The organism is Acinetobacter sp. NIPH 2100 (assembly GCF_000369805.1).
Lineage (GTDB): Bacteria > Pseudomonadota > Gammaproteobacteria > Pseudomonadales > Moraxellaceae > Acinetobacter.
The window spans coordinates 1,783,605-1,841,275 of the sequence record NZ_KB850224.1 but is presented as its reverse complement, the minus strand read 5'-3'; the positions used below and the strand labels follow the sequence as shown (position 1 = coordinate 1,841,275).

General features: G+C 40.8%; 50 protein-coding genes (2 of these 50 cut by a window edge). 15 read left to right on the top strand and 35 right to left on the bottom strand.

Going from position 1 to position 57,671, the window contains the following annotated elements; translation table 11 throughout:
* Both F887_RS09490 and F887_RS09495 read left to right on the top strand, forming a co-directional pair.
* A protein-coding gene (locus F887_RS09490; RefSeq protein ID WP_005293898.1) for a 3-deoxy-7-phosphoheptulonate synthase crosses the window boundary here: on the top strand, positions 1–152 show its final stretch. Its footprint begins 940 nt before the window's first position; the window shows 152 of its 1,092 coding nt (coding positions 941–1,092); its start codon lies beyond the left edge, outside the window; it ends in the stop codon at positions 150–152.
* Positions 153–300: 148 nt separating this feature from the next.
* A complete protein-coding gene (locus tag F887_RS09495) occupies positions 301–903 on the top strand; it encodes a LysE family translocator (protein ID WP_005293894.1) in 603 nt (200 codons plus the stop codon).
* 26 nt (positions 904–929) lie between these two features.
* On the opposite strand, the gene F887_RS09500 is transcribed toward F887_RS09495, so the two are convergent.
* Positions 930–1,718 carry an AraC family transcriptional regulator gene (locus tag F887_RS09500; protein ID WP_416201965.1) on the bottom strand — a complete coding sequence of 263 codons (789 nt, stop codon included), beginning with the start codon at positions 1,716–1,718 and terminating at the stop codon, positions 930–932.
* Positions 1,719–1,866: 148 nt separating this feature from the next.
* Here F887_RS09500 and F887_RS09505 point away from each other — a divergent pair, with 148 nt between their 5' ends.
* From F887_RS09505 to F887_RS09515, 3 genes are all read left to right on the top strand, one after another.
* On the top strand, positions 1,867–2,361 hold the full coding sequence (locus F887_RS09505; protein WP_005293891.1) for a hypothetical protein: 495 nt from the start codon (positions 1,867–1,869) through the stop codon (positions 2,359–2,361).
* A 72-nt stretch (positions 2,362–2,433) separates the two neighbouring features.
* The gene (locus tag F887_RS09510; protein ID WP_005293888.1) at positions 2,434–4,545 is read left to right on the top strand and encodes a TonB-dependent receptor; all 2,112 of its coding nucleotides are present in this window, start codon (positions 2,434–2,436) and stop codon (positions 4,543–4,545) included.
* Positions 4,546–4,548: 3 nt separating this feature from the next.
* The gene (locus F887_RS09515; protein ID WP_005293885.1) at positions 4,549–6,015 is read left to right on the top strand and encodes a PepSY domain-containing protein; all 1,467 of its coding nucleotides are present in this window, start codon (positions 4,549–4,551) and stop codon (positions 6,013–6,015) included.
* Positions 6,016–6,072: 57 nt separating this feature from the next.
* Here F887_RS09515 and F887_RS09520 read toward each other — a convergent pair whose 3' ends face one another.
* The 17 genes from F887_RS09520 to ybaK all read right to left on the bottom strand — a co-directional run bounded on the left by F887_RS09520 (position 6,073) and on the right by ybaK (position 28,254).
* Positions 6,073–6,813, bottom strand: coding sequence for an adenosylcobinamide-GDP ribazoletransferase (locus F887_RS09520; protein WP_005293883.1), 741 nt, complete (start codon positions 6,811–6,813; stop codon positions 6,073–6,075).
* Between the two features lie 100 nt (positions 6,814–6,913).
* Positions 6,914–8,497 (bottom strand): histidine-type phosphatase, encoded by a 1,584-nt coding sequence (locus F887_RS09525; RefSeq protein ID WP_005293881.1) that lies wholly within the window; start codon positions 8,495–8,497, stop codon positions 6,914–6,916.
* Positions 8,498–8,609: 112 nt separating this feature from the next.
* Positions 8,610–9,221 carry a histidine phosphatase family protein gene (locus F887_RS09530; RefSeq protein ID WP_032863125.1) on the bottom strand — a complete coding sequence of 204 codons (612 nt, stop codon included), beginning with the start codon at positions 9,219–9,221 and terminating at the stop codon, positions 8,610–8,612.
* Positions 9,211–10,278 carry a nicotinate-nucleotide--dimethylbenzimidazole phosphoribosyltransferase gene (gene cobT, locus F887_RS09535; protein WP_005293874.1) on the bottom strand — a complete coding sequence of 356 codons (1,068 nt, stop codon included), beginning with the start codon at positions 10,276–10,278 and terminating at the stop codon, positions 9,211–9,213. Before cobT ends, F887_RS09530 begins: the two co-directional genes overlap by 11 nt.
* A 1-nt stretch (position 10,279) precedes the next feature.
* Positions 10,280–10,798, bottom strand: a complete 519-nt coding sequence (gene cobU / locus F887_RS09540; RefSeq protein WP_005293872.1) for a bifunctional adenosylcobinamide kinase/adenosylcobinamide-phosphate guanylyltransferase — start codon at positions 10,796–10,798, stop codon at positions 10,280–10,282.
* Positions 10,799–10,800: 2 nt separating this feature from the next.
* The gene (locus F887_RS09545) at positions 10,801–11,424 is read right to left on the bottom strand and encodes a 2'-5' RNA ligase family protein (RefSeq protein WP_005293870.1); all 624 of its coding nucleotides are present in this window, start codon (positions 11,422–11,424) and stop codon (positions 10,801–10,803) included.
* Positions 11,425–11,508: 84 nt separating this feature from the next.
* Positions 11,509–13,632, bottom strand: a complete 2,124-nt coding sequence (mtlD, locus tag F887_RS09550; protein WP_005293867.1) for a bifunctional mannitol-1-phosphate dehydrogenase/phosphatase — start codon at positions 13,630–13,632, stop codon at positions 11,509–11,511.
* A 307-nt stretch (positions 13,633–13,939) separates the two neighbouring features.
* On the bottom strand, positions 13,940–16,198 hold the full coding sequence (locus tag F887_RS09555) for a TonB-dependent receptor (RefSeq protein WP_005293864.1): 2,259 nt from the start codon (positions 16,196–16,198) through the stop codon (positions 13,940–13,942).
* Positions 16,199–16,412: 214 nt separating this feature from the next.
* Positions 16,413–17,663 carry an MFS transporter gene (locus F887_RS09560; RefSeq protein WP_005293862.1) on the bottom strand — a complete coding sequence of 417 codons (1,251 nt, stop codon included), beginning with the start codon at positions 17,661–17,663 and terminating at the stop codon, positions 16,413–16,415.
* Between the two features lie 25 nt (positions 17,664–17,688).
* A complete protein-coding gene (locus F887_RS09565) occupies positions 17,689–20,085 on the bottom strand; it encodes a TonB-dependent receptor (RefSeq protein ID WP_005293860.1) in 2,397 nt (798 codons plus the stop codon).
* A 9-nt stretch (positions 20,086–20,094) separates the two neighbouring features.
* The gene (locus tag F887_RS09570) at positions 20,095–21,345 is read right to left on the bottom strand and encodes an MFS transporter (protein WP_005293857.1); all 1,251 of its coding nucleotides are present in this window, start codon (positions 21,343–21,345) and stop codon (positions 20,095–20,097) included.
* Positions 21,342–21,713: a hypothetical protein gene (locus F887_RS09575; RefSeq protein ID WP_005293853.1), complete on the bottom strand. Its 372-nt coding sequence runs from the start codon at positions 21,711–21,713 to the stop codon at positions 21,342–21,344. The genes F887_RS09570 and F887_RS09575 overlap by 4 nt, the downstream gene beginning before the upstream one ends.
* On the bottom strand, positions 21,710–22,351 hold the full coding sequence (acbD, locus tag F887_RS09580) for an acinetoferrin biosynthesis acetyltransferase AcbD (protein WP_005293850.1): 642 nt from the start codon (positions 22,349–22,351) through the stop codon (positions 21,710–21,712). The genes F887_RS09575 and acbD overlap by 4 nt, the downstream gene beginning before the upstream one ends.
* A gap of 29 nt (positions 22,352–22,380) precedes the next feature.
* Positions 22,381–24,198, bottom strand: a complete 1,818-nt coding sequence (locus tag F887_RS09585) for an IucA/IucC family protein (RefSeq protein ID WP_005293849.1) — start codon at positions 24,196–24,198, stop codon at positions 22,381–22,383.
* Positions 24,195–25,676 carry a lysine N(6)-hydroxylase/L-ornithine N(5)-oxygenase family protein gene (locus tag F887_RS09590; protein ID WP_005293845.1) on the bottom strand — a complete coding sequence of 494 codons (1,482 nt, stop codon included), beginning with the start codon at positions 25,674–25,676 and terminating at the stop codon, positions 24,195–24,197. The genes F887_RS09585 and F887_RS09590 overlap by 4 nt, the downstream gene beginning before the upstream one ends.
* Positions 25,669–27,453 carry an IucA/IucC family protein gene (locus F887_RS09595; protein WP_005293841.1) on the bottom strand — a complete coding sequence of 595 codons (1,785 nt, stop codon included), beginning with the start codon at positions 27,451–27,453 and terminating at the stop codon, positions 25,669–25,671. The genes F887_RS09590 and F887_RS09595 overlap by 8 nt, the downstream gene beginning before the upstream one ends.
* 336 nt (positions 27,454–27,789) lie before the next feature.
* Positions 27,790–28,254 (bottom strand): Cys-tRNA(Pro) deacylase, encoded by a 465-nt coding sequence (gene ybaK / locus F887_RS09600; protein WP_005293838.1) that lies wholly within the window; start codon positions 28,252–28,254, stop codon positions 27,790–27,792.
* A 165-nt stretch (positions 28,255–28,419) separates the two neighbouring features.
* On the opposite strand from ybaK, the gene F887_RS09605 reads away from it, so the two are divergent.
* The gene (locus F887_RS09605) at positions 28,420–28,725 is read left to right on the top strand and encodes a hypothetical protein (protein WP_005152732.1); all 306 of its coding nucleotides are present in this window, start codon (positions 28,420–28,422) and stop codon (positions 28,723–28,725) included.
* A gap of 194 nt (positions 28,726–28,919) precedes the next feature.
* Positions 28,920–30,293, top strand: coding sequence for an ABC1 kinase family protein (locus F887_RS09610; RefSeq protein ID WP_005293835.1), 1,374 nt, complete (start codon positions 28,920–28,922; stop codon positions 30,291–30,293).
* A 113-nt stretch (positions 30,294–30,406) separates the two neighbouring features.
* Here the strand turns inward: F887_RS09610 and pobA are convergent, their stop codons facing one another.
* Positions 30,407–31,627 (bottom strand): 4-hydroxybenzoate 3-monooxygenase, encoded by a 1,221-nt coding sequence (gene pobA, locus F887_RS09615; RefSeq protein ID WP_005293832.1) that lies wholly within the window; start codon positions 31,625–31,627, stop codon positions 30,407–30,409.
* 144 nt (positions 31,628–31,771) lie between these two features.
* Here pobA and pobR point away from each other — a divergent pair, with 144 nt between their 5' ends.
* The 6 genes from pobR (at position 31,772) to F887_RS09645 (ending at position 38,158) form a co-directional block, all read left to right on the top strand.
* Positions 31,772–32,578, top strand: coding sequence for an IclR family transcriptional regulator PobR (pobR, locus tag F887_RS09620; protein ID WP_005293830.1), 807 nt, complete (start codon positions 31,772–31,774; stop codon positions 32,576–32,578).
* A gap of 322 nt (positions 32,579–32,900) precedes the next feature.
* A complete protein-coding gene (locus tag F887_RS09625) occupies positions 32,901–34,331 on the top strand; it encodes a gamma-aminobutyraldehyde dehydrogenase (protein WP_005293827.1) in 1,431 nt (476 codons plus the stop codon).
* A gap of 28 nt (positions 34,332–34,359) precedes the next feature.
* Positions 34,360–35,130 carry a nuclear transport factor 2 family protein gene (locus F887_RS09630; RefSeq protein ID WP_005293826.1) on the top strand — a complete coding sequence of 257 codons (771 nt, stop codon included), beginning with the start codon at positions 34,360–34,362 and terminating at the stop codon, positions 35,128–35,130.
* A gap of 56 nt (positions 35,131–35,186) precedes the next feature.
* Entirely contained in the window at positions 35,187–35,906 is a 720-nt protein-coding gene (locus F887_RS09635; protein WP_005293822.1) for a FadR/GntR family transcriptional regulator, read from the top strand.
* Between the two features lie 64 nt (positions 35,907–35,970).
* On the top strand, positions 35,971–36,678 hold the full coding sequence (locus F887_RS09640) for a PDC sensor domain-containing protein (protein WP_005293821.1): 708 nt from the start codon (positions 35,971–35,973) through the stop codon (positions 36,676–36,678).
* Positions 36,679–36,826: 148 nt separating this feature from the next.
* The gene (locus tag F887_RS09645) at positions 36,827–38,158 is read left to right on the top strand and encodes an APC family permease (protein ID WP_005293818.1); all 1,332 of its coding nucleotides are present in this window, start codon (positions 36,827–36,829) and stop codon (positions 38,156–38,158) included.
* A 105-nt stretch (positions 38,159–38,263) separates the two neighbouring features.
* Here F887_RS09645 and F887_RS09650 read toward each other — a convergent pair whose 3' ends face one another.
* The 16 genes from F887_RS09650 to paaA form a co-directional block, all read right to left on the bottom strand.
* Positions 38,264–39,391: an NAD(P)-dependent alcohol dehydrogenase gene (locus F887_RS09650; protein WP_005293815.1), complete on the bottom strand. Its 1,128-nt coding sequence runs from the start codon at positions 39,389–39,391 to the stop codon at positions 38,264–38,266.
* A gap of 34 nt (positions 39,392–39,425) precedes the next feature.
* A complete protein-coding gene (locus F887_RS09655; RefSeq protein ID WP_005293813.1) occupies positions 39,426–40,880 on the bottom strand; it encodes a benzaldehyde dehydrogenase in 1,455 nt (484 codons plus the stop codon).
* Positions 40,881–40,974: 94 nt separating this feature from the next.
* Entirely contained in the window at positions 40,975–41,856 is an 882-nt protein-coding gene (locus F887_RS09660) for a transporter (protein ID WP_005293810.1), read from the bottom strand.
* Positions 41,857–42,122: 266 nt separating this feature from the next.
* Positions 42,123–43,913 (bottom strand): sigma-54-dependent Fis family transcriptional regulator, encoded by a 1,791-nt coding sequence (locus F887_RS09665; protein WP_005293809.1) that lies wholly within the window; start codon positions 43,911–43,913, stop codon positions 42,123–42,125.
* 121 nt (positions 43,914–44,034) lie between these two features.
* Positions 44,035–44,640: a carbonic anhydrase gene (locus tag F887_RS09670; RefSeq protein ID WP_032863123.1), complete on the bottom strand. Its 606-nt coding sequence runs from the start codon at positions 44,638–44,640 to the stop codon at positions 44,035–44,037.
* Positions 44,627–45,586 carry a phenylacetic acid degradation operon negative regulatory protein PaaX gene (paaX, locus tag F887_RS09675; RefSeq protein WP_005293804.1) on the bottom strand — a complete coding sequence of 320 codons (960 nt, stop codon included), beginning with the start codon at positions 45,584–45,586 and terminating at the stop codon, positions 44,627–44,629. The genes F887_RS09670 and paaX overlap by 14 nt, the downstream gene beginning before the upstream one ends.
* A gap of 59 nt (positions 45,587–45,645) precedes the next feature.
* On the bottom strand, positions 45,646–46,923 hold the full coding sequence (gene paaK / locus F887_RS09680; RefSeq protein ID WP_416201960.1) for a phenylacetate--CoA ligase PaaK: 1,278 nt from the start codon (positions 46,921–46,923) through the stop codon (positions 45,646–45,648).
* A gap of 54 nt (positions 46,924–46,977) precedes the next feature.
* A complete protein-coding gene (pcaF, locus tag F887_RS09685; RefSeq protein ID WP_005293798.1) occupies positions 46,978–48,189 on the bottom strand; it encodes a 3-oxoadipyl-CoA thiolase in 1,212 nt (403 codons plus the stop codon).
* A gap of 12 nt (positions 48,190–48,201) precedes the next feature.
* Complete coding sequence (locus tag F887_RS09690; RefSeq protein ID WP_005293797.1) at positions 48,202–49,740, bottom strand: 3-hydroxyacyl-CoA dehydrogenase; 1,539 nt, start codon at positions 49,738–49,740, stop codon at positions 48,202–48,204.
* 2 nt (positions 49,741–49,742) lie between these two features.
* A complete protein-coding gene (paaG, locus tag F887_RS09695) occupies positions 49,743–50,534 on the bottom strand; it encodes a 2-(1,2-epoxy-1,2-dihydrophenyl)acetyl-CoA isomerase PaaG (RefSeq protein WP_005293795.1) in 792 nt (263 codons plus the stop codon).
* Positions 50,534–51,307, bottom strand: coding sequence for an enoyl-CoA hydratase-related protein (locus tag F887_RS09700; protein WP_005293794.1), 774 nt, complete (start codon positions 51,305–51,307; stop codon positions 50,534–50,536). The genes paaG and F887_RS09700 overlap by 1 nt, the downstream gene beginning before the upstream one ends.
* An 8-nt stretch (positions 51,308–51,315) precedes the next feature.
* On the bottom strand, positions 51,316–52,377 hold the full coding sequence (locus F887_RS09705; RefSeq protein WP_005293792.1) for a 2Fe-2S iron-sulfur cluster-binding protein: 1,062 nt from the start codon (positions 52,375–52,377) through the stop codon (positions 51,316–51,318).
* Positions 52,378–52,400: 23 nt separating this feature from the next.
* Complete coding sequence (gene paaD, locus F887_RS09710; RefSeq protein ID WP_005293790.1) at positions 52,401–52,901, bottom strand: 1,2-phenylacetyl-CoA epoxidase subunit PaaD; 501 nt, start codon at positions 52,899–52,901, stop codon at positions 52,401–52,403.
* Positions 52,902–52,917: 16 nt separating this feature from the next.
* Complete coding sequence (gene paaC, locus F887_RS09715) at positions 52,918–53,673, bottom strand: 1,2-phenylacetyl-CoA epoxidase subunit PaaC (protein ID WP_005293788.1); 756 nt, start codon at positions 53,671–53,673, stop codon at positions 52,918–52,920.
* 12 nt (positions 53,674–53,685) lie between these two features.
* Positions 53,686–53,976 (bottom strand): 1,2-phenylacetyl-CoA epoxidase subunit PaaB, encoded by a 291-nt coding sequence (gene paaB, locus F887_RS09720; RefSeq protein ID WP_005188892.1) that lies wholly within the window; start codon positions 53,974–53,976, stop codon positions 53,686–53,688.
* A gap of 33 nt (positions 53,977–54,009) precedes the next feature.
* The gene (paaA, locus tag F887_RS09725) at positions 54,010–54,948 is read right to left on the bottom strand and encodes a 1,2-phenylacetyl-CoA epoxidase subunit PaaA (protein ID WP_005293786.1); all 939 of its coding nucleotides are present in this window, start codon (positions 54,946–54,948) and stop codon (positions 54,010–54,012) included.
* A gap of 265 nt (positions 54,949–55,213) precedes the next feature.
* Here paaA and paaZ point away from each other — a divergent pair, with 265 nt between their 5' ends.
* Together paaZ and F887_RS09735 are read left to right on the top strand one after the other, a co-directional pair.
* Positions 55,214–57,316, top strand: a complete 2,103-nt coding sequence (gene paaZ, locus F887_RS09730; RefSeq protein ID WP_005293784.1) for a phenylacetic acid degradation bifunctional protein PaaZ — start codon at positions 55,214–55,216, stop codon at positions 57,314–57,316.
* An 87-nt stretch (positions 57,317–57,403) separates the two neighbouring features.
* Positions 57,404–57,671: the 5' portion of a DUF1330 domain-containing protein gene (locus F887_RS09735; RefSeq protein ID WP_005293782.1), read on the top strand. The gene runs 23 nt beyond the window's last position; only the first 268 of its 291 coding nucleotides appear in the window; its start codon is at positions 57,404–57,406; its stop codon lies off the right edge, out of view.

Sequence of the window (57,671 nt, the reverse complement as noted above, 5' to 3'; positions counted from 1 at the left end):
ACTTAAAAGGCGGGCGTCAGGACATTCCTGAAAATCTGTGTGATCTTGAATATGGTAAATCAGTGACTGATGGCTGTATCGACTGGGAAACTACTGAAAAAGCATTGCTTGAAATGCATGAAGCCTTAAAAGACGTATTACCAACGCGTTAATTTGATCTTTTATTCATCATAAAAACAGGCTCTTATGAGCCTGTTTTTTTATTTATAGATTTGATCAATCTGCACAAACGTACAATACAGCCCGCCTCACTTTATTCTATTTTGATTATCCTTTGTTATTGATTCATTTAGGTTAATCATGGAAATTTTTCTTTATACCTTAAGTGTGATGTATAGCCCTGGCCCTGTAAATTTTATGGGATTAAATGCAGGACTGACTGGACAATTCTCTCGGACATTGGGATTTTTTGCAGGTGTTGGCTGCTCTATGCTGATGTTATTCATTGTATTTGGTTATGCAGGCGCAGCTTTGATTCCGCATGATTATCTACATTTTATTGCTTTAATCGGTGCACTTTATACCTTTTATTTAGCCTATAAAATGATGACGGCACATACTGAACTCGACACGGATCAAACCCACAATAAAACACTAAGTTTTTGGAATGGCTTCTGGATTCAAAGCCTAAATCCTAAAGCAATTTTGGTAATTTTACCTGTGACCACAATTATGTATCCTGCTGCGCATATCACAGGTAGCTTGATTCTCATTGTTTCCTTCTTCATTTCTGTTGGCGCTTCAGGTGCACCACTGCTGTATTCATTGGCAGGATCAGTCATTGGCAAGAAACTAAGCAATCCAATTTGGCTTAACCGCCTCAATAAAATATTGGGAATTTTCTTGATCATTTCAGGTCTATTGATGTTGTCTGATTTCTTAAAAGGGATGCATTCTATTTAAACTTAGTCTCAATTCCCAAGCACAATTTATTGCTGAGGCGAATAAATCTGTTTCCATCTTGCTGGGGTAATTCCATAGGCTTTGGTGAAATGCCGAGTCATATGGCTTTGATCAAAAAAACCAGCAATGATGGCCGCCTGAGTTAGCGACTCTCCATACATCAGACATCTTTTCACTATATCCAGTCGACGCATGGTCATATAACGATGTGGACTGGTACCAAATAGCAATCGAAAGTCTCGAGAAAGACTCCATCGGTCACGTCCTATATTCTGTTCTAAATCATCCAAACTGATGTTCTGATCAAGTGAAGCGTGAATAAACTCTCTGGCTTTTTCGGCCGCAATATAATCATAGCTTTGCCGAGTACTGAATGGTTGGCCAGCAACTTCATACAAAGTTGTCGCTAGATCATATAGAGCATCTTCCTCTTCTAACCGATCTAGTGGATCATGCATATTTTGTAATAAGGTCTGGGTCACTCGATAAAGCCGCGGATCATCACTCAATCCTTGCTTGAAAAAAGGCAAAGGCTTGCCTTTCATGATCTTTTGAATCAATGCAGGCTCGACATACATCATCTTATAATGAAAACCGTCTTGAGTCCCTGCACTACCATCATGCTTCTCATCTGGATGCAACACCATGGTCATGCCATGTTGACTATGTCGAAGCGCCCCACGATAGTGAAAACTTTGGACACCCGACAAGGTTCGACCAATCGCAAAAGTATCATGTTGATGCGGCTCATATGCATGATCTGAAAAGAAAGCCTCGATTCTCTCTAAGTGATCTTGCTCAGCAGCCCTGACCATCCAATCTGAACAATTTGATAATTTCGACACACCGATCTACCTATAAAATTTCAATTCGGCAGTCTCAGAATACCGCAATTTTACTTTGATCTATAAGTCATATTTTGATTATACTGCTGCCACATTTCTCCTACGACGTATCGCTGATATGAAGTCCAGTTTTCGTCAACATTTGCTTAAGTGGCGTGCCAGTCTTGGCGCGGTTACTTTGCTTTGTTTACTCTGGCATATCTTCTTACCAACGATGGTCCATACAGGCGTCGTACCTGCACTTTATGCAATGCCAAGCCATTGCCAAGTCACAGAAATTCAAAATGTATCGTTGATGTCACAAACACATTCAGGTCATCATCAACATGACATGCATCACGCACAGCAGTTGCAATCGTCTAAACATACTCAGCTAAGTGAATATGCACATGAAGTTTATGCGCTTGCCAGCCAAATCATGAAACATTGTCCTTTATGTTCCCATGGCTTGGATGCGGTTGCTATTGTCCCACTGCTTGCATTTGTACTTATATTTCTACTGGCTTGGTTTAGTCGTGTACGCTGCCTCTGCTATTCGTGGACAGAAGATCTGCACATTGCCCGTATCTTTTATATTTTCCCAACCAAACAAGCCCCGCCACTCGCTTTATAAATCGCAAATTTTACTTCGTGCCCAGTTACAACTGCGGCGCGTCCTTATGTATTGCTTTTTATAGAGTTCAAAATGAATACTCAATTCCGTTTGTCAGTACTCGCGGCTGCCTGCCTTTTTGTCGGCTATAACTCCGTTGCTTTTGCTGAAACTGTGCCGTCTGATACAACCAAAACCTTAGCCACCATCGTTGTGACCGCAAGTCGTGAAGGTGAATCGATTAATAATACCCCTGCTGCAATCAGTAAAATTAACAGCAAGGACATTGAAGATAAACATGCAACGTTTATTGGACAAATCATCAATCAAACACCGGGCGTGCTGATGAATGATTTGGGCAATGAACAGCATATGATGTCCATTCGTCAACCCATCACTACAGCAGCTGTTTATCAATATTTAGAAGATGGCATTTCAATTCGTCCTGTGGGTGTGTTTAACCATAATGCTTTGTATGAAGTAAATTTGGCTGGTGTGGATAGCATTGAAATTTTACGTGGCCCAGCCAGCAGCTTATATGGAAGCAATGCAATTGGTGGAACCATTAATTTTCTGACCAAAGCGCCTAGTACAACGCCCACCGCAGATCTTGGCATTAGTGCCAGTTCAGAAGGTTATCGCCGTTTGGACGTCGGTGCTTCCAATACTTTTGCTAGTGAATTTGGTGAACAAGGCTTAAGACTCTCCGCCTATGCCAGTGACCGTGGCGATAGTTGGCAAGATCATGCGGAAAGCAATAAACAAGGTCTGACATTAAGACATGATTGGCGTATTTCTGATGCAACCCAGATCAAAAACATTATCAGCTACAATCACCTTAAAGCGGATATGACGGGTAGCTTAAATCTAGATGATTATAATAAACGCCCAGGATACAGCTACCAAACCTTTACCTATCGTGAAGTCGATGCCACACGGCTTTCTTCTCAAATTAGCCATCAATGGAATGATCAGCAACAAAGCCAAGTCACCTTGTATTACCGTGACAATACCACCGAACAAAACCCAAGCTATAACATCCGTACCGATGTTAAAAATGGCAAGCCTACAGGCACCTACAGTGGACAAACCACATATAATGCTTTTCAGTCTTATGGTCTCAATTTACAACATTCTATTAACCTAGATCAGGTGAAATTGATTGTTGGTGCTATGGCTGATCATTCTCCAAATCAAGCTAAAACCAACGATATAGAAGTCTTCCGTGATCCCAACACCTTGGTCTATACAGGTTATAAACAACGTCAACAACTGCGTGATTTTAATGTCGATGTAAATAATCAGGCCCTTTACACACAAGCCAATTGGCAAGTGCGACCAAACTTAAATTTAGTTGGCGGCGCTCGCTATGATTGGATCAGCTATGACTATGAGAATAAATTAACGCCTTCAAAAACCACAGGGGCGCCGAATGAAAAACGTGACTTCCACAAGGCCAGTCCTCAAGTCGGTTTTGTCTGGAATATCACGCCTGCAATTGATCTTTATAGCAATTGGTCACAAGGTTTTGTCCCACCAGAAGTCAGCAGCTTATATGGTGCGAATCTGGTCACGCCAGACCTAAAAGAAGCAACATTTAATAATATCGATGCAGGTCTACGCTTTAAATTATTTGATGAGCGCTTAGACGGTGAAATCACTTTATATCGCTTAAAAGGTGAAGATGAAGTGATGAGCTATACCAAACCTGATAACACCCGTGAACCTCGTAATACAGGCAAAACCTTACATCAAGGCATTGAAATTGGGGCAACTTGGAAACTCAGCGATATTTATGATCAACGTATAAAACTATCTGGCAGCGTTGCAAAACATGAGTACAAGCAATTCCAACCTTCTAGTGTTTTAAATTACAGTGGCAATACCATGCCCAATGCACCTCAAACCTTTGGTACTGTTGAATATCAAATCAAGCCCATTCCAGAACTCCTACTCTCTGCTGAGGGTGTTTATGTGGGCTCATACTGGATCAACGATGCCAATACAGAAAAATATGATGGACATACCTTACTAAATTTGCGCGCCAACTATCGTAAAAATGCCTATGAGGTCTTTGGGCAGATTTTGAATGCGACAGATGTCCATTATGCAGAAAGTACCTCGTTTAGTAATAACCAAGTCAGCTATACACCAGCTGCACCACGGACTTATTTATTAGGCTTACGCTATCATTTTGGAAAATAATCAATGAATGCCAAACAACTCAAAAAACTACTGTCATTGCACCGTAGTTTTGGGATGGTGCTCGGCATTCTGGTTTTATTTTGGGCCTTAACGGGTGTGTTGCATCCCATTATGAGTGCAACACAACCCCAGCCTGTAAAACGAATGCCTCCATCACAACAATTTAATCTGGAACATGCCTTAGCTGTTGCGTCTATTTTAAGACAGCAACAGATAGACCAATTTTCAGCATTACAAACCATTGAACTACAACCCAACTTAGTGGCTTATCGGGTGCAACTGCCACATCAAGATATTGCTGAGTATTTTAATAGTCAAACAGGTCAAACCATTGAAAATGCAGAACAGCAAAATGCAAAACGTTTGGCAATCTGGTACACAGGATTATTAGAGCAACAAATCGTTTCTGCCCAACTCATTACAGCATTTAGCGATGATTATCCGAGTGTAAATCGTTTACTCCCAGTCTGGCGTGTCAACTTTGATAATGGCCTAAGAGCATATGTTGATCCCTCACAAGCCAGACTTGCGACCCTATCGAATGACCAAAAGATGTGGATGGCAAAGATATTCCGTTTAGGTCATACCTGGACTTGGGGCGAGCAACCGTGGAGTGGACAAAAGCTGCTCATGCAAATTGCGCTGATCGGTATTTTTGTTCTCAGTGTTATGGGAATTGGATTATTTTTTAAAATTCACAACCGCCATAATCATCGTCTAGGGCAAAAGCCAATTCGTTTTCTACACCGCTATCTCGGGATCAGTTTAAGTGCATTTATTTTACTTTGGATCATCAGTGGTTTTTATCATCTTTGGCAGAAGAAAGCTGATATTGAAAATGTTCAACCCGTCTTTAATACAGCCTCATTAAATCCTGCAGCATGGCAACACGTCATTCAACAACCTTTACAGCGTTTAGATTTGGTTCCTATTTCACTGAATCCAACTCAAACACAGGCTGCTTGGATGATACAGTCACTTGGGCAAGTTGAGTTACAAGGCAGTATGACCGCAGTTAAAGAACATGATCATCACCAAAACAAGAAAATGACTGCACCAATGATTCAGTTCATTGATGCCAATCATGCTACAAAGCTGGATATTCTTGAACAAAGCAAACGATTGGCTGCAAGTTATTTAGCGTTGAAACCCGAACAAGTGCATGATGCATCATGGGTAACAAGTTTTGGTGGAGAATACGGTTTTATTCATAAGCGACTCCCAGTAATCAAAGTAGAAACCCATCTCAAGAATCAACTTAGATTGTATATTGAGCCTAGTAGTGGTGTTATTGCTGCGCAAGTCACTCAACACGGCGCCTTAGAAGGTTTCAGTTTTGCTTATTTGCACAAATGGACATGGTTACCCCTTGATAAAACGCTAAGAGATATCTTGCTTGGAAGCATAGCGAGCCTCGTTGCACTCTTTGTTGTTCTCGGTTTTCTAGTACAAGTCAAAAAACGATCCTAAACCTATATTGATTCCTCCTTGCTTAGGGGGAATCAACTAAATTCATTCCTTGACTGCTTAAATATAAAATGAAGCCATCACAAAACCGAGTAATACAGCTGTCTCGCTCAACTCTATCGCAGCACCCACCGTATCACCCGTAATCCCACCGATACGTTTTATGAATACAGCGCGCAAATAGAAAAGAATGATCAAAAAGATCAATAAAGCAACGAATCCAGAGAGTAAAAACATACAAAGCAATGCTAATGTAATGACAAATACAACCCATATTGCTGTTCGTGGTAAATTATCAATGAATGAACTTGCAAGCCCTTGTGTACGGACATAAGGTGTGGTGAGAAATAAAAATAGCGGTACATTTCGCCCAAGCATGGGCAATACAATTAAAAAGGCTGCCATTTGTTGCTCAAGCAAGACGGATAAAGCCACAAATTTCAGCAAGCATACCGCGACTAAACTGAGCACCCCAATTGGACCACAAGCAGGATCTTTCATAATTTTCAGCGTACGTTCAGGATCACCAAATCCTCCGACCCATGCGTCAGCTGTATCTGCTAAACCATCTAAATGCAGTCCTCCTGTTAGCCAAATCCAAAGCACCAAAATCAAGCCAGCACTCAACATAATCGGAAGTTTTGCTAACATTAGGGTAGCGATAAATAAAATCAGTCCTATCAACAAACCCACCGCAGGATAAAACAGCAAGGCCTGACCGTTTTGTTTTGCAGTTGGTATGGCTTTTAGTTCAATTGGCAAAACCGTCAAAAATTGCAAGGCAATCCAAAAAGGCGTCATGCAAACTCTCAATCACATTAGATTTATCATGCTTGAATTATGAAGAAGTAAAATCGGGAATAGCAAGCCATTCCCGAATGAAAAGATTGAATATCTTAGATTATTGAATTTGATAGCATTGTTTAAGCTTTAAATAATCATAATAAAAACTATTACTGCTATATCGCGCGTAGTTACAACTTGACTTAAACAAGGTTTCTTTTTCGTTATAGAACATTTTCACCAAAGTCGTGCCTTGGGTATTTTGATAGATATCCCACTGTAAATTGGCTGCCATTGGTGACACTATCTCACCTCGCCAAGCACTATTGCTGTAATTATAGGTTTGGCGCAAAGGTAAAGGCTGCATCATGTTATGCAACTCTAAACTCGTCGCTAAAGGAATAATGATTTCTGCATGAGCAAAACGTAGCACCGCACGATGCGATTGTTGCTTATCAACTATCGCATCTACCTGTTTAAATAGGTCCTGTTTCAAACCTTGCGCAATTGCACTGGTGACATTCTTCGATTCGGTAAAACTTGGTCCTTTGCTATAAAAATCGTTGGCATCATTAAATTCAGCATAGAATTTTGCCGCATCTAAAGGCATATATTGATCAAAATCAATCCCTTTCAATTCAGTTTTCATTCCACCTGAAATCGAATACAGCTCATAGACATAAGCAGCCGCATCTACAGCGCTGGCAATGCTATTTTTTCCCTTACCTTTTTCAGTAATACTTTCGCCATTTGGAGCAGTGACCGTATAAGAACCCGTATTACTAAAAATATAACCCGTAGTTCCGAGTTTTTTAATAAATTCAGGCTTAAAAAGTGGGTTCAATACACGCATTGCAATTTGTTCAGCCTGCGTATTCTTTGCAAGCTCATTCAGTTTATTGATCAGTTCGGCATCATCTTCTTCAAACTTTTGATAAGCTTGACTCGCATCATAAATGGCTTGTTGAGATGCCGATAATGGTGTTGCTAAATCCTGCTCTTTATTCAAACTATGAAAATACAGTTTAAATCGATCAACCCCACCATCTTCAACCGTTGGCACACTGCTACTGGCTAAACTGGTGTATGACATTGGGGTAATGTTCGCTTTCAGTTGAGGGTGCTGTTGAATCAATTCTGCGGTAAAGAACTTGGCACTGTCTACTGCGCGATCGACGCCTGAACTTTGCACTAAAATTGATGCAGACTGAGTCGAAGCTGTTTTAAATAAATCTGGTAAACGCTGTAATAAACGATCTGCAATCCCACGATGTTCCTGAATCCCACTCATGGTCTCATTGCCATAACCAAATTGACGAATTCCTTCCACGCCATAGCCAAGCAGGATATTGGCTTTCATCATGCTTTCTAAATCAGCACCAAGTTTTTCACCCAATGGTGTTAATGCATTTTCTGCTTTGGCTTGTTTCCATAGGTTATATAGTGCGAGATCATATTTGATACTGGATAAACCGCGTGAACCATGACGTGCAACCAACTCTGTAAATACAGGCTGGAAACCTTGCGGAATGGCTTCGTATTTATTCAGATCTTGTTGCGGTTGGTAGGGTGTTTTGGTTTGATAATATTTTGATTCGGTAATAGTTTGAGATGATGTCTGACTCTGTTGCTGGTCATCGCTATTACATGCTGCTAATAAAATACTTGCGCATAACACACTACTTTTCAATAATATATTCATGATTGATTTGATTATAGGTCAAGAAATTGACCTGTATCATAGGCAGTGCTAATGACAGTTCGATTACATCGATATGACGCTCATGAATACTGAACAATAAAACGATTTTTTATCATTTTTCATTCGCAGATTTTTCAAAAAATTGAATCTCACCACAGTGATGAGTCAGCTCAAGTGAATATAATTTTCCAAGCTCGGCAGGCATTGTAAGCAAGTCATCCAAACTTCTCTGACGTGCGATGCATGTCAGCAATTTAATCACTCCGCCATGCGTTACCACTAAGGCCTGATTCCAGTCTTGATGCTGCATCTGCACATATATCTGCTCAAAGCCGACTAGAACCCTTTGTTGAAATTCGTGTAAAGACTCTCCATTTGGTGCCTGAAACTGGGTTGGAAATTGCCAGAAATTTTCCAATAATTCAGGTTCTGTTTCATAAATGCTTTGAGTAGAAATACCTTCCCAATCACCAAAATACATTTCCTGGATATCAGCATTGAGTAGCACAGGCAATTCAAGTTGTTTGGCCAATTTGCGTGCAAAGGTTTGGCAGCGTTGCAATGGTGAACTAACGATCACATCCCATTTTACCTGGTTATCCAAATGCTGCTGAACAGTGTTTTGCATCTGCTGCCAACCTTGTTCAGTCAACGCATCATCAAGATGCCCACGCAATGTATGACTGAGTGTGGTTTCACCATGTCGCAGTAAATCAAGGTGCAACTTTGTCACCCGTTACAGCTGCTTCTGCAAAAGTTGCCATTTGGTTATGCAACACACATGCAAGTTCGATCATCGACAATGCTGCACCTGCACCACTGCCTTCACCTAAACGTAAATTCATTTTTAAAATAGGCTGTGCATTTAACTCATTTAAAATACGGTGATGGCCATACTCTGCTGATTGGTGTCCAAACAACATCCATGCACGGCTCAGTGGTTGAATACGGACTGCACATAAAGCTGCCACTGAACTGATAAAGCCATCCACAACAATCGGTAAGCCAATTTGTGCACAACGTAAATAAGCCCCTGTCATTGCCGCAATCTCTAAACCGCCAACGGCTGCTAGAATGTTTAAGGCATCATTTTTAACTTTTGTATGATGAAGCTTTACCGCTTGATCAATCACCTTCACCTTATGTTGTAGCTGTTGATTGCTAATTCCTGTACCCACACCGGTTAGTTGTGCAGCATCTTCGTTCAATAATAAACAAGCCAATGCTGAAGCAGAACAGGTATTCCCAATCCCCATTTCTCCTGCAATAAAAATATCAGCAGCTTGTGCTTTGGCTTGATCAACACTGTCTTTACCCAGTTGTAAAGCCACTAAGCACTCCTGTTCCGTCATCGCTGCCTGTTGAACAAAATTGGCAGTACCTGTACGAATACAATGCCGTTCAACACCAGCATAATCATAGGCATCACCCACCGTGCCGCAATCAATAACTTGTAAATGCGCTTGATGGTGTTTGGCAATCACACTAATCGCTGCACCGCCTGAGGCAAAATTTTGTAGCATTTGGCGAGTGACTGTTTGGGGGTAAGCCGAAATATTTTCAGCAACCACACCGTGATCGCCAGCAAAAACGGTTATCCAAGGCTGCTGAATCTGCGGATGTACAGTGCCTTGTAAGCTTGCCAATTGAATTGCAATCTGTTCAAGCTCTCCCAAAGCGCCGGTTGGTTTGGTCAATTGGAGTTGTCGTTGTTCGGCTTGTTGTTTAGCAGCTAAATCAGGTTGTTGAACGGCGGCTAAAAACCATTGTTGTTCAGTCATGTTATTTCTCATCTTTTAGAATCATTGGAAAGCCTGCCACACAAAATACAACTTTCTGAGCAAGTTGACCTAAGGTCTGATGCAACCGGCCAGCTTCATCGACAAAACGGCGACTGATTTCCCCCATAGGCACGACCCCAAGCCCAGTCTCATTGCTGACTAGAATTATTCGGGATTGCAGCTGAGGTAATATATCGAATAGTTTTTGCATCTGTTGTTGCTGTAAAGTCAGGTCTTCAGCCAACAATAAATTGCTCAACCATAAAGTAAGGCAGTCGACCAGAATCAGCTGATTGGGTTGATCGGATTGCAAAAGTTGCTCGGCGAGATAAATCGGTTCTTCACACACTTGCCAATGTACTGGACGTTGCTGTCGGTGATGCTCGATTCGCTGCTGCATTTCTTCATCTAATGCTTGCGCTGTCGCGATATACACAACTGCCAAACCAGAATCTTTGGCGATTTGTTCAGCCAAACGACTTTTCCCTGAGCGTGCGCCGCCTAAAATCAGTTGCAACATATTTAACCTAATTCAATTTGCCGATAAGGATAGAGTAATCCTTGTAAAATCTGTGCCTTATAATAGCCGAAAGTTAATTTCTTGACCTGAATCTTGATGTTTTTTATCGGCAAGCGTTGTATTCGCTCTAACACCACATCACTCTGCCATGCTTGGCGATACAAACCTAAAGTAATATGCGGACAATACTTAAGTGCGGCTATTTCATTTGATGTTGGAGTGAGTTGCTGACGTATCTGAGCCAGCACGTGATCTTTGTCTTTGATCTGTAAGAATAAAGCACTGCTGAAACTATCTATCTGAGTAATTTCTAACTCAAAGGATGCAAACTGCAATGCTTCAATTAATTCTATATGTTGCTGTAATTGTTGAATCTGAAAGTCATCATCGTATTGTTTTATAGTGGAAGTCAAAAAACCACAAACAAAAATCGTGATGTGAAATTGACGTTGTGGATTTGGGAGAAGCAGATCTGAAAACTGAGCTTGGATTTCATCCAAATATTCGATCAACTCAGGTTGATCAACGTCGATATACCACAAAGCATAGTTTGAACGCCCGAAATGCCATTCAGGATAATCACGTACTTCTGTTGCAATCAGTTCAGTTGCTGCTTGTAATAACACAACGTCTAAATCATTTTAAAGTTGTGTTATTCAAACATAAAGCAATTGAGAAGTTAAGGCTTCTTTACCACCAATTATAGAGACTTAAGCGGACTGAGGTTTTAACTCATCGAGTTGTGATAAGAACGCATCGTCATCGAGTTCAGCCTGTATCCCTTTATAGAGTTGATTTAATAATGCTTTCCTTTGACTCTCATTGATGTCCATATGTTCAATATTGGTCTGGATATGTTTGACGATTTTAATTTCATCGACCTCAAGCATTTTCAGCGCATAGGCATAACCCAAAATTGCACCTTGTATCAGCTTTTGATAAGGGAGCTGCTGCTGCACATGACATTCTAAACTGCCTAACACCCGCTCATTTAAATTGAGTTTTCTAAGTGGATCACGTGCTACACGTTCGCAAGGGTCTTTATAAGCCGATCGACATGAGTGTAGAAAACTTTCGGCCATTCGGTCCAATTCTTTGGCTTGATGAGGAATCAGATTTGCCAGACCTAATTTTACTTCGTCTACCACTCGTTCTGCATATTTCATGATCTTTGGATCAGCCATGGCGATACCAATGGTTTCATGTCCAAGCGCGCTGGCATACCAAGCTACCATGGCATGGCAACCATTCCATAACCGATTTTTGATAATTTGAATCTCAGAAATCTGATCGACTAAAATCATTTGTCGCATTTTATTGAGCAATGGACTGCGATTTTCAACGTAAATCGGCATATCTGTTTCACTATGGAACAAAATTAAATCCATATTCTGCAAGAATTGCCCTGTTTGAAATTGCCCACGCATGTCTTCTAAACAGTGTGTGATCTGTTGTTCCTGCTTTTCAGTTAAGGCTGTCTCATCTGACAGCTCAATCGTTTCAGGATTTAACTCATTTTGGTACTGCTTAAACAAGTTATGTTTAATATTGAGCTGACGATATAAGGCTTGATCAGTGAGTTTGGACACCATTCGGTTGACCACGGTATCGCAAAAGTAATGTTCACTTAAAATATGCTCTGCAATATCTTCATCTGTTATTTCCAGCAAAGCTTCACGAATATGTTTTAGCACCAGATATTTGGCACAGACTTTATTTAAAATAATCAAAAAAGTAATCGGTTCATTATTCTCTGCGTCTGCTGACATAAACCGAGCGAGCAATCCCTTGGCGATGGTTTTCGCCTCAGTCTGAATCGCCTGTTCAGGCAAACACAAGGCAATTAAGCTCGATTGCATATACATTTCCAGCATCTGCTGTTCATTATCTGCATCAATCGCGATTAGATTTTCAATTCGCTCATCATAAGAAGATTGTCCATACCGGATGCTGTAACGTCCAAAACTATTCACAGACTCCAAATAAAGACGATTTCGGGTCGATGCCAAAATACGTTTGGGCCGCGTATAACCATCCCAATGCGATAGGATTTGTGCAATGTAACCACCACCGATTGCACCAAAACCATGAATCCCCACTGTCAATTGATTCGAACTTTGTGGAAATAATTCCTGTAATTGTGGCATCCCTATTTCAGGAATATATTGATCCAAAGCATTCAGGCACTCATACATATCCTGATAATAGAAATTTGCTTTGGCAAGCATGCTGTCATTTGGTTCTTTTATATCTTTGAATAAAATCGTAATCCCGCCAGCATCATAGGCTGAACAAATCCCATTTTCTGAGTCCTCAAACATCAAACACTGTTGAGGCTGCAAATTTAATTTTTGTGCGGCTTTTAAAAAGATTTCTGGATGTGGTTTACCCTTTTCAACTTCGTCCCCACAGACCAATAAATCAAAAAACTTATAGACATTGGCATTTATTAAATATTCTTCGGCAATTGCCCGACGACTGGACGTCGCAACGGCCATTTTTAAGCCCGATTTTCTTAAGCGCTCTAAAACCTGAATCAAACCTTTTTTGATCGGTACCCCATTATTACGAACGGATTCTAATTCCACTGCATCCGCACGTTTACGAATTGCGGCATAAGGAACATCTGCACCGTAAAACTTTTGTGCTAGCTGTTCAGATGCTTTCGCACTCAACCCTAAACACTGCATCAAATATTCATCAGAAAATTCCTGTCCAATGAGCTCTTTTGATGCCTGTTTCAATGTTTGGAAGCGTAAACGCTCGGTATCAAACATTGTTCCGTCCATGTCAAAAAGCGCTCCTTGAACAGGATAATCATGAAAAATAAGCATCTTTACTCCTTTGATCTTGTTATGACGCTTTATAGGTTACTCAAAAAAAGAGCTTAGAATCCAACTCGTTAATAAATGAAATAAATTTGATCAAAAAACCGCCAAATATTGCTTTTTAAAGCTTATAGTTGACTAATTTTGTAAAGATTCCTTGCATCATGAACAAAAAAATGAATGTTTTTTAGTCTATTTTCATCAAGTGTTGGTACCGTTTCCATTTTCTTGATTCGTTTTAACCAAGCTAATAACAACCTTGTAGAGGAAGAAATATCTGTAAGAAAACAGATATTTCTTTACCGCATACGACTTAGTAATTAATCGTATAACTTAATCCGTAGGTACGTCCTTCGGCAGGAAGGCTAGAAAGTTTTGCGTACGTAATAGCCGATTGCTGACTATAGACTGTACGGTAATCTTTATTCCAAACATTAAACACGCCAAAGTCTACACGCCCTTTCCATGCAGGAAAATGAGTTAATACATCCATTGTTGTATAACCTTTGATATCAGCAGCCTTATTCGGTACAACATTATTATTATTCACAGCAAACTGATCATCTTTAAAGGCTTCATCTGTTCCTTTCACTGCTAAAGCTTGTACACGTACACCATACCCCTCATCATTATCCCACTCAGCAAATACGGTACCTTTGGTTGGAGAAACTTGAAAAGCATTTAGCTCTCGCCATTTACCTGCACCATCTTTATATTGCCCGCGTGTATAGCCTAAAGTTCCACCAACTTTAAAGCTCTCCATAAATGGGTAACCTGCAGTCAACTCTGTACCATAAACACGTTGATCGGTCTCTGCTAAACTTGCTGAACGATCCGCACTAAATTGTACGACTTTATCAGATGTATTATAGAATCCTGTAATAACCAGATTAAGGCCTTGATCCTCTTGTAAGCGCCAACCTAGTTCATAACTATTCACTGCAATTGGCTCAATATTTGCTGATGAAACACTTACAATTGCAACATCACGCAACATGCGTTGCACATCTGGATAACTAAAACCTTGTGAAAAATTAGCAAAGACTTGCTGAGCATCTGTGAGTTTATAAACTGCACCAAGATTAAATAAGACCTTACTATCACTTGTCGAATCACTTGGGGCAAGGGTTAAATCTGCACTCTGCCCTTGTGCAGCACGCTGCCCCTGTCTCGCAGGAAGATATGCATCCGTCTCTGCCTTGATATATTGATAACGTGCACCAGCCTGAATATTTAAACGATCAGTTAACGCTAGGTCACTTTGTAAAAAAGCACCAAGGTTTTGAATCGTCGTATCAGGACCAGCACCATAGCTTTTGCCTGTATCTGTATAAGTTAGACCATTATTTGAAGCATTCAGTAAATCATAGAACTGACTATCTTTTTCATGGTCATAATCCACACCATACGTGAGCTTCAATTGACGGTCGGCAACTGTGAGATCTTTTTGAAGTGTTGAACGTAATCCTGCAACTTCCACATTCGATTCAGATTGGCTTGCAAAATTGCTCAATGCATATACAGGGAAGAAACGCGCTTTTTCTTTACGATAATAAGCTTCTAAGTTTAGTGTCTGTCCTAAAACATCTTTATTTTGGTATTGAGAATTTACCAAATAACGCTCAGTAAATGGTTGATTATCAAGTTTTAGCCCTTTAATCGCTTTATACGAGGGGTTATTCGCGACATCGCCCGTATAATCACGGCCATATTCAGTATCTTGCTTATCTTTATAATATTGAGCACCGAAACTTAATGTTTGATTATCAGTTAAATCAAAGTTTAAACGTCCATTGACATCAATGGTATCGGTATCTTCACGACTTGTTTGGTATGGATCAGTAGCAATACGGTCGCCATGACCATCAAATTGTGAACCACGACTGGTAAAGTTTGCACCTAAGGAGCCATTTATATTGTCTTTATTGAATGAAACAGATTGACCAACTTCATAGGCTAAACCATCTCCTCTAAATGTATCAGAAGAGGTAATTCCTAATTTAGTTTCAAGGCTTAAAGGTTTTGAAGCATCACCACGTTTGGTAATGATATTGATAATACCACCCGTCGCACCAGATCCATAAATACTTGTAGCACCTGAAATAACCTCAATACGCTCAATCATACTTGGGCTAATACTATTCAGCTGACGAGCAACATCACGTGAACCCGTTTGTGACACACCATCAATCATGACCAAGACGTTACGACCACGCATGGTTTGACCGTAGTTACTGGTTGTACCACTGCTCGGTGCCAGTGAAGGAACGAGTTGCGCTAAAATATCTGCAACCTTGCGGCCCGCTCCACTTTGTTGTTCGATTTGCTTTTGCTCAATAGTTTGGACAGTCCCTGCAATTTCAGCAATATTCTTGGATGTTCGCGTTGCTGTTACAACAATTTTTTCTAATTGCATCACTGGTTTTTGTACCGATTCACCTGTGACAACTACATTTCCTGAAACAGTTTCTTCTGCATAAGCTTGCTGTGCAAACATGGCCATGACAGCCAGACAACATGGTGTCATTTTAAAAAGTACTTGCTTTGCTCTAAACTCATTATTGACTTTCATTTTCTCATTTCTCCAGAGAACTTTTTGATTTCATAACTTTTAAAAAAGAAAGATAGTAAAATAATCGAGATACTAATAGTAATTATTTGCATTAACAATAGTATCTCTATGGTTAAGCTATCTAAAAATATATTTATTTCAATTATTCAAAATCTCATCTATTAAAATAATTTAAATGGGAAATCTATAAATAAAAAATTATCCTATCGTTCTTTTATGGAATCGCCACTTTTTCTTCCTGATCATGAATTAATGTCCAAGCAAAATAAAACCCAATCGATAGAGTTAAAATGAGTAATAAATAGAAAGGAGAATGTGTGCTAAAACGATACAAAAAAGTGCTGAGTAATGGCCCAACAATTAAGCCTAATGCCTGTGTCGCCGTACAAAAACTTGCCATTTTAACCTGCGACTGTTGCGATACAGCTTGAGCCGCACCCGTGGTAAATGCTGGTAATAAACACGCTACGGAAACACCATAAAAAATATAGCTCGCCTGAAATACCAAAATTGTAGGTGCATACAATGAAAGTAATAAGCCAAAGCACATAGTGACTAAGCCAATAATCACTAAACTATTTAATTTAAGCTGTAAGACTTTCACGATTAAAAGTTGGGTCAATACCAAGCAAACTCCAACAACCAAGATACATTGGGAGAAATAAACTGCACTTTGTTGGCTACTTAAATAAAATTTATCCTGAATATAAAAACCTGCTGTCATGTTTAAAGTCACGATCGCAACATAAGTCACAAAACCTAAAACCAACCAAATAAAGCTTTGTTTGAGAATCGGCTCATGTTCTTGCGTATGGTTTATTTCTTGTTGATGATTAGAGGTTTGAGCCTGAGCTTGTGAGCTTTTCCTAAAGAGAATACTGAGAGCAATACTGACCAATCCAAGTAAAGCAACGGCAATCCACATTGGGAAAAGTAAACCGCCAAATAATAAAATAGACGTGGCAAATGGCCCAATAATCATCCCAAAGCTATTCATGGCACCGAACATCGCCATCTGTTTACTACGTTCATCCGCTTCTAATGCATGCGTCATCACATAACTTTGCAAACCAATCTGGGGTAAAGCCATAAAAATACCAGTAGATGCTCGACTAAGTACCAATAGGGTAAAAATCAGTAGCGTTGGTAATATTGCCTGCGTTCCAAAATACAAAATTAGAGTAAAAATCGCCCATGTAAAGGTCATTCCCCAAAAACCATAATTGACCAGTTGGTTAGGAGATTGATTGCTTTTGTTTTTCGCAATCCAGATCGATGCAATTGCCATACAGATAGCCCCTGCTGAAACAATTACTCCTCCTTGAAATTCAGATAAGTGTAATTGTCGAGTCAGCGGTGCTAATAAAGGGAGAATCATGGAAAAACAAGTTCCATTGATCAAAGCAGCTAAAGCTAAAAATTTTAAATTGTTGTTCATCATGAAAATCATCAAAAGAAAAGGCATCTAAACAGATGCCTTTTTGATTGGATTAGTATTTGAGAGTGTAGCTCAAACCATATGTACGACCTTGTGCTGGTAAGCTAGACATAGCACCATAAACAGATTCTGCTGCTTGACTAAATACAGTTTTATATTCTGTATTCCAAACATTATATACACCAAAGCCTAATGTCCCTGGACCAGCCTTCGCATTAGCAATCACATCCATAACAGCAAAACCTTTGATTTCGCTCGGTAGTTTTATATCCTTGCGCCCCTTTATATCTACATTTTTATAATCTTGCATCTCTTGTTTCGCTTTATCCGTACCGCTCACAGCAAGTGCTTGGACACGAAGACCAAAGCCGTCTGTAAATTGCCAATCCGTATACAGCGTACCTTTTAGAGGAGAAATACGAGTACTATCTAACTCTTGCCATTTTCCATCCGAATTTTTGAATTGTCCGCTTGTATAAGCAACTGTACCCCCCAATGACATACTATCAGTTACCGGATAATTAACATTTGCTTCAGCACCATAAATACGTTCGTCTGTATCCACAACATCAATGTTATATGCAGGAGCACTATTAAAACGTACAACTTTGTCAGAGGTATTATAAAAAGCCGTTACACTAGTATTAAGACCACTATCACCTTGTAAACGCCAGCCTAATTCATAGTTATTGACCTTGATTGGATCAATATTATTACTATTCACAACAAAATTAGCCGGTACATCACGAAGCATACGCTGTACATCAGGAATACTAAAACCCTGCGAGAAGTTTGCGAAAACCTGTTGAGCATCATTTAAATGATAAACAGCACCTAAGTTAAATAATGTTGCATCATGCTTAACTTTGCCGCCATCCAATCTTTTTGCTGCGTATGGATATTTCAAATCATTTGTCAGAATGTCAGCAGGAATAGACTCACGATACGGTGTGGAATTTGATACTTTACTGTCTATTCGTTCATGGCGAATACCAGCTTGAACATTCAATCGATCTGATACTTCATAATGCCCTTGTAAGAATGCACCTAATTTTTTAATTTCTGTGTCTGGTCCAAATTGATATGTTTTCTCTGGTTCAAAATTCAGACCATTACTTGCATAAAACTGATCGAAGCTAAATCGACGCGCAGAGGCTTTATCCTTTTCATTTTCATAATCTACACCATAAATTAACCCTAACTTACGGTTCGAAATCTCAAAATCTTTTTGTAAGGCAGTACGTACCCCCCATACATCAATTTCTGATTCTGACTGTAAAACCGCATAACCTAGACGAACAGCTTTTAAGAAATCAGGTGAAAGAGGATTTGCATAATTTGGATAAAGTTGTGCTAAGCCGCCGTTTAAAGTTCCATGCCCAAGCGGAGAAACTGTTGGAAACCAACGCCCTTTTTCATTACGATAAAAAGCTTCAACATTCAACTTTTGACCCAATATATCTTGGTTTTCATATTGAGTATTAATTGCATAACGCTTGGTTCTAGGCTGGGTGTCTAATTGTAGACCTTTTACCGCTTTTAAACTTGGTTTTACAGCAGTTGGAAATAATAAATTGGCGGCATTATAACCAGAATATTTACCATAATCCGCACTATATTCACTATCTTGTTCATCATTATAATATTGTGCACCAATGCTGATACTTTGCTTGTCAGCAAACTGCCAACCTAAACGACCATTAACATCGATAGTTTCCGTATCTTGACGGTCAGTCTGAGCAACTTCAGGCCCAATTCGGTCGCCATGACTGTCTTGAATCTCTCCACGTTTGGTATAGCTCGCTCCCAGGAAACCATTCCAGTCGCCTTGTTTAAACGCAGCGGATTGATACACTTCATAAGCCAAGGCATCATTTTTAAAGTTGTCACCTGAAGTAACACCGAGTTTCGATTCAAAATGAACCCCATCGGTCGAACCTTTTTTGGTAATGATATTGATAATGCCGCCTGTTGCACCAGAACCATAGATGCTGCTAGCGCCAGATACAACTTCAACACGTTCAATCATGTCTGGACTGATGCTATTTAACTGACGTGAGCTGTCACGTGAGCCCGTTTGTGGCACACCATCAATCATGTATTGAACTGTGCGACCACGCATGGTCATACCATAGTTACTGGTCGTGCCAGAACTCGGTGTTAATGATGGAACTAACAAACCCAAAATATCTGCCGTACTTTTACCCGCAGCTGCTTGTTTTGCAATATCTTCTTGTTCAATACGATAAACAGTACCTGCAATTTCAGCGATACTTTGTGCTGAACGCGATGCTGTCACTACAATCGGTGCAAGTTGTGTCGGTTTTTGACTTTCTACTGCAGCAGTCGTTTGAACAGCGGCATCAGCTTCAACTGTTTGTGCATACAATTGTGTACTAATTGCTAAGCTTAATAGCGTTAATGATGTTGAAAGTGAACGTACTTTCATAAATTACCCCTAGGTGAGTTGTTCCGTTTGTTTTGCTTTGTGGATTAACACTTGGCTGAGCAAGACGCTCAAGACAGATGCCGCCGCTAAAATGAGATAGAAATTTCCATAACCAAATGCTTTGGCCAAGAAACCAGACATTGCACCGCCAATGAAGTAAACCAATAGCTCGAAACAAACCAAAATTGTAAAGTCTGTTCCAGCTTGTTCTTTGGAGCTGGTATGCATGAAATGAGCGTATAAAGCGGTCATGGCGATGTAGCGAATCGCCAAAATAACCACAACAAATAGCCCCAATAACATATGCCACTGGTTAAACCAGCTAAGTAAGACGGCTGCACCAAGCACGGCATAAACCAAACTACGTGCCCAACCAGCCCAAATCAGCAATTGTGTTGCTGCTATTTTTTTTAGTAAGAAAGCCGCTGTTACGGCTGCCAACAAGCCAATACCAGCACCAATCACAGACATCAGCACCCCAATCTCTGCCAGAGACCATTTTTGATCAATCAGCATTGGATTCAACATCGCCATTGCAGGTGCTTCTACCACGCGATAACACACAATCAATGCCAAAGCCCATAACATTTCAGGACGTTTAAATGCACGAATGAGGCTCGGTGGCTGCTTAGCAATTTTTTCTGTATTCAATTTTTCTTTGATTTGAAAAATCGCCAACATGGTCAGTGCTGTCATCGCCGCTAAACAAATCAAAGCGGTTTGCCAACCATACAATTGATAAAGCCATAACGTTGCAGCTCCACCAATCATACTTCCGAGTGCTACACCAATACTTTGTGCCATACTGCCCAATCGATATTCGGACTCAGAAAAGGTCTCCACTGTATAACCGTCGATTGCAATATCTTGGGTTGCAGCGAATGTTGAAATCCATAAACCGACAATCACAAATACACTCAAACCATAATCAAATTGCGTCAAAGCCAAGGCAACGACACCTAACACCAAGGCAATTTGCGTAAATAACAGCCAAGTTTTACGTTTACCAAGCGCTTTAAAATAAAAACGATCAATTAAGGGCGCCCAAAAAAACTTAAATGCCCATGGGATATACAACAACGACAACATGCCAATCCAACGTAAATCTACACCTTGATGGCGTAAAATTGCAGGCAATGCGACATTATAAAAATACAGCGGCAATGCGTGTGCGAGATAAAGCACAACAACAACCGATAAGCTCAGCGCAGAGACTGTTTTTATTGGAAAATTCTGATCAGGTTTTAATTGTTGGTTCATAAATACCTCTGCATAGCCCATTGCATGGCATCGGTTTTTTCTAAACTGACAAAATAAGGAACATGCCAGGCCTTCTGCAAAGCAGGCGTGTCCAATCGGATACGATCTGCTTCATCTTGGGCAATTCGCGCAAGACCTAAACAATATTGGTAAAAATCTTGTTTATATTGTTTGTACCACTTCCCCTGAATTACCCGATATTCTTCAGGAAATTCAGTGTTCGGCTCGGTTTGCATAATGAGCACAAAACTTCTTTTTTGTTGGAAATATTGTTGAATATGCGTCAACCATTGCTCAAATTCAGCCACCGAGACATGCGCTGTGAAGCGCATGTCCAAGATGTGCATCTCATTTATGGATAAGCTCATGTAACACTCAAGAGTTTGGCTGGCTGATCAGCAGCTAGCTGTTGTTGTGAAGTTTGGTAATATTCCCCAAACTTGTTATAAAAAGTTTCTCTAAAGCAGTAATACAACATCGCCGTTTTTTCTGGCATAGGAATTAAACGTTGGGTTTCGTAACACAGTTCTGCAACGACAGCAGCATAAGGCTTGACAGTATGATCAGGTTCACCCACAATTTTTTTTGCTTGCGAATGTTCAAAAATGTAGAAGCTAAGCAAGCGAATGGTCGGGCGCAAAAAACCTTTACCAAATACGGATTTATCACCAAACAATAAATGCCAGCCGAGATCATTATCATCACCGTCATAATAACGGCCTAAACGATCACGTTTACCCTCATAAATCTCGGTATAACCAACGTCTTTACCATCTACGCCCACAATCAATAAACGTTGATGGTCATCTGCTAGCATCTTGTCAAAATAAACTTGAAGATCTAACTCTGATTTATTCAATTGCCACTGTGGAATCACATGTGGCTCATGCATCCATTGGTGCAGCAATGGGATATCTTGTGGATATTGCACCTGACGTAAGTAATACTGCGTCCCATCTTCGTGGTATTCAAAATAATCTGGCAATTGCTGAGAAATAGTTTTCATATCGAACCTTTATAAATTTAGAAGAAGACCTAGCCTGCTTTCGATTCAACTTGCTGAGTTGACCATTCCACCAGTGTTTCAGGACTGACAGGATTCAGGATTGGATCAAGGAATACAGGCACTGGGCGCTCTGCTTCATCGTTATAACTGGTGGTAAATAAACGAACGCGGTTCAAACAAATTTTGGTATAGGTTGGGCGTAACATGGCAAATTTTTCAGCACGTTCAGCCAACTCTGGATGTTGTTGGTTAAATTCAACAATGCTGTTGGAAATGGTCTGCCAAAAATCCAGTTCTGAATATTCAGGGTAATCTTGCAAGAACACATTACAGATGTAACGGTAATGCACCATGAACAGACCTGTGAAAATAAAATGGCTTAAATCGGCAGCATCGTGGCGCAGTAGTAAATCACCTTCAGATGGCAATTGAGCCAACTCAGGGAAATCTTCATCGACTAAATTGATGTCATCAATAAAGTCTTTTAGTACTAATGCTTTTGGTATTCCATTTTCATGTACCAGCATCGTGTTTTCCCCATGAGGAGAAAATGCTAAGCCGTAGCGATATAGACAAAGTAGTAACGGACTCAGACAGACCCGTGCAAACTGCGCTAACCATGCTAAAGGACTTAAACCTGATGCTTGAATCAACACATTCAGGATAGATTGACCTGAAATATCTCGGTGCAATAACGCAGCTTGAGAAAGTACTTGATGTGAAGGATCCACATAGCGATCGACGCTTTCTCGCCATAGACAACCAAACAACTCTTTAAATTGATATGGTGCACCTTCAATTCGGTCAAAACATGGCTGGTGAATCGTCAAAGTTGCAACTTCACCCAAGAAAATCACACCAGTATTCTGTAAGTCTTGATCCTGTTGATGGATTTGTTTTAACCACGCAGTCACTGCTGGTGCTGCAAGATTACGTTTTGATGGTAATCCACGATAAACAGCCGTATTAAAGATACTGACTGGCAACTTAATGTAATGACGTTGTAAGTTTGATGTGTTGCATAAAGTACGAATCGATTGCATCGGCACATAGCTATCTTGGCTAATGTTGAGCTCAATAATTTTCTGATCCACAATCTCATTGGCATAGGTTGGAACTAGCCATTGGTGCCATTGCCAAGCATGTACTGGAATTAAAAAGTAATTCTGAGGATCCAGATTTTTTTCTTTTAGAACATGAATGAATTGTTCAAGTTCATTCGCATCAAATTCATGCTGATACAGACCACAAGCGTCCCACTGCTCTGTACTGCGGAATTCTGCTAAGTCACGATGTACTGCCAACCAGAGTACTTTGACTTCAGGTGATAATTCTGGCGCAGAACCTAAATAATCATCATAACCAAAGCCCATACGCCCCTTACTCATAATGAGCCAAGGATGCCCACGCAACATACCTTCAACTTTATAGTGTGGTTCAGTTAATACTGCATGACTTGGTAAGCGTGCTTCGTTGAACAAATGCGCTTCTGCTAACCAAGTATTATTCATTTCTTTAATCAAATACGCTTTGGTAAATGGTTTCACATTTGAACTGTCAGACATTGCAACAATAAACTCATACAAATTCCAAGCAGGTTGATCATGCTCATGACCATTACTGACATCACGTACCGAGCCTTCCTGAATGTTCCAATGCCCAAGTAGATATTGATGCCCTTGAAATTCATAACGACGATCTGCAAGCTCTAATTGATAACGCCCCGCAGACAAGGCTTTAACCTCAATAATTTCTTCATATAGAAACTCTGCAATCGCCATTTCAATGAGACGTTGTCCTGCGGCACGCCATTGCTGTTGATTAATTTTTAAGGTCGCAAAGTTCATATCAATTTCTCATAAGTTGAAAGTACAGAAGCAGTTTGTGTACGTGTATTTGCGCAACGACTACTGGTATGTGTGGTAATCGTGCTCTGTTCTGTTTTCTTTAAAATCGGATGGTTTTTACTGACAGTCTTTTCAGCAAGACGATCTTCTGAAAGTCTTTTGTCATCAGCCATTTGAATCTTGGGATTTTGAGCAAGTTCAAAATGCTGGAAGGTCTGCGCCTGCTGACCGAGATCATAAAGTTCGTTCTCAACCAGTTGGTTGATAATCGTTGCTGCACGATACGCACCTAGACCCAAGTCTGGTGTACCTACACCGTGGCTATGCATTTCCTGATTTTGGACAAAAATATTGCCGTTCAGGTGATGGACAACACGATAATCCGCTGAAATTTGCCAACGCTGTTTGTGATCAAATTCGATATAAGGTTTTAACAGCTGCATAAATTTAAAATCAGGCGTGAAGTAACCCGTTGCTGCCACAACAAAATCACAATCAAGATGGAAAGCTTGCGCCGTCGCACGGTGTTGAAAATGTAGTCGAATTTTTTGTGTATCTAATACTTCTGCATCCTTTAAATCACACTGACTATGCAAATGTGTCTGCAAAGTTTGTCCAGCGATACTACGGTGATACAGCCTTTGATAAATTTCGCGAATGGTTTTTGCACTGATTCCTTTATACAACAACGCCTGTTGCTGCAATTGCTGTTCTTTCTTCTCAGCAGGCAAATCATAAAAATGCTGTGCATAGTCTGGGCTAAAGTGCTCTAATCCTAATGGAGCATATTCCATTGGAAAAAAACCTTGTGAACGCGTGAACCAATGCAAATCAAATTGATGATTCGCTTCATCTTGCTGTTCTTTAAACAGATCAATGAAGACTTCAGCTGCGGATTGGCCAGAACCTAATACGACGACATCCCCATTCAAATCTGCATCAGCATGCGTCATATATTGAGCCGAATGTAGGCATTGTTGTGGCCGTTGTTGCTGAACTTTTGCCAAGCATTCAGGTAAATAAGGTACATTTCCACTGCCAATCACCAAGTGACGGCATAAATAACTTTGCTGAATGCCTTCTGATTCTACAAGTACCTTAAAGCCAATCGTTTGAGGTTCGATCTCTAGCACACGGGATTGATATTCAATACACTCCAATTGCTCTGCAACCCATTGGCAGTAATGGTTATACTCGCAACGTGGAATATGTGGCTGCTCTAAAAAGTAAAACTTATATAGACGCTGCTGGTGGCGTAGATAGTTCAAAAAACTAAATGGACTGGTGGGATCAACCATCGATACCAAATCAGCCATAAATGGAACTTGCAGTACCGTATTGGGTAATTGCATGCCTGCATGCCAGTCGAACTGCACCTTTTGCTCGAAAAATACATAATTAAGCGAGCTCTTATTTTGGAGAAGACTGGCAAGACTTAAATTAAATGGCCCTAGACCAATTCCTATAAAATCAAGCATAACTGACATCCTTCTGTGAAATACGCAGTGGATTTGGCAGTTGTACATAGACCGATTGATTTTCAACAGGAGCGATGAGCTCATCTAACTCATGCAAGCGTGTCAACAAATTACCTTTATAAGGTAATGTTGAATTGAATAATAATCCCTGTAATAAAGTACTGTCAGGATATTGCTGTAATTGCTCTTGTAAAAAGCCAGTGAGATGTTCGAGCAGCTCATCTTCTGTGATATAACCCGTTGCACCAATTGCATTGATAATGCCAAATAAGGTATTTCCAAAGAAATAGTAGCTAAAACGTTCATCAACAAAATCTTTTGGACCAACAGCAAACGCTTTTTCTTTCAGTTCAGGCAATGCTTTTAAAATTTCAGTCGCAAATTCTTCAATATAATAAAAGCCTTGGTTATCACGCAGCCACAAGGTTTTTGGGAAATGATTTTCCAACTCTAACAATACATTCTGCTGATGTGACTCAAAAGCCATACCATAACGATGATAGAGATACATCAATGGTTGCAGGCTGACTTCGAGAAAGCGATTAAACCAATCTAAAGCGATCTCTGAAAAATTAGTTTCATGATGCGTTTTGGCAATTTTTGCAAATAAAGCATTAAAACGATTGAGAGATTTACTTGGATGATCTTGGCATAAGGATGCAATACAAGTGACTTGCTGTTGGGGATGGAATGGCTGATCTCGGAAAATACAAATACTTTCATTGACCACTTCATCATCAACTTTTAAAGCAATCCAGGCTGGATCATTGACTGCTTTTAAACTTGGGCATTGTTTTAAAATGTTCTGGCCAAACTCGCTATGCCATAAACGATGCGTAAGTTCACCACGATGACACTCTTTTGCCAAGTTTACGCGGATTGAATTGGTAATCATCACGGATAATGAAGGCTTGACCATCCACGGTGCATTGAAGCTTGCAAGCGTACGAATCGATGTCGTCGGAGAAAATTGCCAACCACGTAAACCTAAATCAACCAATTGAGCTGTTTGTTTCAAACGCTCAAACCAAGGCTTACTTTGTAAATAGCGTGCCTGCCATGGATGCAAAGGCAGTAGTTTATATTCCGTATGCGTTTTTAAAAGGCTCAGATCATTTTCAGATAAATACCATTGCAACGCCGTTTTGAGCTGACTTGAGATCGTTTCATCTGTTGCACTGCCTTCAGAAATATAGTCTTGATGTACCAACCAGTAATGAAGTTGTGTCTTGCCTTTGTGCTCTGGTGAGAACTTTAGCCAATCTTCATGAACAAAACCTGTCCTGCTTTTCGGGGCTGGATGCATACTATGGCCGAGGATTAAAGCTTGCTCTGTTTCTATAAAGTTCTGACCCGCTTTCACCAAGTCATCAAAATCATCTTCACGTTGTAGTAAAAACTGTTGCAGCGCATCTCGACTTTGAATCCACTTTTCGACTAAAGAAGCCGCATCCAATGGAATAGAAGATTCAAAAACCAACTCTTCAAGTAACAGCCCAACAATTGCAACTGGGCTGAATGTCTTGATTTGTCCTTGAATAATAACTTGTGGGAGATCTGCTAAACGGTGCCGTCCAACTCGACTGACATAAGATAAAGGAAAATTACAATGTGCTTGAATAGAATGAATCGGAAGTGATAACAGCGTCAAACCTTGGCTAAACGCTTGTTGTTGTGGACTTTGCTGACTTTTATCTAGCAAGTGACCTTTGCCAGTTTCTTGCGTATATGCATTGACGAAATGTTGCATCGCCAACCGATTGGCAAGTGATTGCATCTGACGGTTTCCTCTTTCAAGAGAGTTAATTTGTTTTTCGAAATGTTTTAGGCCTGAAACATATCTTAAGCACAAGGGAGGTTGTGATTAAGAGTCAGCTAATGATAATTATTATCATTTATATTTTCAATTCAATAATGGAACTCGATAAATGGCAGATAAACAATTGAATCAAATGGCTTTATATGCAGTGTAAGAATAAAAAAGATACAAAAAGATAATAATAATTCTCATTAAATAAAATGATAATTTTTGTATTGGCAATAGCTTTTATAGATTTATAAAATACATAAATAACAACAATTTAAAAAAAGCATTGTCTGTAAAATTTATTTTTTAGTCTAAAAGATCAAAGAAATCTGCACCAAGTAATTTCGCGAGTTGCTGTGGATCAAGACCAATGTCCAGCCCTCTTTTACCACCGCTGACATAAATTTTATCAAATGATTTGGCTGTTGCATCAATCACTGTTTTGAAACGTTTCTTCTGCCCTAATGGGCTAATTCCTCCAACCAAATAGCCAGTTAAACGCTCAGCGTCTTTTGGATTTGCCATTTGTAATTTCTTGCACCCCACTGCTGCTGCAACTTTTTTTAGATTGAGCTGATGATTCACAGGCAAAATTGCGATGAAATAATTTTTTTCATCTGTCACCATCAAGGTTTTAAATACTTCTTCAACATTTAAATTCAACTTTTCTGCTGCTTCTAGCCCGAAACTTTTTGCATTAACATCATGTTCGTACTCATGAATCGAGAATGCTATTTTATTTTTTTCCAATAGTTTACAAGCAGGTGTCATATCAATTCAGTATTTTTGGTTTAGGAATAAAAGTGGGATAAGTGTAGCATTTAAAAATTAAAGATTAAATTTGCTTAGGCTATTTTAGATATAAATATCTCCTTGATAAATGCTGTACCAACCTCATATATTGGCTAAGGTGAAACAAACAGGCTCAATTCTTATATGAGTTATAAGCATAATAATTTAATGGCCATGCGTCAGAATTATTGGGATGATGAGTCATCCAGTACCATACAAGCTGAAAAACAATTTCTAAGAGAAATGTTGGTTGCTGAAGGCATTTTCAAGGATGCGACTTTAGACGACACCAAGTATTTTTTCTTTACACTCCCCAGTATTATTATTGTCAAAGCTTACTCAGTTGGCTTTCACCATAGTGAAGTCAAACGAATGTTAGTGAAGCATATTCATAGCAATCGAGCAGCCTTGATAAGAAAATCTTCACTCAAAATTCAGTTTAAAATTTAGGACATATGTATAGTAAATCTCAAGTAAATGCGAAATATTTACTTAGGCTATTTTCATATCATGGCCCTTTTGCACAAATTTAGACTGATAATTCAAGAGATTGAACTTTTTTAATACGTTCAAAAGCTGTAATATCCGCTACAATTCAAGTCTCGGCTTTTAACTCTCCGGTTTCAGCATAGGATTTTTCTTTCATGTCAGATCAGAACGATAAGCTTAAGAATCTAAAAACCTCATCGGTAGATCGTCGCTTATCTATTGCAAAAGCTTCTTTACTTGCTGGAACTCGTTGGGCGACTGCAAATGCCACTTCTCTTTTCTCAAGCGAAGAAGAAAAAGAGAAGAAACGTAAAAAAGCCATGGCTGAACAGGCACATTATTTAGTTTCTGAAATAGGGAAATTAAAAGGTTCAATCGTGAAGATTGGGCAAATGATGGCTTTATATGGTGAACATTTTTTACCTGAAGAAATTACACAAGCTTTAAATACGCTTAACAATCAAACTGTTGCACTAGCTTGGCCTGCAATCAAAGCACATTTACAAGAACAGTTAGGTTCAAAATTAGATGAGCTCACCATTGATCATGAGCCAATCGGAACCGCTTCACTCGCTCAGGTGCACCGTGCAACACGTAAATCTGATGGTCTTGAGCTAGTACTTAAAATTCAATATCCAGGTGTTGCCGAAGCGATTGATTCAGACATGAATCTTTTTAAAAACATGCTGAAATTGACACGTATGGTGCCGCAAACTCGTGAATTTGATCAGTGGTTTGATGAAGTTCGAGAAATGATGCATCGTGAAGTCGATTACGGCATTGAAGCTGCGACCACACGTCGTTTTGCTGAACGTTTAAAAGATGATCCGCGTTACATCGTGCCTCAGATTGTTGATGAGTTCTGTGCTGAAAAAATACTGTGCATGACCTTTGAGCGTGGTGTTCCTGTGAATAGTCCCGTCATGCTTTCTCTACCTCAAGAACGTCGTAACCAGTTAGGTGAAGCTTCTTTGGAGATTGCAGTACGTGAATTATTTGAATGGGGCGAAATGCAGACCGATCCGAACTTTGGGAATTACCTCGTTCGTTTAGGCGATGGCAATGACGTGAAAGACAAAATTGTTTTACTCGACTTTGGTGCGATTCGCCAATTCGATAACAATTTACTGACTGTAGCGCGTAACCTGATTCATGCAGGTTATGATCATGACAAAAATGCAATGGTTAAAGCCATGACGGGCTATGAATTCTTCGATGGCATGCCTGAAAGTGTTAAACCTGGTATGGCGGATGTATTCCTGATTGCCACCGAAGCATTTAGCTGCCCGAGCAACAATCCAGATATGCCTGTGGGTATTATGGATGATCAAGACCGCTATGACTGGAAAAAAAGCCAATTACACAGCCGTGTCATGCAGCAAGCAGGACAATCCATGGCTTCTCGCTATTTTTCAGTCCCACCTAAAGAATTTATGTTTATCAGCCGTAAATTCATTGGTGCTTATACCTTCATGACCGTAATTGATGCAAAAACCAATGTCCGCAAAATGATTCCTCAATTTGCTTAAAACAGCGATATTTTGAATCTTTTAAAAGACCTGCCCAAATCATTGTGCAGGTCTTTTTCGTTTCTGTATGAAGCTACCTTATGAGTTAAAACTTATCCAAAACGATACAAGACTTAAGCACAAGTTTCTGACACTGATTGAATTTCATAAGGTAAACCGACATAGTTTTCTGCCAACGTGGTCTTGCCTGCAGTTGAACCAAGAATATAGCTTAGCTCGGCCTGTTTAATTTTATGCTCAAACTCCGTTTCGGTTTCAAAACGATGTAACAAGTGCGTCATCCACCAGGAAAAGCGTTCAGCCTTCCAAACTCGCTGTAAGCATTTTTCCGAATATTGATCAATACCTTGATCTGAGCCTTCAATATAATATTCAACCAATGCACTTGATAGATAGGCAATATCTGACGCTGCTAAATTCAGCCCTTTTGCGCCTGTAGGCGGCACAATATGTGCTGCGTCTCCCGCTAAAAACATTTTCCCAAAGCGCATAGGTTCAGTTACAAAACTACGTAACGGTGCGATACTTTTTTCAATAGATACACCAGTAATCAACTTTTCCCGGCTTTCAATATCTAAACGGCATTTTAGTTCGTCCCAGAACCGTTCATCCGACCAATCTTCGACCCGATCAGTCAATGGAACTTGTAAATAATAACGGCTACGGGTTTCTGAACGCATACTACACAGCGCAAAACCGCGTTCCGACTGAACATAAATCAACTCATCCGCAACGGGTGGCACATCAGCCAATATCCCCAGCCAGCCAAATGGATAGACTTTTTCAAAGGTTTTAATTTTATCTGCTGGAACACTGGCACGGCAGATACCATGATAGCCATCACAACCTGCAATAAAGTCACAGTGAATTTGAATCGCCTTGCCCTGATACTCAAAATGAACCTGCGGTGCGCCATAAAAATCTTTCACCTGCACATTTTCCGCTTCATAGAACGATGTGAGCTGTGCAGCCTCACGTGCAGCCTCACGTGCAGTCATCAAGTCTTTGGTGACTTCTGTCTGCCCATAGACTGTGACTTGTTTACCGCCTGTAAGCGCAGATAAATCAACGCGATGCTTCTGTCCGTTGGTGAGTATCTCAATTCCTGAATGAGGTAGTCCTCTCTCTTTTAAGTGTTGGTCTACACCTGCCTGTTTGAGTAAATCAACTGATACTTGCTCTAAAATTCCAGCACGAATACGCGAGGCTACATACTCAGCGCTGCGTTGCTCAATGACGATATGTTCAATGCCTGCTTTATAGAGAAGTTGCCCCAGCAATAATCCAGCAGGCCCTGCACCAATAATCGCAACTTGTGTTGTTAAAGTCTCCATGACTTCATCCTTGTACTGTCCTGACTTTTAAACTACTGCTTTTATATTCTGTATACGATGTATCCAAATTGAAAATATCCGTTTATCATTCAATTTGTCCGAATAGCGGACAAAATCAAAATAACTGTCAGAAAAGATGGCCCTATGGATACTTTTTTAGAGCACCCAAGTTCACATGAACGTATTCGTCAGGAAGACTATATTGCAGGTTTAGCAAAAGGTCTGGCTTTACTTGAAGCTTTTGGAATTGATCGTCAGCGTCTGAATGTCACACAAGTGGCAGAGCGCACAGGGATTAGTCGAACCGCAGCAAGAAGGCATTTAAAAACCTTAAAATACTTAGGCTATTTGGAAACAGACGAGCACTATTTTTGGCTGACCCACCGGGTGTTAAGGCTTTCAAGCTCTTATCTCAGTTCTGCTCATTTGCCTAAAATCGCTCAGTCTTTCCTGAATCTGCTGTGTGCCCAGACCACTTTAACATTCTCTTTAGTGGTCTTAGATGATAATGAAGTTGTGCCCATCGCTCGAAGTTATCTTCCTCAACAGGATAATTTGCGGGTCAGCCCCTATGGCATGCATTTAGGCAATCGCTTGCCTGCACATGCAACGTCGACAGGAAAGGTTTTACTGGCAGCACTCTCCGAACAAGCACAACATGAGTGGATCAAAAGCTATGGACTAAAACGGTTAACTCCTTTCACTATACTGGATGAACCAATGTTTTTAGACGTATTAAAAACGATTTCACGATCAGATTATTGTCTCTCCAAGGAAGAACATGAACTGGGTGTGATTGCGATTGCAGTGCCTGTGCTAAATGCTCAGGGAAAAGCAATTGCTGCGCTCAATTGCATGTCTCAAACCAATCGTGTACAGCAAGATTATTTGATTGAGCAAATTTTACCGCTGCTACGCAACACAGCCAACGAACTTCGCAATGTGATTTAAAAATTAAGCGTTAAAATTTTTATCACCTTGCCCTCTTCATTTTTGCTGTTGCAATATACGAAATGCGACCTAAAAAGCATTCATAAACAATTTAGGCATTTGATAGTAATTTTTTAAACATAACGGGACATTTTTAAAATTTAGACAAGAAAAATCGATAAAGTAATATCTAAATAGATATCAAATCCTTATACACACTCAGCATTTTTAAAAGCCAATTTCCCCAGTAAAGATGGTTCGAAATAATTTGACAAGAAATTTAAAACATAATACATATAGTTTTATATGTTATATTTTAAAACCTAAAGACAAGGAATGGACAATGTCTAAAATTCAACTGAAACACTTTATTGACGGCGAATATGTAGTGGCAAAAGGAAACGAATACTTTGATCTTGTCAGTCCTGTGACAGGACAAATCTACGCAGAATCACCCAATGCAACTGAAGCCGAAGTAGATGCAGCGTATGCAGCAGCAAAACAAGCGTTTAAGATTTGGGGACGCAGCACACCGGCAGTTCGCCAAAAAGCCTTACTTGATTTAGCAGATGCCGTTGAAGCAAATGCTGATCGTTTAGTTGAGGCGCAAAGCCGTAATACTGGACAACTTAAGCATCTGATTGCTTCTGAAGAAGTTGCTGTTTCTGCAAATCAAATTCGTTTCTTTGCTGGTGCTGCACGTTTACTCAATGGTTCTGCTACAGGTGAATATCTAGATGGCTTAACCTCAAGTATTCGACGTGAACCTGTTGGCGTTGTCGGTCAGGTTACCCCATGGAATTATCCTTTGATGATGGCTGTCTGGAAAATCGCGCCTGCTTTGGCGGCTGGGAATACTGTCGTTTTAAAACCAAGTGATACAACACCTGAAAGTACCCTGCTTCTGGCAGAAATTGCAGCACCATTTTTCCCTAAAGGCGCTTTCAATGTGGTTTTAGGTCGTGCTGATGCTGGCTCTAAAGTGGTATCACACAAGACACCTGCTCTGGTGTCTATTACAGGTTCAGTTCGTGCAGGTTTACAGGTTGCTGCATCAGCTGCGGCCAACTTAGCCAAAGCACACCTCGAATTAGGTGGAAAAGCACCAGTCTTGGTCTTTGCAGATGCAGATATCGATAAAGCGGTTGAAATGATCGCATTGACTGGTTTCTTCAATGCAGGACAAGACTGTACCGCAGCTACACGTGTCATCGTAGAAGAATCTATTCATGATGCATTTTTAGCAAAACTGATCACTGCTGCAAAAAATACACGCTTTGGTGAGCCTGATGACCAAGATGCACTTTATGGTCCATTAAATAATGCCAATCAACTTAAAAATGTACAGACATTCATTGAAAAATTACCTGCACATGCCAAAGTCGAAACTGGCGGCAAACATGCCAATCGTCCAGGTTTTTATTTTGAAGCAACTGTAATTAGTGGTTTACAGCAACAGGATGACGCCATTCAAAACGAAATTTTTGGCCCAGTGATCACGGTTCAAAAATTTAAAGATGAAGACGATGCTGTGGAAAAAGCCAATGATATTGAATATGGCCTAGCTTCAAGTGTCTGGACAACGAACCACGCACGTGCGACTCGTTTATCTCGTGAACTGGATTTTGGTACAGTCTGGGTCAATACACATATCCCTTTAGCGGCAGAAATGCCACACGGCGGTTTCAAAAAATCAGGATATGGAAAAGATTTATCAGGTTATGGATTTGAAGAATACACGCGCATCAAGCATGTCATGAGTTCAAATGAATAATAAAAACAGAAGCAAATAGGAGCATAGAATGGATACTCAGGAAGCCAAACGCTTTGTTAGCAAGGCTCATCATGTCTTGTTTAATTTACATGATCCCCGAGCTCTAGATCTTTATTTTTCAAAAGATTTTATTGAACATTCGCCTTTAGTTGCCGATGGTCTGGCAGGTCTGCGTCAACTGATCCAAGATTGCCCGCAGATCCAGCATGAAGCAATTCGTGTACTCGGTGATGGCGATCTGGTGGCAATCCACGGTCGTTTTCACGGACTAGATGAAACGCCATTGGTTGGATTTGATATTTATCGTGTTAAAGATGACAAGATCGTTGAGCATTGGGATGGCTTGGTGACTGAAGCACAGCCGAATATCAGCGGTCGTACCCAACTAGATGGTCCGACTGAGATTGATGACAGTGCTGATTGTGAAGCAAACCGCAATGTCATTCGTGCTTTTTTTCAAAAGGCCTTGATTGACGGAGAATATGAGGCCTTCAGAACCTATACTGATGGCGATCATTTCCTGCAACATAGTCCAGATATTGGTGACGGTGTAAATTCCGTTATTGATTTCCTGAACAAAATCCGTAATGAAGGACAAGGTTTGGTATACTCCAAAACTCATCGAAGCATTGCCGATGGTCAGTTTGTACTGACCCATTCTGAAGGCACAATCGCAGGAAACCGACACGCCTATTTTGAATTATGGCGTCTCGAAAATGGCAAAATTGCTGAACTCTGGGATGCTATACCTGCTGTTCCAGAAGATGAAAAGGCAATACACAATTTTGGCGTGTTTTAAGCCATGATCCGTATCATTAAGCGAAGTGATTAAACTTCGCTTTTAGAGAACTAGCTATGTCAGCATATACGATAATCTTTGCACCGATCACACAGTCAACCCGCTCTGAACAGGTGGTTGAACGTTTGGAGAATGCGATTATCTCAGGACTGCTCAAAAGTCAGGAACAGCTTCCGAATGAAGCTGACTTAGCGCGTTTAATGGGTGTTTCACCTATCACGGTACGTGAAGCTTTAACAACTTTACGTGTCAAAGGTTTAATTGATACTCGACGTGGTCGGAATGGTGGCAGTTTTGTTTGTGAATTACCTGCTGATTTACGTTTAAGTCTGCATCCTTTGCGTCAGGCATCAACAGAGTATCTGGCAGATTTAGGCGAGTTCCATAGTGCGATTTTAAGTCATAGTGCATATCTGGCTTGTCAAAGAACAAGCGATGCTGAACTTGAGAAAATTAGCACATTGATTGAACAATTTAATCAAGCTCGTGAGGCAGATATCCGTGCTCAGTTAGATTTACGTTGTTTACTGAGCTTGACTTCTTTTGCACAGTCAGCACGACTGGCAAATCAAGAACTCGCTTTACAGGCAGAATGGGCCCCACTTATTGCTGTTTTATACCAAAATGATGGATTTCATCAGGCTGTGGTAGATCAATACAATAAAATTTTGTCATCATTGACTCAGGGAAATGGAGATGAAGCCGTGTTACAAACGAGAAAAATCATTTCCATGCAAACCGATCAAATGCTGCAATATAAATTATCGATCAATTAAAAAAATAACCAAGGGATAATCAACGCATTGATTGCAAGCATATGGAATTTTAGGAGTTATAGGAATGACCCAACTTGCATATATAGAAGAGCTTCAACAGCTACTTCAGCACATAACAGATGAAACGACTTCTCTTGCAGAGATCCTCGCAGATAAAACCAGTCAGATTTTATCTAAGCATAAAACTGCAAAAACCAAAGACATCAAACTTTCCACGACAGAGCGTAAAGCACTGCAACAGGAAATAAAAACTGCGCTTCATCAAAGCCAGTATAGTCAAGGCATGGGATTTGCCAGTTATAGTCCTGCAACCAGTACAGAGCAAGAATACTGGACACTGGAATGGTGGTATAAAAAGGAAAATCAATTACAACAGGCACAACTAGAGAACTATCAAAACGCGCAACGTTTTTTAGATTTCCGGACTTTTGAATGGTTCCAGCAACCTGCCGAAAATAAACAACCTGGTTTTTATGGTCCCTATGTCGATTACATCTGTAATGGTGCTTATACCATTACCATGGCTCATCCCGTGATGATTGGTGAGCAGTTTATCGGTGTGATTGCGATTGATGTTCTGGTCTCGGCATTAGAGAAAGTTCTGCTTCCAAAACTTAAAAACATCCAACAAAAAGCAGTCATTACCAACAACACAGCTCGTGTTATTACCTCAAATGACATCAGTATCAGAACTGGCACTTTGTTGAAGAACTTAACGAGCAAACACGCAAGTGCTCTCCCCAATCAGTCTTTAAGGTTGGTGGTGATTTAGCGTTCTCTCGCTCTGAATTAAACGCTTAACCTTCTCTTTCTCATAAGTTTCTTCTTTTTGGCTTGTCAATATAAGCCAAGGGAGTTTTTTGCCTAAAAATTACAAGTTTTTCTGGATAGAAAAGCGCAATAAATCAGGTTGAAGGAATATGGAACAAGAATCTGTCTCTCTCAAAAAGCTTTCTTTATGGCAAGTCACTGTGATCGGTATTGCCTACATGACCCCAATGACCGTATTTGATACCTTTGGCATTGTTTCAGGAATTACCAATGGTCATGTCCCGCTGGCTTACTTATTGGCACTCACCACGATGCTATTAACTGCTTTTAGTTATGCTCGCTTTAGTAAGCACTCAGAAAAATCGGGTTCTGCCTATAGTTACACCACGGAAAGTATTGGCCCTAAAAGTGGTCTATTCGTCGGTTGGTGTACCTTACTTGATTATTTATTATTGCCTTTAATTAACGTTCTACTTGCAGCCATTTATTTAACAGCACTGATCCCAAGTGTTCCCTACTGGTTTTGGGTCATTGTCTCTGCAGGTCTAGTGACTTTGGTGAATTGCTTCCGTATTCGTTTGCTCGCCAACATTAGCCTAATTTTTGTATTTGCCCCGATTATTCTGATGATTATTTTCGTGTATTTAGTGATTCAAGGCATTGGAAGTACACAAGGTTATGAATATGTACTCACCTTAAATCCTTTATGGCATGGTCAACAGGAATTGCTACCTTTGGTTGCAGGAGCCTCGGTACTTTGCTTTTCCTTCTTAGGTTTTGATGCAGTCACAACACTTTCAAACGAAACCCAAAATCCTACCAAAACCATTCCTTATGCGGTTCTTCTCACCACACTTTTTGGTGGCATGATTTTCTTTACCGCGTCATGGTTTATTCAGCTTTATTATCCAAGCAATATCCGTTTTCATCATCCGTCAGAAGCATTGCCTGAAATTGTTCTTTATGTGGGTGGTGCCTTATTTCAGTCCATCTTTTTATGTGGCCAAATTATGAATACGGTTGCTTCAGGTCTTGCTTCGCATGCCAGTGCATCACGTTTACTCTATATCATGGGCAAAGATAATATTTTTCCCAAAAAGTATTTTGGAACACTCCATGCCACCTTAGGTACGCCATTTTTCTCGGTATTATTTGTTGGATTGATTTCACTAAGTGCTATTTTCTTAAACCTTGCACAAGTGATTAGCTTGATTAGCTTTGGTGCACTGGTGGCATTTACCGCGGTCAACCTATCCGTTTTCGTCAAGTTTTATGTTAGAGAAAAGCAACGTTCAGGATTTAAAAACAAGTTTTTCAATCTCTTTTTACCGCTTATTTCAGTCATCAGTATTTTGTGTCTTTGGATCAATCTAGATTCATCAGCCTTAAAATTTGGAAGCTGTTGGCTGGCTATTGGTATACTGGTATTTATTTACAAGTTAATGAAAAAACAGAATATTACCTTGACCAACACATGCTGAGTTCTTCATAAAAATAAACTGCATCAGCTATTTGCCCCTTAACAGGAAGGAGCAAATAAGTGCATAGATACAACTCTAAAGTAGCGATCAACTTCTCAACAATGCTTATACTGCAATTTTGATAATTGGCTTAAGTGTAATACCAGCATGACTATCTCTTGCAGCCTGATTCATTTCTTCAAAAGCATAAAATTTTACTAACTTATCAAAAGGAAATTTGCCTTGCAAAAATAATGTTCCCAGCTCAGGAATAAATTTCTTCGGTGCCCCACTTCCTTCAACCACGCCCAAGATTGTTTTACCTCCAAGTAACAGATCATTGACATCAAATTGGGCTAAAGTGCCCAAAGGCGGGGCTCCAACTACCGCTATTTTCCCTAAAATGCCTAAGGCATCAATCCCTGTTTTTAATATCTCTGGTCGGCCTGTGGATTCGAGTGCAAAATTTGCACCTCCTTGGGTAATTTCCTGAATCACTGCAACAGGATCTTGAGTTTTACTATTGATGACGTGGGTCGCACCCAATTCTTCAGCCAGTTTCAGTCGGGACTCCACAATATCGACCGCAATAATCGTGGAAGCCCCACATATCTTAGCTGCCAATAATGCACTTAATCCAACTGCCCCCGCTCCCCATGTGACAAAACTACTTGCTGGCGTTACCTTCAAGGCATTCATAGCGGCGCCAGCACCTGTTTGTATCCCGCAACCCAGAGGCCCTAACAACTCAATAGGTGCATCTTTTGACACTCGAACTGCATTGTTTTCTCTCGTTAGAGCATGTGTCGCAAAAGAAGACTGGGAAAAGAAGTGATCATGTACTACTTCGTGATCATGGGTACAAATTGCATTGTTCCCTTGCAAATCTGCACCACCAAAATTACGCGCAAAAAATTCAGAACAATATGCTGGGTTTCCAGTATTACATTGAGTACATTTGCCACAATAACCATACGTCAGTACGACGTGATCACCGACCTTTAAATCAGTCACATTCGGGCCAATTGCCTCAATGACCCCAGATCCTTCATGTCCTAAAACCGCAGGCAAAGGAACAGGATAGTATTGATCACGTACAATCAAATCGGTATGGCACATTCCTGTCGCTACAATTTTAACTAAGACCTCATCATTTTGAGGTTGACGTATTTTAAGGGGTTGTAACTCAAAATCCGCCCCCTTGCATTCTGTCACAGCCGCGATAATTTCTTTATAAACTGATGTATTTTCCATTTTCAACTTCCTGTTAAATATCATTATGATGGTATTAGAATGGGTAATGTGGTGCTTGCACCTGAATCGTCATCCATTGCCATTGGGTAAACTCATCTGCATTTGCAGGTCCGCCAATCCGCGTACCATTGCCTGAAGCGCCAAACCCACCAAATGGATTGACGGTTTCATCATTTACAGTTTGATCATTAATATGCAATAGACCGACATTGAGTTGTTGCCCAAGCTGTATGGCGCGACCAACATTGGCGGTGATAATCCCCGCAGAAAGCCCATAATCACCGTCATTTGCAAGTTCAATGGCTTGTTCATCTGTTGAAAAAGGAATCAGAACGGCGACTGGGCCAAAAATTTCTTCTGAAAAAATCGGATTGTCTTGCTTTACATCAGCCAATACCGTTGGCTCAAAGAATACGCCATTTGCCTGCCCACCTACTTCCAGTTTTGCACCGTGCGCAATCGCATCCTTCACCAACTGTTCAACACGTTGCGATTGCTTGGCATTTATCAGAGGACCAATCGTAACATCAGTATTTAAAGGATTACCCACCACAAAATTCTTTACCTTTTCAATAACGCGCTGTTTAACTTGCTGATAAATCTTTTCCTGAATCAAGATTTTCCCAGAAGTCATACAAATTTGACCTGAATGTAAAAAAGCTCCCCAAGCAATATTCTCAGCCGCCAATTCAATATCTGCATCATCCAGAACAATGAGTGAGTTTTTTCCACCTAATTCAAGCGATACTTTTTTCAGCGTTTTAGCTGCATTGGCACCTACAATACGACCAACATGAGTTGAACCAGTAAATTGGATACTGGCAATATTTTTGTCCAATGTCAGTGCCTCACCCACTTCTGCACCACCAGGTAGTACATGCAGCAGCCCCTGAGGTAAACCTGCCAATTCAAAAATTCTGGCAATTGAATAACCACTACAAACTGCGGTTCGCTCATCGGGTTTCAGTACCACAGCATTGCCTAGGGCTAAGGCAGGAGCAACCGCACGCAACGCAAGATAAAGCGGGAAATTAAATGGCGAAATCACACCAACCACACCCAAAGGAACTCGCTTGGCCAGACTCAGTTTTCCTGTTGCAGTTGGCAACAAGGCCCCCTGATCTGCGGCAGGTAAACCAATGCAATTTTTTAATACTTGAATCGAGATATTGACCTCAAATCCTGCTTTGAGCTGTAACGAACCACTTTCTTTTACCAACCACTCAATGATTTCGGCCTGATGTTCTGTCAGAATCTGGACTGCCCGTTCAAACACAGCCTGACGTTCTTGGTAACTCAATGCCCACCATTGCTTTTGTGCAACCTTGGCTTGCTGCGCCGCATCAACCACATCTATCGCAGATGCATAACCGATCTGACCTAAAGATTCGCCTGTCGCGACTTCAACCACTTGATAACCGTTTTTGGCCAATTGCCATGCACCACGAAATAATTTTTGATCCCAAATTTCTTTTGTTAAAATAGACATATGAACCTCGTTGTGTTTACTGAATAAATACGTTTATTTTTAAGCTAATTTACCGCCTAAAATCACACCTGCAATTTTTTGCCAATATTTCTAATTAAAAAATGTAGAAAAGTCTTATATTTAACCCTAAATCTTTTTTAAACCCACTTTCTACTTGTGTATCAGAAATGACTTGAGCACTAATCTGCGTTTTCGGGTTAATCATCTGCTGATATTCCAAACGCAGCTGTTGCTTTTTCATATCTTGATGAAGATCAATACCATCTAAAGATTGATTTCCCCCATAATTTGCAGCATAACCAAATGCTACTCTTTGCAGTTGATTGAAGTCATAGCGCAGATTGACCTGAGTTTGATAACTCGTATCTTGTTCCAGTGTCTGGTTACCATTACCCGCTTCGTCGTTGTCGCCATACCAGATTGCATCCTGATAGAACTCAAATGCGAGCTTGTTATAGATAGGCTGTACCCAAGCCATTTGTAGATCAAATTTAAACCGGTTTTCTCCCAGATTAACAGCTTCATGTTTATTATATTGACCAATTGGTAAATATATAAATGGTGTTAATGCAAGATAACGCCCAGATAAACCTTTTTCTGGCTGATTGATCAACCAGAATGCTGAAGCAATAATTGGGTCAGCAAAACCAGATGCATCATTTAAAGCATGACCAGCAATATGGGTATTTCTAACAGATCCGAATGGAATGATAATTTGTGGTGTTGCACGCATACCAGCGATATCGGTGTAATGAATAAATCGTGCTATTCCAATATCTGATCTAGACTTCGCTTCAGTCTTGTTTCCATTTTGATAATATCCATCCATTTCACCGTGTTGGTAATAAAAAACCCCAACATTACTGCCCTTAGGCAAAGCGGTATAATCTCCAACATTGACATCAACTGCATAAGCATGATGAATTAAAAAACCGTTTAATAATAAAATGACTGTATTTCTTCTCATGTAATTCATAAAGTGTTCCTTATCTTTTCATTGTCCTTTTAAGCCATTTCAACAATTCAAAATTGCTTGGTCTGGCCGTCCTATGCTGGTTAGTGAAATATGCAAATCTACAAACTAGCTACAACAGAATTGCAGCAAACATGCCAAAAAAATAAATCAATAAAATCATGTGATTGAGATTTTTAGCCGGAAAAATATGTCCATAATCTGGACATAGAAAAAGCGGCTGTCCAGATTATGGACAACCGCTTTTTTTGACGAACAGAATAAAAAAATTAACTATCCAGATATTTATACACTGTAGTTCTTGATATTTTTAAGCGTTTAGCAGTTTTGGCAATATTGCCTTTTTCTTCATTCAAAACCTGCATAATTAACTGTTTAGTGAGGATATTTAGATCAGTTTTGGTAGAAAACGTGCTTCGTTCACTCTCCTGAGATGCAAGTACATCCAAATCTGGTAACGGTAGCTTATCCAAGATTTCATTTTCGTTGAATGCTGCTGCAAGCTTTACGATGTGCATCAATTCACGAATATTGCCTGGCCATGTATACGTATTAAATTGTTGTTCAACTTGAGATGACCAATTAAATATCCCAAACTGATGAAGTATCGAATGAAATATGCTGTGTCGATCAGCCCTAGAACGTAACGGTTCCAGATGAACTTCAAAACCTCGAATACGGTAATACAGATCACTACGAAACGCCTGTTGTTCTATCTTTCCAGTTAAATCTTGGTGAGTTGCACACAACAATTTAAACGCAGAACGAATTGGTCTACGTCCACCAACCCGATAAAATTGTTGATCTTGTAACACTCTGAGTATTTTGACTTGTAAATGTAAAGGGAGATCGCCAATTTCATCCAAGAATAAAATTCCTTGATCAGCCAATTCAATCAGTCCTTTTTCACCCTGCTTTTTAGCTCCAGTAAAAGCCCCACCTTCATAACCAAATAATTCTGCTTCCATTAAATGTTCTGGAATTGCACCACAGTTAATTGAAATAAAGGGTAAATTAGCATCTAATTTTTTATGTAATTGCTGAGCAAAATGATCTTTTCCAGTTCCAGTCTCGCCTGTAATGAGAACAGGTATCTCGGCTTGCAAGGCTCTCAACGCTTGATCTAATATTGTATGAACCTTTGGGATGTTATCACGCGTTGGAATAACAAAAGTTTTTAACTTGGCATAAAAAAATGCATGATCGATACTTTGAATCAGGAAAAAATCTTTTGCATGATTTGAAGATAGATGACTACAGCTCAAAAAATCAGCAATATTCTTATAGCGCAAAGATTCAATAGAACAATTCAGTAATTTCAGCGCCATTTGATTGGCTTTTATAATTTGGTCCTGCTCATCTAAAACAATTAACCCCGTATAGGCATTATCAAGTAAATCCTGAGAGTGCTGAAAATGTAATAAGCGATGATTTGGTTGAAGTGTAGAGAATATGGTTTTATTTTCTAATATATAACTTTGATATAACAAATGTCTGAGCCAGTTACTTGCCAATAGTCCTTGTCTTGATGTGATATCAAATGCCCCAAGTACATCCCCCATCCCATTAAATACAGGAACGGAAGCACAGGAAAAACCAGAGAATTCATTCAAATAATGCTGATGACCCGTCATGATCATTGGTTGTTTCGACATTACACTACAGGTCGGCGCAATTGCTCCAAAAACGGTCGGATCAATAACACGCCCTGTTTGTAAAAAATGATATTGATGATCTAAATTTGGGTTGTGCTTCTCTGCAATAATCTTGGAATTTGAATTGATGAGAAATACGCTTACATCCTGCTGACCAAACAAACGCCAAATGTCACTTAACACGGGTTCTGCAAGTCGCGCTAACCATTCATCTTCGAATGACAAACTTTCTAAAGGGAACTCTTTTAAGGCCGTTAATTTGAAATCAGGGCTCAAACCCGCTTGCCGAGATTGTTCCCATGCTTGCACAATTGGAGTATGTTCTTCCAAAATGTGGGGAAACTCTCCAGTATTATAAAAATGATGCTTGATATTTTCCCAAGAAAATTTAGATAAACCATCCATGAGCATATCCAAAATAAAAGAGTCATTCACCATAATACATGGGTTGCTTTAGAGATGAAATAACGACACGATAATGTAATCGATAAGCGAAATTTGTTGTGGAAATTGCTAGATACGGATCTTATGATACGCTTGATGGTTTAATCTGATGATCTGCCTGAAAGTCCTGATAGGTCTTCCGTTCAGCAGATTCTTCTGCTAATGGTGTAACTTCTATCATTGTGCTTAAACAACGCTGTGCCAACTGCACATATTCTTGCGTACCTTTTATTTTCCAGTGCCGTTCTTGCTCTGAAAGCTCTCTGGCAACTTTGGCTGGGCTGCCTAAAGCCAGAACATTGGCAGGAATTTTATCTTTGGTTTTCACCAAGCTATTGGCACCAATAATGGTATTTTCACCAATTTCAGCATAATCCAGTATGACACTGTTCATACCAATCAAGACATTTTTACCGATACGACAACCATGCAACGTCGCAGCATGACCAATATGTCCCATTTCCTCAACCAGCGTGACACTTTGTGGAAAACCGTGAATGATGCAGCTGTCCTGTACATTGGCATTTTCTTTGATATGAATACGGCCAAAATCAGCACGCAGTGACGCAAATGGCCCAATATAAACCCCTGCTTCAATAATCACATCGCCAATTAAAACGGCAGTAGGATGAACAAATGCACTAGGATGAACAACGGGAATCACACCATCAATACTATAACAAGGCATCATTCATTCTCTCAGTGTTTTGATTCAGGCCGCCAAAGCGACGCCAAAAATGTGCGGTTGCATTTGGCATAGGCCCTTCGGATGTGGCAGCAACTGACAGGAAATAGTCATCCGCAGCCTCAAAGACTTTCTTATAAATATTCATGGATAAAGTACGGGCATTGATTGCAGGCCAATCTGCTGACAACAATTCTAATGGCAAAGCAGGATCTTTAAGCAAGATCCGACGATAATAATGAATCAGTAAAGTACGAATCTGAAAGGCTTGAACTGGTTCGATGCTCTCATCGTCCTGCATCAGAATTGCTCCGATTTCGCGAAACATATCCAAAAATTGTAAATAACGTTGGCGCAACTCATCAATCGGCCAGTTAGTCTCTAACATACGGCTAATGGTTTCAGTTGAGTTATTAAATAGCTGCAAGGTCTCTGCCTTAAACACAACCACTTGTTCACTCATATTCAGATCAACCAGCAACTTTTGCAATTGCAGCCGATTAGAACCTGGATAAGCCATCAAATTGGTAGAAATATTGGCAAAGCCGAGCCATTCCAGTTCTTTTCTCAAAGATGCTTTATTGTCAGTATCCAAACTCGACATCAGAATAAGATCCCAAGAATGATCCCATTCTTTCATCTGATCATTATAAATCCGTTGTTCTGCCTGCAAATATTTTGCTCGACTGGCATCGGTAATACGATAAAAACTGGTTCTGCCGATCTTGTCTGAATCTAACCAATCATTTTTAACCAGCCGAAAAACCGAAGTCCGTACAGCACGATCATTAAATTCAAACAGCTCCAGCAACTGAATCAAGCTGGCAAGGCTGATATTGCCACCACGATGCAGCACCGAATCACCAAAAATGGTTGAAATGAGCGATGTCCCACTTAAGGTCTCATTCTGAATAATCGAATCAATAATTTGCTGTAGCTTTGCACTCATACTTTTATCTTGGCGTTTAGATTCAGGATATAGATTCTATACCCTGAATGATCATAATGTTAAGCAATCTGACGCATATCGATAACGCGTTTTGCTTTCCCTTCAGAGCGTGGCAAGGTTAATTCATTCACCACTTCTACCGTCACTGAAATACCAATCATGGTTTTAATTCGCTGCATCAACTGCTGAGCCAGTTGCTGCGCCTGCTTATCACAGTTATGGCACATTTCGGTACGGATATGCAAAGTATCCATGTGTCCTTTTTTTGCCACCAGAATTTCATAATTCGGCACCAAACTTGGCACTTGAAGAATTTGTTCTTCAATCTGAGTTGGAAATACATTCACACCACGAATGATCAGCATATCATCACTACGCCCGACGATCTTATCCATACGGCGCATGGCAAGATTCTGGCCCGCCAGTAATCGGGTTAAATCACGGGTACGATAACGAATAATTGGTAGACCTTCTTTGCTAATGGTGGTGAAAACCAATTCGCCCAACTCCCCATCCTGACATACTTCACCTGTTTCTGGGTTAATGATTTCAGGATAGAAGTGATCCTCCCAAATGGTGAGACCATCGCCTTCGTTCAGACATTGCATGGCAACCCCTGGGCCCATAATTTCAGATAGACCATAAATATCGAGTGCCTTGATATTAAGACGTTCTTCGATCTCACGGCGTAACTCTTTTGACCACGGTTCTGCACCAAAAATACCAACCTTTAACGAAGTATTACGCGCACTACCCAACTGCTGTTCGAGTTTTTCAATAATGCTGACACAATACGATGGCGTGACCATGATTGCTGTTGGTTTAAAGTCCTGAATCAGTTGCACCTGTTTCTCTGTCTGACCACCTGACATCGGAATCACAGTTGCGCCTAAGCGTTCAGCACCATAATGTGCACCCAAACCACCTGTGAATAAGCCATAACCATAAGCCACCTGAATCATATCTTTGGCACTCAAACCCGCCATACGCAGGCAACGCGCCACGATGTCCGACCAAGTATGAATATCTTTTTGGGTATAACCGACCACGGTTGGTTTGCCTGTGGTGCCTGACGAGGCATGTAAACGAACAATCTGTTCTTGTGGCACTGCAAACATGCCAAACGGATAGTTATCGCGTAAATCCTGTTTGGTGGTAAATGGAAACTTGGCGAGATCATCCAGTGTCACGAAATCATCTGGATGCACACCTGCATCATCAAATTTTTTCTTGTACACCGGGCTATTGGCATACACATACGTCAAAGTTTCTTTTAACCGTTTGGTTTGAAGTGCTCGCAATTCCGCTAGCGTCATTTTTTCTACATTTTCTATCATCTGGCTATCCACTGCCGTATCTCCTATGTCGTTATTTCACAAGAACCGTCTAAATTAATTTAAATTTTCTATAATCAGGGCCACACCTTGGCCTACACCCACACACATGGTGCACAGTGCATATTGACCACCACGTCTTTTTAATTCTCTGGTGGCAGTAATGACTAAGCGCGTTCCGCTCATACCAAGAGGATGACCCAGTGCAATCGCACCGCCATTTGGGTTTACACGCGTATCATCATCCTTGAGCCCTAACTCACGCATACACGCCAGCGACTGGGCTGCAAAAGCTTCGTTCAGCTCAATCACATCCATTTGATCTAAACTGAGTCCCGTCTGTTTTAACAGTTTTTGCACCGCAGGGACTGGGCCAATGCCCATATATTTCGGTTCAACCCCTGCACTGGCAATCGCCACCACACGTGCCAATGGTTTTAAACCATGTATATCAGCAAATTGGCGGTTCGTAAGTAAAACACATGCTGAGCCATCATTCACACCTGATGCATTCCCTGCCGTGACTGAACCACCCTCTTTACGGAATGGGGCTTTCAATTTCGCCAAGCTATCCAGACTGGTATCCGCACGAGGATGCTCATCTTGGACAAAAGTTGTGATGTTCTTTTTACGATCCACAAGTTCAACTGGCAAAATTTCTTCATCAAAGAAACCAGCTTGTTGTGCTGCAGCCACTTTTTGTTGGCTGCGAATCGCAAATGCATCCTGATCCTGTCGGCTGATTTGATATTTTTCAGCTACATGTTCAGCCGTTTCTGGCATGCTATCTGTACCATATTGTGTTTTCATGTTTTTATTGATGAAGCGCCAGCCAATGGTGGTATCAAAAATCTCAGGACTACGTCCAAAAGCTTCGGTTGGCTTTGCCTGCACAAACGGCGCGCGACTCATCGACTCGACACCACCCGCCAGTACAAATTGTGATTCGCCACATTTAATCGAACGTGCCGCCAAGCCCACTGCATCCAACCCCGAAGCACAGAGTCGATTCACCGTCATGGCAGGAACTGCTTCTGGTAATCCTGCCAACAAAGTTGCCATACGTGCCACATTACGGTTATCTTCGCCCGCTTGATTGGCACAGCCCAAAAACACTTCATCTAACTCCTGCCAAGGCAGATGCGCATATTTTTCTTTTAAATGTTTGATTGGCAATGCAGCAAGATCATCGGTACGTACCGAGCTGAGTGACCCTGCATAGCGTCCAATCGGGGTACGAATAAAATCACAAATTAAAACGTCTTCCATGATCGCTCCTGCTTATGCAAATGCTGCTAAATCTTGTGAATCGTTGGCAGTCACGTTTTGCTGCTGTGCCACGTATTGCTTGAGATATAAACTTGCACGATATTTTTCTTCGCCATAAATGGCATATAAGTTATTGAGGGTTTGCAACACATACTGCGCACCCAATTGCATCATCCATTGATACGGTCCCTTAGGATAATTGACGCCATATCTCATGGCATTATCAATATCTTCCATACTAGCAATACCGTGCAGGCTAGCCTCACTAGCTTCATTGATCAGTAACACAAGAGTACGTAAAGTTAATAATGCAGGATGGTCTGTAATCCAAATCACATGCATCTGATATTGAGCAAAAAATGCCTCAACTTTTGCCAGATCATCGGCTTCACACAACGGGTTGTGGCTCAGCACTACGGCTTGCGCCTTTGAAAAATCATGATGCCAATCCATCAATACCGTTTTACGGCTTAGATAGTTCAGGTTGGCAGATTCACCCTGACTTAACCGTAGATCAATATCATCCATCTGAATGATATTTTCTTCATTTTCAGTCCCAGAATTCAGCGCTAGACGTGTGAGTAGCATTGGTAGCTGAAACCATGCGCCTTTGACCTGAACATCTGACTGAAAGGCTTTAGCTGTAATGGCTTGAGGCTGAAAAGTCGAATACTGATTTTTTGCATCGTAGTGATAGAAACCTTGCTTCGACTTTCGTCCCCATGCACCTGCATCGACCAGTTCCTTTTGTACCAAACTCGGACGATAGCGCGGCTCATAAAAGAACGCGTCATAGACACTTTGGGTCACAGAAAAATTCACATCCTGCCCAATCAAATCCGTCAACTCACACGGCCCCATCGCAAAACCACCACACTGCTTTAAGGCATAGTCCAGTTGGTCATACGTTGTGACCTGTTCTTGTAAGGCACGAAATGCTTCTGCGTAAAATGGACGGGCAATACGGTTCACGATAAAACCAGGTGTTGACTTAGTCAGAACCGGAATTTTTTTCCACGCCAACATCAAGGCTTTTAACGCCTGACATAGGCTAACTGGCGTTTTTAAACCTTGAACAATCTCGACCAGTTTCATCACTGGCGCAGGATTGAAAAAATGCAGGCCCACGACACGTTCAGGTTGTGGAATCCCAGCCGCAATCGCAGTGACGGAAATTGAAGACGTATTGGTGGCAAAAATAGTATGTTCACTACAGATAGCTGCAAGCTGTTGAAATAAAGACTGCTTCACTTGCAGTTTTTCTACCACAGCTTCAATGACCAATTCAGCATTCGCTAAATCTTCTATACCATCAGCAATGCTTAAACGTGAACATGCCTGCTGGGCTTGTTCTTCCGTTATCTTGCCTTTTTCAACCAGTTTGGCAAAAGTCTGATGCAATCCATCCACCGCCTGCTTGGTCTTTTCATGATCAAGATCGTAGAGAACAGTTGAATGACCATTCATAATGGACAATTGGGCGATACCGATACCCATGGTTCCCGAGCCAATGACAGCAACGTGGGCATCAGATAAATCCAGATGAGTCATGTTTAAAGCCCCTGAAATTTTGGCTCACGCTTACTCATAAAGGCTTGTACGCCTTCACGATAATCTTCTGAACGACCCGCGATACGCTGAAAATCTCGTTCCAAGTGCATTTGCTCATCAAAACTATGATTAGGGGATTGATGGATGGCTTTTTTAATCAATGACAAGCCAAAGGTTGGCTGTTTCGCGAGACGTTCAGCCAACTCAGTCACTTTTGTTTTTAATTCCTCATCTTCAGCAACATCCCAGATCATGCCCCATTCTTTGGCGGTTTCAGCAGGCAATTTATCTCCGAGCAAGGTCAATCCCATGGCACGTGCGTGACCAACTGCGCGTGGCAGGAACCATGTTCCACCCGAATCAGGCACCAGCCCTAAACGGCAGAAAGCTTGTACGAAGTTGGCAGATTTAGCTGCAATCACCAGATCACATGCTAAGGCGATATTTGCACCTGCGCCTGCAGCCACGCCATTCACCGCACAGATGACAGGTTTTGGCATATTCACAATAGTTCTAATTAGCGGGTTATAGTAAGTTTCAATCGAATACCCTAAATCTGGTGCAGCGGCATTCGGATCAACCACACGATCACCTAAGTCTTGTCCTGCACAGAAGCCACGGCCTTCTCCACTGATTACGATACAGCGAACGTCCTGTTTTTTAGCCCAAAGATTCAAAACCTCGGCTACTTCATGGTGCATGTCCACATTAAAGCTATTAAGTGCTTGGGGACGATTAAACGTTAAATAACCCACGCCATTTTTTTCTTCAACGATAATATTTTTATAGTCCATCACTCACCTCTAAAGATTGGTTTTCTTTTTTCAAAAAATGCATTAATGCCTTCATTCCGATCCTTGGTTGCTGCCAACCAGACAAAGTTTTGTCGTTCGGATTTCAGTCCCTGACTTAATGTGATTTCGTGAATACTTTTAATCGATTGCTTGATCACCCGAATTGCCAAAGGTGCTTGCTTGGCAATTTTGCTTGCCAGTTGAATGGCATATTCCACCGTGAGTGCGGTTGGTACCACTTCGCTACAGATACCATGCTGCTGTGCTTTCTTGGCGGAGATCATTTCCCCTGTCATCGCCCAGCGCATGGCCAGTTGTTGGCCCACTAGACGTGCTAAACGCTGTGTTCCACCTGCACCAGGTAACATACCCAAACCAATTTCTGGCAATGCAAATTTGGCATTTTCACCACACAACACGATATCTGTGTGTAAAACCAGTTCAAATCCAGCGCCCAAGGCATAACCATTCACAGCTGCAACAATCGGTTTACTGAACGAATCGATCTTCTGCCAGAGCTTGGGACGGATATCGAGCTGTAAAGCAACCGCATTCATTTCTGCCAATTCACTCAGGTCTGCACCAGCTGCGAAACAATACGAATTACCTGTTAGAACCACGGCTTTGATTCGGCTATTGTGTTCTGCCTCTTCAAGTAATTCACATAAATATTGCAAAGTTGCATTATTTAAAGCATTGCGTTTTTCCGCACGATTGAGGGTTAATAGCATCACACCATCAACTGTTATCTCAGCTTTAATCAGCTCTTGCATGACAACCTCTACTCATCGAAGCTCAAACGTACATTTGCACCTTTCGGTAAAGTCTGACAGCTCAGCACATAGCCCTTTTCGACTTCATCGTCTTCAAGGCTATAGTTCAGGAACATATCTACTTCGCCTGAAAGCACCTTACAACGGCAGGTCGCACAGACACCACCTTTGCACGCATAAGGTAAATCTGCACCTGCCCGTAATGCTGCATCTAGAATGCTTTCATCATCTTGAGACACAGACACAATCAGTTCACGCCCATCAAGTACAATATTGACTTGTTCTTCCTTACGGTTTACATCAGCATCAACAACACGTTTACGGACATGACCCGTATTAAAGCGTTCGGTGTGAATCTTATCTTTCGTTAAACCATAGATAGGTAAAAGGCTTTCGACTGTATCCATCATTTCATCTGGACCACAGGCAAAAACATGATCAAAGTTGCTTTCTAAGACGTCATGATCAAATAGTTGCTTGAGTTTGGTTTCATCAATTCGACCATTCAGCAACTCGCTGTCGTTGAACTCACGCGAAAAAATATTGATGAGCTGAAAGCGTTCCTTAAATTGATCTTTCAAATCCATAATTTGCTCAGCAAACATGGTTTGTTTCCACGAGCGATTGCCATAAAGCAAAGTAAAGTTTGATGTCGCTTGCTCAAACAAAACTTGCTTAATAATCGACAGAATCGGGGTAATACCACTGCCAGCAGCCACACCGAGAAATGATTGGCCGCCAGATCGAGCTGCTTTTTGGAAAAAAACACCCTGTGGAGGCATGACATCAAGGACATCACCGACTTTTAGATAGTCATTGGCCCAGTTGGAAAATTGCCCCTGATCCATTTTTTTAACTGCGATACTGATATCTTCTTTCGGCGCATAGCTACAAATTGAGTAACAACGACGAATCTCACCCGCCTCAGTTAAACGGCGAATGGTTAAATGCTGACCAGGTTGAAATTTAAATTGTTCTTGTTGCTCTGCGATGAGATCAAATGAAATACAAATCGCTTGATCGGTCTGAGAGGTGATGCTTTTTACTTTTAAGGGAATAAATTGGCTCATGGCTGATTTCCTTATCCAAGACTTTAAATACATTTAAAATAATCAAAGGGTTCAAGACAGTCTCGACATTTGTATAGGGCCTTACACGCGGTCGAACCAAACTCTGTGAGCAATCTGGTATTGCGGCTTTTACACTGCGGACATATCACGCCATCTTTTAAATGAACGTGTGTTCCACACTGATGAGCTAAACCCTCAGGTGGCGCAATGCCATAGTCTTGTAACTTTTTTTTGCCTATTTCAGACATCCAGTCTGTTGTCCAAGCTTCAGATAAATCAACAATGACCTTTGCTGGAATGAGATCTTCTGCTGCTAAAGCCTCAACAATCTGTGCTTTCAATAAATCAGTTGCAGGACAGCCACTATAAGTTGGGGTCAATCGAACAATAATTTCTTGCTGATCATTGAGTTCCACACCACGAATCATGCCCAAATCCACGACAGATAACGCAGGAATCTCAGGATCATTGACCGTTTGTAAAACGTCCCAGCACTGATCGATACAATGACGAATCATTTGCATGGCTCAACTCCTTGTCTTACCAAGTCATTTCAGGATAAGTTCGTTGAATGGATTGCATTTCAGCCAATAAATACCCTAAATGTTCCGTATGTAATCCCTGCTTTGCGCCACGGCGATAAGCACCATTTGCAGGAATTCTGAGTTCAAATCGTTTTAATTCTTCAACAATTGTTTTATCCCATTGCGACTTTTCATTGGCGAAGTTGCTGATTAAGCCCTGCTCAACCAGTACCTGTTCTTCAACAGTCAACTCAAACAACTCTGCCGTAAAACGCCATAAGCTATCTAATGCCGTCTGTACACGTTGATGTGCCTCAGTTGTACTTAAACTCAGACGCTCCATCCAACTGGTCGAAAAACGAATGTGATATTTCACTTCCTTCAATGATTTAACTGCCAATGCCGCAACCTCAGCTATTTGGCTGCTGCTCAATGCGGTCATTAATAACAAGTGATAATGATCCATTAACCATTGACGTACGATGGTTTGTGCAAAATCACCATTGGGTTGTTCGCATAACAATAAATTGAGAAATTCACGCTCTGAACGAAAATACGCCAATTGATCTTCATCACGCTGTTCCGCTTCGTATTGCCCAGCTAAAGTCAGAAAATTTCGGGATTGACCGAGTAAATCTAAACCGATATTTGCCAATGCAATATCAACTTCCAGCTCTGGTGCATGACCACACCATTCCGCTAAACGTTGCGCCAAAACCAACTGGCTATCGCCAATATGTAATAAGAACTTAGATAAAATAGGATTATTCATTTCCATACTCCCTTACATATGCTCGATGCCATCAGGAATATGATAGAACGTAGGATGACGGTAAACTTTATCCAACGCAGGTTCAAAAAACTCAGCTTTTTCATCAGGCTGTGATGATTTAATTAATTCAGAACGAACCACCCAGATGCTGATGCCTTCATTACGACGTGTATAAACATCACGTGCATGTTGTAATGCGATTTCATCATCGGATGCTCTTAAACTACCCACGTGACGATGACTTAGACCTTGTTTACTACGGATGAATACTTCATAAAGTGACCAGTTATTTTTATCTTCCATTTTGATTTCCTCAATTTTGTCCATAAATTTTGTTTAAGCGACTTGAGTGACTGCTTGCTGCTGTTTTTTCGCATAGACAACAGCTGCATCTCGAACCCACTTACCGTTTTCCCAAGCTTTGCGACGTGCTTCTATACGTTCATGGTTACATGGCCCTCGACCGGCAATAACTTCATTGAACTCATCCCAATTAATTTCACCATGGATATATCGACCCGTTTCTTCATCCCACTTCAAATCAGGATCAGGCACTTCTAAACCAAGCTGTAAAATTTGAGGAACCGTGTTGTCGACAAACTTTTGACGTAAGTCATCATTACTAAATCGTTTAACTTTCCAAGCCATACTTTGTGCGCTATTTGGAGAATGTTCATCACTTGGTCCAAACATCATCAGTGCCGGCCACCAAAAGCGGTTTACAGCATCTTGAGCCATTTGTTTTTGTTCAGGCGTTCCAGCAGCCAGTACCATCATGGCTTCAAAGCCTTGACGCTGATGAAAGCTTTCTTCTTTACAGATACGGACCATTGCACGTGCATATGGGCCATAAGAGGTACGGCACAAGGCCACTTGATTCACAATCGCAGCGCCATCGACCAACCAGCCGATTGCAGCAACATCGGCCCATGTCACTGTTGGATAATTGAAAATTGATGAATATTTCATTTTTCCATCAATCAGTTTTTCCATCATGTCATCACGGTCAGCACCTAAGGTTTCTGCTGCACTGTAAAGATAAAGTCCGTGCCCTGCTTCATCTTGAACTTTTGCCAATAGAACCGCTTTACGCTTTAACGTCGGTGCACGGGTAATCCAGTTGCCTTCAGGAAGCATACCAACGATTTCAGAATGACCATGCTGCCCAATTTGGCGAATCAAAGTTTTACGATACGCCTCAGGCATTTCATCTTTGGCTTCTATCGTGATGTCATTGGCAATATTGTGCTCAAATTTCTGATACTTATTTTCCATTTGTGTATTTCCTTTAGGTCTCACCCTTAAATCTATTTTTCGATACACAAAAAATAAAGTCAATCGATATTTTTGTATCAAATAAAAATCAACCATAAAATCCAATTTAAATAATTGTTTTATTTAAATAAAATAAAATTAATAAAAATTTAATTTATCGAAAAAAACAAAATAAAGTTGACTTTTGACTGAATCAAGATGAAATTATGAATCATATTTTAAAAGTTTTTATAATTGATGTATCACATAAAAATGGAGTTTGATCATGCTAGAACAAGCACAACGCGAAGACATCGCACAGGACACTGAATACCAGGGGCCAACTCAACAGCTAACACAACTATCTTCTTTTGTTTATGGAACGTGGCACTCAAGCCATGAAGATACGCGCATGGTTGTTCACGCCATTAGCAATGAACCAATTTATACGGTCAGCAGCCATGGCATAGATATGCAACAAGTGGTGCAATATGCCAAGAAAAATGGTTCTGAATTAGCAAACTGGACTTTTCATCAACGTGCCAATGCTTTAAAACAAATTGCACAGCATTTACTTGAACACAAAGAGAATTTTTACCAGCTTGCTTATGTAACGGGCGCAACCCGTAAAGATGCCTGGATTGATATTGAAGGTGGAATTCAGACCCTATTTGCCTATTCGAGCCTTGTACGTCGAGAGCTTAATGATGAAAAAATCATGACCGAAGACAGTTGGATTCAGCTCTCTAAAAATGGCACTTTTGGCGCGAAACACATTTTAAGCCCTAAAGCGGGCGTGGCAGTTCATATCAATGCATTCAACTTTCCAATTTGGGGAATGTTAGAAAAAATTGCCCCAACCTTATTAGCTGGCGTGCCTTGTATTGTTAAACCTGCAACCGATGGTGCCCAACTGACCCAAGCCGTTGTTAAAGCGATTGAAGAAACTGAAATTTTGCCTAAAGGTTCACTTCAATTAATTTGCGGACAAATTGATGATCTTTTTGACTATTTAGGTCCACAGGATTGTGTGACATTTACAGGTTCAGCATATACAGGACAAAAACTTCGCAATCATCCTCATCTGAACAAATACTCGATTCCATTCAGCATGGAAGCAGATTCGGTGAATAGTGCCATTCTAAGTCCAGAGGCGAATGAAGCGACACTAGATCTGTTTGTACGCGAAGTGTTTCGTGAAATGACCACCAAAGCTGGACAAAAATGTACTGCCATTCGCCGGGCCTTTGTTCCTCATGCTCTGCTTGAACAAGTCCAGCAAAAACTGACCGCTAAACTGGCAAAAGTCGTGGTTGGAGATCCACAAAAACCTGACACAACGATGGGTGCTTTGGCTAGCCCAAAACAAAAACAAGACGTGACAGCAAAAGTTGCTGAACTGGCAAAAGAAGCTCAAATTGTGTTTGGTGGCGATAGCGCATTCAATTTTAATGCAGATCACCCAGAAAAAGGCGCCTTCTTTCCACCGACACTTCTTGTTTGTGAGCAGCCACTAAAAGCCGTATCCGTACATACTACTGAAGCATTTGGCCCTGTATGTACCTTGATGCCATACCAGTCGATTGATGAGCTTGTCGATCTGGTTGCACGTGGCGAAGGCAGTCTGGTGGCCTCTGTAGTGAAAGACAGTGATGAAAATATTGAGCAGATTATTCAGAAAATTGCGCCTTGGCATGGTCGCGTACATATTTTGGATGAACAATCAGCCAAAGAAAGTACTGGACATGGTTCTCCACTCCCTCATCTTGTCCACGGCGGGCCTGGTCGTGCGGGCGGCGGTGAAGAGCTGGGTGGTATCCGTGCAGTTAAACACTATATGCAACGCACGGCTATTCAGGGTTCACCGAACAGCCTGACTCAAATCACCCATTCATGGACAGCGGGTTCACATATCAATGAAGACCGAGTCCACCCCTTCAAAAAATCATTTGATGAACTGGTGATTGGTGAACGCCTACTCACCGCACGCCGTACCCTGACTGAAGCAGATATTGTCAATTTTGCCTGTTTAAGTGGTGATTATTTCTATGCCCATACTGACAAAATCGCTGCGGCAGACTCGTTCTTTGGTGAGCGTGTTGCACATGGTTATTTCATTATCTCTGCAGCAGCAGGTTTATTTGTCGATGCGGCTCAAGGCCCTGTGATTGCCAATTATGGTATGGATAATTTACGTTTTGTTGAGCCAGTCAAAATTGGTGATTCAATCCGAGTTGAATTGACCTGCAAACAGAAAACACCAAAACCGCAAAAAGATCCATCTCAACCCGAACATGGTGTGGTGGTTTGGGATATCAAGGTGAAAAACCAACGTGATGAACTGGTTGCGACTTATGATATTTTAACTTTGGTTGCCCGCGCAGCTTAAAGCACGTAGATTGATGGATACCATCAGGTGTCCATCAACAACTTCAATATTTGGTGTGTTACATCTAAATTCAATTCAGGAATCCTCATGAGCGCATACATTATTCTTATTCGTAAAGAATTAAAAAACAAAGATGAAATGAAAACCTATACAACATTGGCACGACAAGCCAGCCAAGGCTTTAATGCTGAACCCATTGTATTTTATGGGCAATCCATTGCTCTGGAAAATATCGAAAGTGATGGTGTTGCAATTATCAAATTTAGCAGTATGCAGGAAGCACAAGATTGGTATCGTAGCGATGCCTATCAACAGGCCAAAAAACACCGTGATTTAGCAGGTGAATATATCGTGA

Bases quoted from the DNA above. Each gene is read 5' to 3' on its own strand.
- F887_RS09495 (WP_005293894.1), top strand. From the start codon at position 301: ATGGAAATTTTTCTTTATACCTTAAGTGTGATGTATAGCCCTGGCCCT.
- F887_RS09500 (WP_416201965.1), bottom strand. From the start codon at position 1,718: ATGGTCAGGGCTGCTGAGCAAGATCACTTAGAGAGAATCGAGGCTTTC.
- F887_RS09505 (WP_005293891.1), top strand. From the start codon at position 1,867: ATGAAGTCCAGTTTTCGTCAACATTTGCTTAAGTGGCGTGCCAGTCTT.
- F887_RS09510 (WP_005293888.1), top strand. From the start codon at position 2,434: ATGAATACTCAATTCCGTTTGTCAGTACTCGCGGCTGCCTGCCTTTTT.
- F887_RS09515 (WP_005293885.1), top strand. From the start codon at position 4,549: ATGAATGCCAAACAACTCAAAAAACTACTGTCATTGCACCGTAGTTTT.
- F887_RS09520 (WP_005293883.1), bottom strand. From the start codon at position 6,813: ATGACGCCTTTTTGGATTGCCTTGCAATTTTTGACGGTTTTGCCAATT.
- F887_RS09525 (WP_005293881.1), bottom strand. From the start codon at position 8,497: ATGAATATATTATTGAAAAGTAGTGTGTTATGCGCAAGTATTTTATTA.
- cobT (WP_005293874.1), bottom strand. From the start codon at position 10,278: ATGACTGAACAACAATGGTTTTTAGCCGCCGTTCAACAACCTGATTTA.
- cobU (WP_005293872.1), bottom strand. From the start codon at position 10,798: ATGTTGCAACTGATTTTAGGCGGCGCACGCTCAGGGAAAAGTCGTTTG.
- mtlD (WP_005293867.1), bottom strand. From the start codon at position 13,632: ATGCTTATTTTTCATGATTATCCTGTTCAAGGAGCGCTTTTTGACATG.
- F887_RS09555 (WP_005293864.1), bottom strand. From the start codon at position 16,198: ATGAAAGTCAATAATGAGTTTAGAGCAAAGCAAGTACTTTTTAAAATG.
- F887_RS09560 (WP_005293862.1), bottom strand. From the start codon at position 17,663: ATGCCTTTTCTTTTGATGATTTTCATGATGAACAACAATTTAAAATTT.
- F887_RS09565 (WP_005293860.1), bottom strand. From the start codon at position 20,085: ATGAAAGTACGTTCACTTTCAACATCATTAACGCTATTAAGCTTAGCA.
- F887_RS09570 (WP_005293857.1), bottom strand. From the start codon at position 21,345: ATGAACCAACAATTAAAACCTGATCAGAATTTTCCAATAAAAACAGTC.
- F887_RS09575 (WP_005293853.1), bottom strand. From the start codon at position 21,713: ATGAGCTTATCCATAAATGAGATGCACATCTTGGACATGCGCTTCACA.
- acbD (WP_005293850.1), bottom strand. From the start codon at position 22,351: ATGAAAACTATTTCTCAGCAATTGCCAGATTATTTTGAATACCACGAA.
- F887_RS09585 (WP_005293849.1), bottom strand. From the start codon at position 24,198: ATGAACTTTGCGACCTTAAAAATTAATCAACAGCAATGGCGTGCCGCA.
- F887_RS09590 (WP_005293845.1), bottom strand. From the start codon at position 25,676: ATGCTTGATTTTATAGGAATTGGTCTAGGGCCATTTAATTTAAGTCTT.
- F887_RS09595 (WP_005293841.1), bottom strand. From the start codon at position 27,453: ATGCAATCACTTGCCAATCGGTTGGCGATGCAACATTTCGTCAATGCA.
- ybaK (WP_005293838.1), bottom strand. From the start codon at position 28,254: ATGACACCTGCTTGTAAACTATTGGAAAAAAATAAAATAGCATTCTCG.
- F887_RS09605 (WP_005152732.1), top strand. From the start codon at position 28,420: ATGAGTTATAAGCATAATAATTTAATGGCCATGCGTCAGAATTATTGG.
- F887_RS09610 (WP_005293835.1), top strand. From the start codon at position 28,920: ATGTCAGATCAGAACGATAAGCTTAAGAATCTAAAAACCTCATCGGTA.
- pobA (WP_005293832.1), bottom strand. From the start codon at position 31,627: ATGGAGACTTTAACAACACAAGTTGCGATTATTGGTGCAGGGCCTGCT.
- pobR (WP_005293830.1), top strand. From the start codon at position 31,772: ATGGATACTTTTTTAGAGCACCCAAGTTCACATGAACGTATTCGTCAG.
- F887_RS09625 (WP_005293827.1), top strand. From the start codon at position 32,901: ATGTCTAAAATTCAACTGAAACACTTTATTGACGGCGAATATGTAGTG.
- F887_RS09630 (WP_005293826.1), top strand. From the start codon at position 34,360: ATGGATACTCAGGAAGCCAAACGCTTTGTTAGCAAGGCTCATCATGTC.
- F887_RS09635 (WP_005293822.1), top strand. From the start codon at position 35,187: ATGTCAGCATATACGATAATCTTTGCACCGATCACACAGTCAACCCGC.
- F887_RS09640 (WP_005293821.1), top strand. From the start codon at position 35,971: ATGACCCAACTTGCATATATAGAAGAGCTTCAACAGCTACTTCAGCAC.
- F887_RS09645 (WP_005293818.1), top strand. From the start codon at position 36,827: ATGGAACAAGAATCTGTCTCTCTCAAAAAGCTTTCTTTATGGCAAGTC.
- F887_RS09650 (WP_005293815.1), bottom strand. From the start codon at position 39,391: ATGGAAAATACATCAGTTTATAAAGAAATTATCGCGGCTGTGACAGAA.
- F887_RS09655 (WP_005293813.1), bottom strand. From the start codon at position 40,880: ATGTCTATTTTAACAAAAGAAATTTGGGATCAAAAATTATTTCGTGGT.
- F887_RS09660 (WP_005293810.1), bottom strand. From the start codon at position 41,856: ATGAATTACATGAGAAGAAATACAGTCATTTTATTATTAAACGGTTTT.
- F887_RS09665 (WP_005293809.1), bottom strand. From the start codon at position 43,913: ATGGATGGTTTATCTAAATTTTCTTGGGAAAATATCAAGCATCATTTT.
- F887_RS09670 (WP_032863123.1), bottom strand. From the start codon at position 44,640: ATGCCTTGTTATAGTATTGATGGTGTGATTCCCGTTGTTCATCCTAGT.
- paaX (WP_005293804.1), bottom strand. From the start codon at position 45,586: ATGAGTGCAAAGCTACAGCAAATTATTGATTCGATTATTCAGAATGAG.
- paaK (WP_416201960.1), bottom strand. From the start codon at position 46,923: ATGATAGAAAATGTAGAAAAAATGACGCTAGCGGAATTGCGAGCACTT.
- pcaF (WP_005293798.1), bottom strand. From the start codon at position 48,189: ATGGAAGACGTTTTAATTTGTGATTTTATTCGTACCCCGATTGGACGC.
- F887_RS09690 (WP_005293797.1), bottom strand. From the start codon at position 49,740: ATGACTCATCTGGATTTATCTGATGCCCACGTTGCTGTCATTGGCTCG.
- paaG (WP_005293795.1), bottom strand. From the start codon at position 50,534: ATGGACTATAAAAATATTATCGTTGAAGAAAAAAATGGCGTGGGTTAT.
- F887_RS09700 (WP_005293794.1), bottom strand. From the start codon at position 51,307: ATGCAAGAGCTGATTAAAGCTGAGATAACAGTTGATGGTGTGATGCTA.
- F887_RS09705 (WP_005293792.1), bottom strand. From the start codon at position 52,377: ATGAGCCAATTTATTCCCTTAAAAGTAAAAAGCATCACCTCTCAGACC.
- paaD (WP_005293790.1), bottom strand. From the start codon at position 52,901: ATGCAAATGATTCGTCATTGTATCGATCAGTGCTGGGACGTTTTACAA.
- paaC (WP_005293788.1), bottom strand. From the start codon at position 53,673: ATGAATAATCCTATTTTATCTAAGTTCTTATTACATATTGGCGATAGC.
- paaB (WP_005188892.1), bottom strand. From the start codon at position 53,976: ATGGAAGATAAAAATAACTGGTCACTTTATGAAGTATTCATCCGTAGT.
- paaA (WP_005293786.1), bottom strand. From the start codon at position 54,948: ATGGAAAATAAGTATCAGAAATTTGAGCACAATATTGCCAATGACATC.
- paaZ (WP_005293784.1), top strand. From the start codon at position 55,214: ATGCTAGAACAAGCACAACGCGAAGACATCGCACAGGACACTGAATAC.